Below are 57,671 nucleotides of genomic sequence, written 5' to 3' on the forward strand. Positions count from 1 at the left end.
CGACGATGAACAATCTGGCACAGTATGATAATGTGATTGATGATGTGAGTACAGAACTGACCACACGTATTGAAGAGGTAACGCGCCTTGGGGTTAAGCAGGAAAATATTATTATTGATCCAGGCTTTGGTTTTGCCAAAAACTATGAGCATCATTGTGCTTTATTAAGTCAGCTAGATAGCTTACGGGCATTGGGTTTGCCAATGATGTTTGGTATTTCACGTAAACGCTTTTTGGCAGAAGTATTGACCAATAGCGGTGTTAAAGCAGTACAGACCACTCAAGCGATAGAACGAGACGCAGTAGGGACTGCTGCTGGGATATTTGCGCTACAACAAGGTGCAAGTATCATTCGTACGCATAATGTAGGAATGATGCAGCAAGCAGTGGCACTATGGAGTCAATTATCAGCGTACCATCACGAGCATTGTATTATTAGTAAAAATACTTGATAAAGCTACACCGTAATAAGCATATGAATGCAATATTTACAATCCAGTTTTCTACTATGGTTGAATACCACATCAAAAACTATTGAAATGAAAGAGAGTATCTCTATGACCAGTACCACTCAGCCAGAACCGACCAATGAGCAGCGCCGTATCATCTATCAGGCTCGTCGCGGCTTAAAAGAGTTAGATTTTTATATCGATCCTTATGTCAAAGAGCTATATCTGACAGCAGATTCTGCTGAGCAAGAGACCTTTGCCCAAATGCTCACCCATGAAGACCCTGATCTATTGGATTACTTTACCAATCAGAATCGTCCAGAGGAAGATGACATATGGGCGCTAGTCAATAAGATAAAAACATGGCGTCATACCAAAGACTTGGTGTAGATGCTGTGCAATTGATTGGCGTATATAAATGACATTAGTAACGTCTCTACGCATTGATACAGCTATCCAGCCTGCCAGTTACTTACGTTGGCTGCTGTATGTTAGCTTGGCCGCCATCATGATTGTGTTGGCATGGCTGGCCTCTTTAGCATTTTGGCAGTACCTACTTATCTTTATAGTGTCAGCAGCGGTTGCAAGTTATCTAGCCATATCTCGACCAACCATACTGTATCTTAGCCAGCCACCCCTTAGCCAGCGTATGGATAAGCAATGGCAGTTGTTGATGCGAACAGGCCGCGGCGATGAGCTATGGCAAGCGCATTTAATCTCTGTCAACCGCTATCAGTGGGCAATGGTTTTTGAGTTCAGTATCGTTGAGCCTTATCAGCGATCTTTATCAATGACTATATTTCGCGATCAAGTAAGCCTTGAGCAGTGGCGAGAGCTCAGTATTTTAGCCAATATAAATAAAAGTTAAATTTGCTAATTAGCCTTCATATCTTTATTTAGTTTTACTCTCTTTTTATGAGCTTACGATTACCTACATGCCATAACAAAACAACTATCTCGATGCTCAGAGAGTTTTGTTATATTAAAAGTCAATAATAAAGCACATAAACTGACTGTCTTATTTTTCAAATTTATACGAGCAAAAAGCAAGTATTTGTAAGATTAGGCAGTAGGTTTTTATGATAAATAATATGACAAAAAGAGGAATAGAGTATGAGCTTATTAGGGAATTTGGTCAGCCAAGTTGCACGTAGCGCGATGAATCCAGACGATGCTCAGCGCAATCCAGTCAATCAACGCACTGACCCACGTCGTACTGGTGGTTTGGGCGATATACTAGGCAGCGTATTGGGCGGCGGTAGTCAAGGAGGTGGCTATAATCCGCAGCAATACGATCGTAAGCCAGATAATGGTTTTGGGCTAGACGATATCATTGGTGGTTTGGCTGGTGGCAATCAGCGTGGTAGCGTCAGCTCAGGCGCTGGTGGACTGGGCGATATCTTAGGTAGTGTATTAGGCGGTCAGCGTAACAGTAGTGGCTTTGGCGGCAAAGGGATGCTTATCGCTGTCCTCATGCCAATGGTGCTGAGCTGGATCAAGCGTAATGGTGGTATAGGCGGTGCATTATCAAAAATCACTGGCATGGGTCATGCCGAACAAGCACGCTCTTGGATGAGCACGAATGAGGCCAATGACAACTTGGACCCGAATGAAATAAACCAGCTGTTTGACGAAAACGAAATTCAGCAAGTAGCAGTGCGTACGGGTGCAAACGAAGCAGAAGTACGTCAAGGTTTGGCTGAATTACTGCCTGAGGTAATGAACCAGCTCACGCCTAATGGCAATCTAGATAATGAAGCTGAAGCCAACGAAGAGATTGATCAAATTATCAGCCAGCTATCTAATCGTCTCGGTACTTTAAAGTAAGGGACTGAGTTAAAAAAGCTTAGGGTCATAAATTTAGAGTGCGTTTGACGACGTGCTCTTTTTTATGTCTATTATAGTAGTATTAAAGTTTTAAAATCGCTCATCTAACGTCTCCACTGTGTAGTTGAGCGCTGCAAAGCAGATATCTGTATTGAACCCTCGGTACTGCAAAAATCGCAGTTGTTTGGCTTTGTCTTTTTGCTCAGTAGGTATGTCATCACCGTATTTTTTGGTACGCGCTACCACAGCGAGTTTTAGCCAATCTACGCCATCGACCAAATTATCTGCACTGTCATCGACAAATTCGCTAAATTCTTCAGAGTCGCTATTTGCCATATCAATCAATTCATCGATGTTGCCTGGCATAGCGATTTTTTTACGATAAAACTCTTGCTTGATTCGTCCGCGCCCACGACCTTTACGAATATTCTCACGTATGAGCATTAGGGTAGTACGGTAATCGCTCTGATAGCCTTTTTCCTCGAACTCATCGAGTAGGGCATCGATTTTTTCTGGGTCTTGTTCTTTGTCGATCAGTTTTTGTTTGAGCTCAGCCTTGCCATATTCGCGGCGTGACAAATAATAGAATGCGAGCCAACGTAGTCGGCTTTCAGCTTTAATGGCATCGATTTCTGCTTGTTTTTGTTCAGGGGTACGCAGGTAAGCTTTGAGAGCAGCTGGTATATTATCGTCTTGGCTGTCTATGTCGCTATTATTAGCGGTAGACAATTCAGATTCATGACCCAAGCTTCCTGAAGAGGGTCCAATACTGTTGTCTATAGCTGGACTATCCTCTGTCTCATCACGATGAACGTTGAGTTTGACTTCTGCCAGCATCTCTTTGATAGTTTGTGCTTCAGGTGGCTGATAAGCAGGTGTATCGCTTGGCTCAGCGGTGAAGTTAGCAGCTGGATGAAAGCGCTTTTTACGTTTTTTGGATTTGGAGGTCTTTTTTATCTTAGAAGAAGATTCTTCAAAATATGATGTATCAACGGTAGGCTCACCAGTGCTTGAATGATCTTGAACTGGGTATTTGGAAGGTCTGCTAGATTTACCTGATTTTTTAGATGTGTTTTGATAGGAGTGTTTAGTAGGTTTTTTTCGTTTGCTATCAACAGAACTAGCTGAGTCGGTTTCCGACTCAGCTAGGATTTCAGCCAATGTTTTAATTTTCATAATAAGTCATGATTATTTATAGCGGTCACTGATAATGGTTACTAGCGAGCCATTATTGTACAGATTCAGGTGCCAGTTCTACATCGTCAGTTTCAGGCGCTTTGCTATCTTTTTTCGTACCAAGTTTTTCGTCACGAATTTTATCTTCGATCTCTTTAGCAATAGCAGGATTTTCTTTTAAGAACAGGACAGAATTGGCTTTACCTTGACCGATTTTTTCATCGCCATAGCTGTACCATGAACCTGCCTTACCAACCGCGCCAATCTCGACGCCTAAGTCAATCACTTCAGCCAAATGGTTGGTACCTTCGCCATAAGTAATCTCAAACTCAGCTTGGCGGAAAGGTGGTGCCATTTTGTTTTTGATGACTTTGACACGGGTTTGGTTACCGATGATTTCATCACCGTTTTTGACCGCACCAATACGGCGAATATCCATACGTACAGAGGCGTAAAATTTAAGGGCATTACCACCAGTTGTAGTCTCTGGGCTACCAAACATAACACCAATTTTCATACGGATTTGGTTAATAAACACAACCATACAGTTAGAGCGTTTGGCATTACCCGTGATTTTACGTAGCGCTTGGCTCATCAGACGCGCTTGCAGACCCATGTGTGAGTCACCCATTTCGCCTTCAATTTCTGCACGCGGAGTCAGGGCAGCAACCGAGTCAATAACGATCATATCAATCGCGCCTGAACGCACGAGCATGTCAGTAATCTCAAGTGCTTGCTCACCGTTATCAGGCTGTGACAGTAGTAAGTCATCGGTATTGACGCCTAGCTTGCGTGCATAGACAGGGTCAAGCGCATGTTCAGCATCGATAAACGCACAGGTACCGCCTTGTTTTTGACACTCCGCGATAGCTTGTAAGGTCATCGTGGTTTTACCTGAACTTTCAGGACCGTAAATCTCAACGATACGACCTTTTGGCAATCCACCAATACCAAGCGCGATATCTAGACCAAGAGAGCCTGTTGAGACCACGTCAGCGTCAAGAATGGCTGAGTCATCACCCAGATGCATAATGGTGTTTTTACCAAATTGCTTTTCAATTTGACCTAATGCCGCTTTGAGGGCTTTGGCTTTATTGTCGTCCATATTGGATTCCTTATTTTTGATAATTGATTTGGTGCTATAGATAAAATATTTATGCGACTAAGAGTGATAACTGGTGCGTACTGAGCGTTGCTAATAAGGTAAGTAACGTAGCTATTAGCGCTCTGACAACGGGCTTAAATAAACAGGTTGTCATATGACTGCTATCAGTAGTAATATCGAGATATCGCTCTACTATACAGTAAAATTAAATAACGAGAGAAGTAAAAATAAGTTCATAATCAATCACAGTTACAATAGCTTTTGAGTCGGATATTAACGACTAATAGCTATCTGAGTCTCTGTAGTGCTATTGATTCGATAGAGTAATTATAACAAAATCCAAGCGCTATATTGAGTCTTGGACGATGCTAAACGACACTGAATGTCGTACGATATAAGAGTGAGGATTCACGAAGATAGCCATTTGTTCAAATGTGTTTTTGAACCTGATAACAGCTATGTTTGTCAATAGACTGATGAGTTGTCCACAACAAATAATTTTTTTATTTTTATTAGTTGTGAAACATTATAAACGGCTAAATTCTTTTTAAAAATATTTAAAATAATTTTTTATGGCTTTATATTTAATATAAGTTATTGATTTTAAATGATTTTTAAATTGTACAAAAAATGAACGATTTTACCTTATCCTTTAAGTTTCCTAGGTATATAGTTGTCAAGTGGCGACTTATACACAGGGTTATCCACAGCTTATGGGGAGAACTCTCGAAGCCCTTATGGTATCTATGCTTGCGTCTATAGGTCATATATTGCAAGCTTCCAATATTGTACGTCAAAGATGATTTTTCATCGATAAATGAGGCTCTGGGCGCTATGTTTCACATAATTACAATCTATGATTCTTCCACGTATTACCATACTATAGGGCTTTGAAGTCAAGAGTATGACGAGATAAAAGCAACAAACGACCCGCCAAGCACATTTATTGCTGTGATAGCAAGCTTATAAACAGGTATAAAAAAGCGGCTAAATAGAATAGCCGCTTTGTCAAAATTATCGATAGCAAAATTGTGTTTGTTAGTCTTTGATATATATCAAATCCCAGACTCCGTGACCACGCTCAAGACCGCGACGCTCAAACTTGGTCATTGGACGAAAGTCAGGACGGTCGGTGAAGTTGCCCGCGCCTGCTTTATTGGTCAATCCAGCAAAACCATCCAATACCTCAACCATCCAAAATGCATAATGCTCCCAGTCAGTGGCTGTATGAAACCAGCCGCCTTGTTTTAGACTGCGCGTAACGATAGCCATACGCTCAGGACTGACGAAACGGCGTTTGTAATGACGCTTCTTTTGCCATGGATCAGGGAAGTATAGCTGAATACGATCAATGTGATTTTCTGGTAGTTGCTTCAGCAATTGAATAGCATCGCCATTGATGATTTTGACATTGCTCAAGTCTTGCGTTCCTGCCATATAAGCGCATTTACCAATACCTGGCTCGTGCACTTCGACACCGACAAAATTACGCGCGGGGTCTGCGGCTGCCATCTCGATAAATGAATCACCCAAACCAAAACCAATCTCTAAGGTCAGCGGTGCGTCAGAACCATTCGAGCTATCAGCGAACAGCGCTCGCAGGTTATCAATACCTGAAAGGTCACCATCGCCGAAACTGTTATTGACCAGATACTCAGAAAACTCTGGAGCAGTGAGTGCTAGCTCGGCGTTTTTGTTCATATGCGTGCGCCGCTTCATGAACGTATTAACGATGCGAATGTGTTTGTCAGAGCTAGGTTCAATCTCTTGGATAGCGTTTGTATCCGTATCGATAGGCGCACTAGTGTTATTAGAGGTTTGCTCATCAGTAGTATCATTACTATTGATGGTGTTATTGATATCAGAATGTTGACTCATAGGATTTATAAGGCTTAATTAAGTGGGTGATGTTGGCTCATTATAAGTTAAATCCATACAACTGTGAACGTACAATCCTATTTTAGCGCGTTTGCTGCTCAGTTCTGTCGTTTCTCTATCCTAGATATGGGTTTTAGCGTTATCATAGAGTCATCGTTAAGAGATATTTTTTCTAAGAGTCAGTAGAGCGTATTGCCATGCTATTTATTGAGACGGATTCACCGCCACCGTTTTATCAAGAGTCATTAACACCTGCTAAGCGCAAGCAACTGGATCAATGGTTTATCGGTGATCGTACTCAGCGCTATTATCTCAAGCGCTTTGAGCAGTTTGATCAGCAAGGCTATCTGTCGCCAAAATGGCATTGGGCCGCATTTTTTATTACTTTTCCTTGGCTGTTATACCGCAAGCGCTATATGGATGCCATTGTGTATAGCGTGGCAGGGTGGTCATTTATTCAGCTTAATGTCGCCATTGTCTTGGTTGCCTTTGAGTTTGTGGCGATGTCTTATGTACCAGACGTTTATCAAATGGCGACGCGGATTGGTATTGCTGCGATTATTTGGTTGTTTTGGTCTGCTTTGGTGGCACGCTGGACAGATGCATATTATTACCGGATGGCGCGACGTGAAATCGCGGATGCGATTAATGATCATCCGCGAGATGAGGCGGCACAACAAGCACATTTGAAAAAAGAAGGCGGTGTCAGTTTATTTGGATTGGCACTGGGGTTTGGTCTTTTTGCCTTTGCATTATTGGTCATTAAGGTCCAATTTTTACCCATCATTGCAAAACCAAAAGAAAATGAGGTCTTATTTGATGCTTATGATATTGCCAAAAATGCCCAAAACCGAGTGGCGTTGATTTATCAGCAGACAGGGCAGTGTCCTGTAGATTTGCCACTCAGTACCGAGGATCAACAGGTGCGCATGTATATCGATACTCAAGCTGCTGGAGTGCCAATGACTGACTGTGCAGTGATTGCAACGATTCAAAATGTGACGTTCCCAATCCGCTATCTGAACGAGCAGACATTGGTTTTTTATCATATACCAGACAGTGATAACTGGGATTGCACAAGCTCACTAAATAAAAAACAAGCCCCTAAAAACTGCCTGTCTGACTAGGGGCTATACCTATTTAGTTTTTGCTAGTGTTTAGAGTCTGTTGCGGTATCGTCTGGTTCATCAACTGGTGTCGCTTGGCTCTTCAAGGCTTCGTAGAAATCGGTCAAATCCATCTTACGCGCTTTGCCGATATCTTCATCAAATAGGCTTTCAAGCTCTGCCATCGCTGATTGTGCAGACTCAATCATGCTGGCTTCATCATCGTAAATAGCTTGCTGACGCTCAATCAGGTCATCATCATAATCACGGAACGTTTTCACTGTTTCTCGAGCTTTTTCTGGAGAGATACCGAGTAACTGTAGCGACTCACGTGACATGTCTAAAGATGACAAGTAAGTCTCACGCCAAATGTGACGCACACCAACTTCGCGCAAACGGTAATAATGCTGACGATCACGCGCTCTGGCTAATACAATCAACTCAGGATAGTTTTTGCGTAAGTACTGAGCAGTGGTGATAGAACGCTCTAGGTCATCGATTGCCAAAATAAAGACACGCGCCTTTTGAATACCTGCAGCTCGTAGAATCTCAGGGTTTTTTGGGTCGCCGTAATAGACCTGGTTACCAAATTTACGCACGAAATCTACTCGGTTGGCAGAACGTTCAATGGCTGTGAACTCAATATTATGCATACGAAGCACCCGACCGATGATCTGACCGACTCGGCCAAAGCCTGCGATAATTACCTGATGCTCATGATCAGGAATGGTGTCGTATTCTCGACTTGGTTTGCGTTTGGCAAATAATGGTTCGCCTATTTTTTCTAATAATAAAAATGCCAGCGGTGTCAGTGCCATTGAGATCGTAACGACAAGGTTCAGCGTATTGGCAAGCTCAGGACGTAAGACATTTTGGGCGGTGGCGACACTGAACAGAACAAAGGCAAACTCACCGCCTTGCGCCAAGGTAACACCCAATCTGATACTGGTTGGCCAGCGGTTGCCTGACACTTTGGCGATGGCTGCAATCACTGCAAACTTGATAAACATTAAGGCGAGGGCACAGCCAATGATAAATATCGGCTTGGCCAAAATGAGTTTCACGTCAGTGAGCATACCGACTGACATGAAAAATAGACCCAACAGCAATCCTTTAAACGGTTCGATACTGGCCTCTAACTCATGTCGATACTCAGAGTCAGCTAACAACACGCCCGTCAAAAATGCACCTAGTGCCATTGATAGACCAATTTGACCCATCAAAATAGACACGCCCATGACGATAAATAACGCGACCGCCGTAAGTAATTCTGTAGCACCGCTTGAGGCCACAAATTTAAAGAAGGGTCGAACCACATAACGACTGGCAAAAATAAGACCAGCAAAGACTGCGAATACTTTCCCAAAGTACAGTAAATCGTAGCTTTGCTCACGAACTCCCGATAAGAACGGAATGACTGCTAATAAAGGAATAACCGCAATGTCTTGGAATAGCAAGATAGTAAAAGCTTCGCGGCCATGTGTGCTCGACAGCTGCTGTTTTTCGGTCAATATCTGCAGTACAAAAGCGGTCGAGGAGAGTGCCAAACCAAAGCCAACGATAAAAGCGGTATCTAGCTGTAAGGCGAAAAAATGGTGCAATAGCCCCATCAATAGCGTACCAGTCAGCCCAACCTGTAGACCGCCAAGAACGAATATAGAGCGGCGCAGCGCCCAAAGCCGTGAGGGCTGTAGCTCAAGACCAATAATGAACAGCAGCATGACCACGCCAAACTCTGAGAAGTGCAGTAAGCTTTCAGCGTCACCCGCCACATCCAAACCGCTTGGACCCAATATAAGCCCTGTGATGAGGTAGCCTAGAACCGTTGCAATACCGAAGCGTTTACCAAGGGGAACAAAGAGCAGCGCTGCTCCCAAAAAGATAGTGGCTTGTAACATTAAATTTGGTGAGCCGGCGGCGGCAGCGAACATCTGGAATCCTCAGAAATTAGGACAAAATAAGCAATTTAAAACGGGTATAACTAAAATTAGTATCACGAAAAAATATAGCATCAACATACATTATTTTTTGCGATAAATCTTCCAAATACCATTATCTGCAAGCGGATTGTTATAAGCATCGTTACGGCGCTTGCGCGGTGTTTGCCTGCTATCGACAATCTTAAAATCAGGCAAAGCATGTACGATAAGACCAGTACGATAGAAACGTACCCGTTCAGGCTCTAGCATCTCACCCTTGCTATCGCGGCAAAAGACATAAGCGCGCAGATCAATAAACTCACGATGAGCGACCAAACGCGCTTCGTCATCATTATCCAGTACCGCTGTCATGCGAGCAACTTCATCATCAGTGTAGTGTCCACATTTATCAGTCAGCGCACCAACTGAGCCAAAGCTTTTAGATTCCTTGGCTCGCGTTTTGGTTAAATGTAGGCGCTGAACATGGTAGATAAACTGCGGTATCTCAAGGCTGGCTGGGAGCGGCAGATAATCAGGTGGCATATTGGCCGCTGGATAAAAATCCTTGGCGCGCTCAAGTAGATTTTGCCAGCGCTGCTGATAGGCCTGTACCTCTGCTAAGTTGCCTTCATAGATAGGCATATCGCGAATCTGGCGCAAAATATCAGGCGGAAATTGCTCATGACGAAAGTTTGCAATGTCCTCTTGCAACGTCGATAGCAAAACTTTGGCGTGTTTTTTGCCGTCTTTTGACGTAGGATCATCGATATAGTCTGGGGCGACAAAGGGTGCTGAGCGTCTAGACATAATTTTATATCATCAATAGATCGTGAAAAGGAGTAGTCAGTCTTAAGTATACAGAATTTATATCAAAAATATGGTCGAGAGATAGGGTTTTTCATCAGTTTTAACATGCTATTACAATCGTAGAAACAAGTTTTAGGCAAACTTAAGTGAAATATTCTTTTTTTATTGGCTCATAGGTTTTTATTTTTAATACTATGTAAGACAACAATGATTTATATCCAATTAGATTATTGAGAATGACTTTTATGAGCAACTATCCATCAGAACTGACGATCTGTCCTAAGTGGCGAGCCTCATTGAAAATTATTGGCAAAATAGCCTTTATCGTCATTTGTACCGAAGTCATACTCGCACTTGGGTTTTGGTTGTTGATGATGTCAAACATGGGCTCAGTCTATTTGCCAAATATCTGCAATGGCTGTTTAGATACTTCTATTAGAATGACATTACTCGTAGTTGGTATCGGTCTTTGGGTATTGGTGGCTACTTGGATTATTTGGCACATATTGCTTTATTTGTATCATTTGATGAAACATAACCCATAATTGGTCAGGTTTCGATCAACGCTGGTATTTGCTTTTAGTGATTATGCCCAATATGACTGTTACCAGCAGGTGCTTGTCCCGCAATATCGCAAACGAGAGCTTCACTATGTGAGCTGTTTTGTGGATGTGACAGGCTTTCTACTTGAATAGTCGCATGATGAATACCGAGCGCTGATAGGTTTTGTTCAAGATTGGCAATGAGGCTACTCGACTCATGAATACTCATTTCTCCATCGACCACCACATGGCAAGATAGGGCGTTCAAGCCGCTAGTAATGCTCCAAACGTGTAGGTCATGGACTTTTTGTACTTGAGGGTGTGCGAGTAATTTTTGCTCAACGTTGACTAGCGATATGTTGGCAGGGGTGCCTTCCATTAATATATGCACAGAATCACGTACGACACGGTACCCACTGACTAATATAAGAATCGCAACAATCACGGATGCCACGGCATCTGCCCATACCCAACCAAATCCCATCATTAACAGCGCAGCGATAATAGCAGCAACAGAGCCCAGTAGATCGCTCAGTACGTGCAAATAAGCACTTTGCATATTGAGATTGACAGGTTCTTTATTATCGGATTTTCCTGTTAATGCGGCATCGTTACTATCATGATTGTGCCCGTGTGACTCTCCACCTTGACTGCCTCGGTGCATGAGCCATGCAACTAAGATATTGACCAGCATACCGACAGTGGCAACGATCAGCATACCTTGGGTTGCGATTTCTGGTGGAGAGTTAAAGCGTTTGATCGCTTCATAAAAAATCATCAAGGCGATAATGACGAGCGTAGCGCCATTAAGGGTTGCGACCAGTATCTCAAAACGCTTATAGCCAAACGTTTTTTGGTGCGTGGCTGCTTTTTCGCCAATTTTGAATGCCATTAGGGTGGCGCCAAGCGCGATGGCATCGCTTAACATATGCCCTGCATCGGACAGTAACGCTAAGCTACCAGTGAGCCAGCCGCCGATAGCTTCAATAAACATATAACCGGTGATAATAATAAAGCTAAAGAGCAAGGTGCGCTGATAGCCCTTGGTGTCTCGTGATGCTGTCTGCTGTTCTAAATGATCATCATGGTCGTGACTGTCCTCATGATTATGAGTGTTGTTACGGTCATAATCGTTACTTGAGTGATCATGGCTATCATTTTGATGACGATGATTGTGCTCTTCAGGGTTTGGATTATTCTGATTCATAACAGCACTCCATTCAGCGAATAGCTAGGTTAAGTAAACAGTATCGATTGTAGATCAAGTAGACGTGAGATTTTGATCACATATCATTTGATGAGGGTTATAAATTTAACATAGCCAAGTATCAGAAGCTGTAACGACGAAGTAAAAATCATTAGGAGACAAAAATCACAAAGACTACAACACCATGCGAAACACCTACGAATGATAAGTGTCGGTTTTACCAACCAACGGGGTCAATGTCTAAGGTAAGCTTGAGATATTTAGCACTTGGTAAAGCAAGTACGGGCTGCCACCATTGATGCAATATATGGTGCAGTTGCTGCCGGTCTTTGGCTAAGAGCAGCAGCTGTGCATGATAGCGGCTATTTTTTTTACTCATCGGAGCGTCAATCGGGCCGAGGACAGCCAAATTATGGGCGCTTGGCAGATGAGCAATGGCATCTTTGAGCGCTTGAGTAGTGGCTGCCAGCGTCTTGCCCTCACAGCGTATCAATGCGGCATGACTGTGAGGCGGTAAGCCCATCATTTTACGCTCTTGCAATAGCTCGCGGGCAAATGATAAGTAGCCATCTTTGACTAGTTTTAAAAGTAGCTCGTTGTCAGGCTGTAGGGTTTGGATCAATACGCGACCAGATTTGTCGCCTCGACCAGCACGGCCTGCTACCTGAATCATGAGCTGTGCCGTATGCTCTGGTGAGCGAAAATCTGCCGATAAAAATCCGCGATCGGCATTGGGTAAGCAGACCAGCGTCACATTAGGAAAGTGATGACCTTTAGCAACCATTTGTGTGCCGACTAATATTGCAGGATTGCCCTGGTTAATTTGCTGATAAATGTTTTCCCAGCTGTCTTTACGCCTTGTGGTATCACGGTCAATTTGAATAATCGGATAGAGCTCTTTACTGGTTTGGGGATTGGCAAATATTGCATGCAGGTTTTCGCTGAGTCTGGTAGTACCCATGCCTTTGGCATCTAGGTTTTGACTGCCACAATCAGGGCATACTGTAGGAATATAAGCCTGCCAATCGCAATGGTGGCATTTTAAATAAGAGCTACCTGAATAGCCGCTGCGCTGCGCCTGACTATTATAGTGAACGGTCAAATGAGCGTCACAGCGGGGACAATCTGCCTGCCAACCGCAAGCCTCACACAATAAAACAGGGGCATAGCCACGACGATTCAAAAATATCAATACCTGATCGCCGGCTTCTAACGTTTGCTTGATTGCCCCGATCATTGAGTCTGTCAGCCCTGTGTCATAGCGAGCACCATCATCTTGCGCTTGCTGGTGTGTGCTTTGCAGGCGCGCATCAATCAGTTGCATGGTTGCAGGCTTGGCATTGCCGGGACGAGTCAATAGTTGACACTCTACTAGCTTGCCGTCTTCGACCAGTTTTAGATGCTCAAGAGAAGGCGTTGCCGTACCTAATATGACTGGAATGTTATGCTGTAGGCCGCGATAGAGTGCGACATCAGCCGCATGATAACGCAGTGTGTCTTGCTGTTTGTACGAGCCATCATGCGCTTCGTCAACGACGATCAATCCCAATGCTGCAAATGGATAGAGCACTGCTGAGCGCGTACCGATGATAATTTGTGCATGACCGGTGCGGCAGTCTTGCCAGCCTTGCAAACGATGGGTATCGGTCAATCCTGAGTGCAATAAAACAATATGAGCGGCAAATCGACTGGCAAAGCGTGCACGTGTCTGCGGTGTGAGACCAATTTCTGGCACTAAAATAAGTACCTGCTTGCCTGCTTCTAGTATCGCCTGCATTGCTTGCAAGTAGACTTCAGTTTTGCCGCTACCAGTAATACCATTTAATAAAAAGCCAGTATATATTTCAGATTCATGCGCAGCAACAATGGCATCAACGGCATGTTTTTGCTCATCATTGAGATCAAGCGGCATTTTTGCCAATTTCACGGGGGAAGGGGCTTGCTTGGTTTGGATATAGCGCTCGATTAGACCTTTGTCTTCGAGCGTTTTTAAAAATGCTCTCTGCATACCTTCTAGTAGCAAAACATCTTCACTAGCACCGCGCTCACCATGTAGCTTTAGCATATCAAACTGCTGCTTTTGCTTTTTTGCATTGGCACGAAAATCATCATCCGTGATATGCGGCAATATTCGCCAATGAGTAATTAGCAGATCTAGTGGCTTACCTTGGCGGACAAGGCTTGGCAGGATGACGGCTAAGACATCACCGAGTGGATAATGATAGTAACGCGCCAGCCAATAGGCCAGCTTGAGCATGCTGGGATCCAAAATAGGGTCAGCATCCAAACACTTATTAATCGGTTTGATTTTATTGATGGGTACACCGCTCTCATCTTTAGAAACATGAGCAATCACGATACCAATTAAGGTTTGGCGACCAAATGAAACCTCAACGCGGCTTCCAATTGGCGGCATCAGACGGTCTGGCGAAGCAAGCATATCCGCCGGTAAGCTATAGTCAAACACCCGATAAAGGGGTACGGGCAGCGCAACTTGTACCAACATAAACGGCTTCGCAGTTCTATCAGATTAATATTGATGTGAAATAAAGAAAAAGAGGCAGAGACCAATAAGCTTAGCATGATGCTAAGCTTATGATGGATTAACAGTTATAGGATTATCTAAATAATAGAACTATATAAACAAAAATTACTATCAGTTTTAGTCAATATATAAGATAGATTCGATTTCGACCACGCCACCTTTAGGTAGGGCTGCGACTTGTACGGCAGCACGAGCAGGATATGGCTCACTTAAGTTCGCCACAAATACTTCGTTTAAAACTGCAAAGTCACTTAAATCAGTCAAAGACACATTAAATTTAACCACATCGTTGATGCTACCACCAGCCGCTTCACAGATCGCTTTAATGTTTTCAAATACTTGCTCAGCCTGTGCTTTAAAACCTTCTCTTAATTCCATGGTTTCAGGGTCAAAACCAAGCTGACCTGAAATATAAACAGTGTTGCCAACTTTTACGGCTTGTGAGTAAGTGCCTACAGCTGCTGGAGCTTTATCTGTTTGGATCGTTTGACGAGTCATATTATGTCCTTTTCGTATTTTATTGGTTGGTCTGCTGCTCACTAACCAGCAACAGTACCTATTATTGTTTTAGAGGTTGTCAAAACCTCAGTGTGATGCGTTCAAATCTGACTAGACAATGAGTTTACTAGGCAGACAGGGTTATTATAATTGATATAGCCGTATGATGTTAGGGAAGCCGAGTAATGAGCGCAGCTCACGAATGCCTTGAGCCAAGTGATTACGACTGCGCACGATGATGTGGATGATAGTATCACTATTACGCACGTCAACGGTCTCAACCCCCATATGCAGCTGGCGCAGATGATAAATCACTTCACTGATTTGCTCATCGCTAAGCGCAATAGACAGCTTTAAGTAAGCAGGAAAACGAATTTTGCCGCTATTTTTTATATCATGCTCGTCTGTTTCACCTTGTTTTACAGCATTGTCACTACGCCAACGTAGTTGAATCACCTGATAGGGATTGTCCTTACGAATGTCGTCAAGCGAAAAGCATTTGTGTCGATGAACGACCAAGCCGTGCCGAGATAAATGCCCAACGATAGGGTCACCATAGATTGGATGACAGCAGTTAGCAAAATCAAGCTCAACCCCAGAGGCATTGGCGATCAGCTGCTGTGGCTGTGTCATATCTTCATTGTGCGCTTTTGCCTGCACGTCACTGACTTCATCGTTAAACAAACGAGTGACTACAAGCTGTGGCAGTAGTGTACCGGAGCTTATTTGTTCGAATAGGGCGTTTTTTTCAGTCACACCGCGCCATTCAGTTAGGTCTTTCCAATCATCCTCTGTTAGGTCATCGAGCGTTTTTTGATAGGTTTTAAGGGCACGATCTAACGCTTGACGACCATGATGCTGCTTGTCAGCGGTAGATAAATCTTTGAACCAACGTAATATCTCTTCACGCGCTTTGTTGGTCACCACAAATCCTAACCATTCTGCTTTTGGTTCTGAGTGACTGTTTATCTCAATTTCAACGGACTGTCCGTTTTTTACCACGGTACCGAGTTTTGCTGCTTTATCATCGATATTGGCACCGACAGCGACGTTACCAACCATAGGCCCGACTGCGTAAGCAAAGTCTAGTGCGGTTGCTCCTTGTGGTAGCTCATAGGCACGACCTTGCGGGCTATAACAAATAATCTTACTTGAATGCAAATAATCCATTAACTCATTAATAGTCGAGACCGCTGCCGAAAAGTTAGGACTATTTTCATTTAAGTTGTCTTCATCGACCAAGTCTTTCATGTTACGCAGTGATGCTTGAATAACTGACTGGCTAACATCAGAAGCATGCTCTGCACCGATAACACCGAGCCTTGCAGCACTTTGCATTTGCTTGGTCAAGATCGTCACTTTTACGACATCGTTGTCGCGCTCATAAATGAGCGTGAGTGATTGATTGCCACCTGGTAACGGCCTGCGAATGTTATCCGCAATATGCGTATCATCAATTTGATACTTTTTAATAAGGTAATACGCCAACTTGTCGCAAGCTTCGATATTATCGAGGACAATCTCAAATGCATAGTGTCGTAGCAGCGTGTTGATTTCTCCGCGATTGCGGAAAAACTGACGGTAAATAACCACGCGGTTGTCTAATACTTTGACCAGTCCGTTGAGTCCCAAATTATTAAGCACAATACTCAGATAACGATGAATGGCTTCTCTTTGGAAATTACGTCCAAGCCCATGCTGTAGCAGCTTGTCAGATATCTTGTTGTACATATCAGAATCAAGGTTGCGATAACACAGCACCTCAATATAATCGGCGATATCATTAAGCCCCATCAAGCGTGCAAATGGCACATAAAAATCTAATGTTTCTTGTGCTGTCGTACGTTGTTTTTCAGGGCGTACGGCATCAAGCGTAGACATATTATGCAGACGGTCAGCAAGCTTAATGATGAGTACACGTGGATCTGCGAGTGTGGCGGTCAAGATTTTATGAAAGGTCGCTGCTTTGTTTTGCTGCTTATTGTGAGATGATGACTTTAGCTTCGTCACACCATCGACCAGCCTAGCCACTATCTTGCCGTAACGCTGCTCGAGCTGCTCGTCACTCACGTCAGTATCTTCGACCGTGTCATGCAAAATCGCTGCAATAATCGTATCTCGATCTAAGCGAAAGCCCGCCAGTATCTCAGCCACTGCGATAGGGTGAGTGATATAAGGTTCCCCTGATTTACGCTTGTCTTTAATGTGCGCAATATCACCGAACTCACAGGCATCAACAATGTCACGGCGCTCAGCAGCAGTGAGATAACCGACTGAACGCAGCAAGTTATATTGAGCGTCATCGACGAGATGATGACTGAGTTTGGGTAGGGTTTGACTCATAAATGACGATCCTATTTTCCATGACTGACTGACTTGATCCTGGATCGAAGTAAGCAGTGAATGGTGACTGAATATTGACCAACCATACGAAATTTAAGTAGGGATAGGCCATTCTCTAATTAATCGCAAATCGCATTCAATGTCAACTGATAAGCGAGTAGGCGATGAAAAAATTTGACTCAGTGGGCTATTTTGATAGATAAATGGCTATCAAAACAGCAAATACAATACAGTTACAACCAAAAAACCACAGCCTATGCTGTGGTCTTTGTTATCAATAAAGGTCATGTTTATCTTATAAAGCCATTATCAGCTTCAAAGACTTGGTAAAACAAACCTTATCAAAAATAGCTTCTTAGAAGCTATGATCGCCTGACAATGCCAAATCAAGTGAGCTCGTTGCAAAGTTATGCTCTGGTTGATTTAGAATGTCGCGGGTGATTTTGCCAGCGGCAATTTCACGTAACGCCAATACTGTAGGCTTGTCATTATCGACATCAACCAACGGCTCGGCAATACCTTTGGCCAATTGGCGGGCGCGTTTGCTTGCGACCAAAATCAGCTCAAAGCGATTATCAACATTATCCAAACAATCTTCAATCGTCACTCGTGCCATAAATAGCTACCTCGGTTGTTTTTATTAGCCACGGACCTTGCCCGCCACTCAATAAAAATAATATCAAATACATAAAGGGGGATAGCTAAATATTATAGCATTTTTTGCCAAGTCGCGTAGTTGCTTTTTATATCTACTTATTAGATAAGCAACTGACGAACATTGTAGCTTAGTTTACTCTTCTACTTGCTTATTTAGCAAGTTGCTAATCGTACGATGATAACGTTGTTGCTGACGGCTAAGGGTTTGTCTATCCGCCACGATAATCGCTTTTAGTTCAGCTAAGGCTACGTCAAAATTATCATTGATTACCACATAGTCAGCATTCACATATTGTGCCATTTCGGTGACCGCGCCAGCTAGACGGCGCTCTATCACTTCTACAGAATCCTGCGCACGGGTTGAGAGACGTTGGCGCAATGTAGCAATACTAGGTGGTAGAATGAAAATCATAATGGCATCAGCAAAGATATTTCTAATTTGCGTCGCCCCTTGCCAGTCAATCTCCAAAATAACGTCAATACCCGCCGCTAGCTGGGTACGTACACTTTCCTCTGACGTGCCATAATAGTTACCAAATACTTCTGCATGCTCTAAAAATAGACCCGCATTGATACCATTGGTAAAACTATCAGTATCTGTAAAATGATAGTGCTGACCATCAATCTCGCCTGGGCGCGGAGTGCGAGTCGTATGTGAGATACTGACAGTTAAGTCGTTAGTCGTAGCAAGCAGTTGCTTAACCAGTGAGGTCTTGCCAGTACCTGAAGCGGCAGTAACAATGAATAATGAACCTGTCATACAATTTATCCTAAGAGAATATGTGCTAGTAAAATGTGTCTTAGTAACAGACTAAAAGATGATTCAGTCATGGGTAGAGACTGGAAAAAAGAAAAAAAGCCATCATGTATGGCGATAGAAATCATAATAGTTGCGTCATTATAAACTGCTTTTATGTGAGATAAAGCGGGTTTTGCAATATGTAGTTGGCATGCTGATAGTTGCACATGACATATTACAATGAGCGCACTGCTATTTTTGAGGGCAATAAAATCAAATTATGCTAAAGTAGAGCATTGATTTTGCCTCAACTTTTGAATCAAAGCTTTTACATATAAGCTTTAGATATAAATTATCCGACGATAGGCCTTTTTATGCAAATTTATCTTGCCAATCCCCGTGGATTTTGTGCTGGTGTGGACCGTGCGATTGCGATTGTTAATGAAGCACTAACACGTTTTGAGCCACCCATCTATGTCCGTCATGAAGTTGTACATAATAAATTTGTGGTGTCGGATTTGGCCAATCGAGGTGCGGTGTTTGTTGAAGAGCTTCACGAAGTACCGGACGGGTCTGTGGTGATTTTCTCTGCTCACGGCGTCTCTAAAGCAGTCGAAGATGAAGCTGGCCGCCGTGATATTACTGTATTTGATGCCACTTGCCCTTTGGTTACTAAAGTACACATTGAAGTGGCAAAATTTGCACAAGACGGTATGGATGCGGTATTGATAGGACATGCCGGACATCCGGAGGTCGAAGGCACTATGGGTCGATTTAATGCAAAAAACGGTGGGCAAATCCATTTAGTGGAAGATGAAGCTGATGTTGCTGCTCTAACTGTGGAAAATGCCGAACGCTTGGCATTTGTGACTCAAACGACCCTGTCGATGGATGATACGGCTCGCGTGATTGATGCACTGCGTGAAAAATTCCCTAGTATTCAAGGTCCCCGCAAAGATGACATCTGTTATGCCACCCAAAACCGCCAAGATGCGGTAAAAGATTTGGCCAGTCGTTGCGAAGTTGTCTTGGTGGTTGGTTCACCAAACTCTTCAAACTCTAATCGTCTGCGCGAGCTAGCAGAGCGTATGAATTGCCGTGCGTATCTAATCGATAACGCTAGTGAGATGGACAAGCGTTGGTTGGATGGCGTGCAGAGTATCGGTGTGACCGCTGGTGCCTCAGCGCCAGAAGTACTCATTCAAGAAGTGTTGCAACAGTTGCAGGACTGGGGTGGCGATCTGCCTAGTGAGCTATCCGGTATTGAAGAAAACGTAACGTTTAGTTTGCCGAAAGCCTTGCGGATTCCTGTCACCCAAGTTGGTAAGTAATTAGGACGCGCCCTCGTATTTATATGAATCATCGTTTATATGGATAAGCTCGCATGAAAGAACCAAAAGCCAGATTTGTATTGGCAGAAGCCACGCTCGCTGAAGTGAACAAGCAACTGAAACTCAATATGCTCGTCATGGTAGCAGTGGTCTTTGTACTGTTCATGAATATCATGAAGTTTATGGCAGAAAAAAGCGTTCTTTACGCCGTACTCGCAGTCATAATGATTTGCTTACTGTTCTTCATACAAAAAGCTCGCGGTATTCTCATACTAAAAAAACAAGAGCTTACCCATAAATAGCAAGTACAAGCATAAATAAAAAATACAGGTGAAAGTGCCAAATATAGGAAATATAGAATAGCTATGACTGCTTATTACAAATTTATCAAACGCGAACAGCCAGAGGACGGCGTCAGTGTGGCGCATTACCAGCCAACCAAGCATGCACAAGGCGCTTGGAATGAGCACGAGCAGCATATGGCACCAGCAACAGGTCTTCTGACAGCTGAGATTAATAACTTTGCGCCGCAAGCCAATACCCGTATTGCTCGTGTCAGTCTTGATATCTTAGGCCTGATACCGCTCGATAATTTTACCATTACTACTCGCTGCATCCGACCAGGTAAGACTATTGAATTGATTGAAGCGGTTATGAGCAGCCGAGGCCGTGATGCCATCATTGCAAGAGCATGGCGACTCATTACGCAAGATACCAGCGAGATTGCCGGACTTGAAGATCAACCAGCAAAATATAAACCTGAAGAGTTGCCCGTTTGGGAAGATATGAAAGGTTGGCCGGGCGGTTTTATTGAGAGCGTACGTCTGGTGGCGACAGAGGATCGTCGTCCCGGACGCGGCATGGTATGGATTACCAATGATGCTGATATGGTGGAAGGCGCGCCAACGGATGATTTGGTGCATCTATTAGGTATGGTCGATACTGCCAATGGTGTTGTACCCAGACTGGGTCTTGGGTTGTCTAAGTTAGAATGGATGTTCCCTAATACGGATTTGCAAATCCATATGCATCGCGCTCCGAAAGGTCGTTGGTTGGGTATTGAAGCCGTACAACAATATGGCGATGATGGTATTGGGTTGACCAGTGCAGTATTGCACGATATATACGGGCCGTTCGGTCGTAGCGAACAGATTCTCACCATTCGCCCGATGCCACGTTAAAAGAGAAAGAATCAACTATTTAGTGATTTTGGAAAACGAAACGATATGTTGTAATCAATTAATTATACAAATATTGGAGAAATGGTTTTAATAGTAACTAAGAAGATATCACCAACCAAACGATATCAATTGACATAGAGGTTACTATGAAAGCACATACTCAATTTTCAAAAAAATTGACGACTATTTGGGAGTTATTGATAGAGGTTTATTCAGAATAGTGGTTAGCTTTTGTTCTTACGCTAAAAAATGATCAATACCAGAACACCGCCTTGGTAAACAAGCGCGGTGTTTTTTATTGAATAGGGCTTTTGAGCTTGAATTTTTTCTCAATGCCCCTATTAGTATAGACAGTTTAACGGTATCACATACGGCAGGTTCTCTAACATTATGAGAGCGGCCTTAGTGAGTATATCGTTATCTGATAATAGGTCTTTCATAGAATTTAAAGGAGTTTTTATGAGTGAAGCAACTCAAGCTGAAGGTCTGAATCCAGAATTAAAAAAACATACGTTTGAAGCGGAAGTGGCGCAGTTACTGCATTTGGTCACGCATTCACTATATTCTAACGCTGATATTTTTGTCCGTGAGCTCGTATCTAACGCGTCGGATGCTTGCGATAAGCTGCGCTTTGAAGCGACCAATGATGATAGCCTTTATGAAGATGATGGCGAATTAAAAATCCGCATTGCTGTCGATGAGGAAGCTAAAACCATTACCTTTACCGACAACGGTATTGGTATGAATGAAGCCGATGCCATCGAAAATTTAGGTACAATTGCTAAGTCAGGCACCAGGGCATTTTTGGACAAATTGTCTGAGTCACAAAAGCAAGACGGTCAATTGATTGGTCAATTTGGTGTTGGTTTCTACTCTGGTTTCATCGTGGCTGATACTATCAGCGTTGAATCGCGCAAAGCGGGTGAGCCTGCTGATAAAGGCGTGCGCTGGGTGTCAGATGGTACTGGTAGCTTTACCGTTGAGCCTATTACCAAAGACACGCGCGGCACGGCGATTACTTTGCATCTAAAAGAAGAATATAGCGAGGGCGAAGATAACTACCTAGATCGCAGCAAAATTAAGCGCTTGGTTAATAAATACTCTGACCATATCAGCTTGCCAATTCAGATGCGTAAAGAGATCTGGCAAGAAAATGTAAAAGAAGACGAAAATGATGACACGCCTGCTGGTGGCGAAATGGTACTCACTGATGAGTGGGAAACTATCAATAAAGCCAGTGCACTATGGACTCGCTCTAGCTCTGAAATTGAAGATGATGAGTATGTCGATTTTTACAAAAACATCTCTTATGACATGGATGGGCCGCTTACTTGGACGCATAACCGTGTCGAAGGCCGCGTACAGTATACACAGCTACTATACATCCCTAAAAAAGCACCGATGGATCTATACACTCGCGAGCAGCAGCACGGTCTAAAGCTGTATGTGAAGCGCGTCTTTATTATGGACGAAGCTGAGCAATTGCTACCGATGTATTTGCGTTTTGTGAAAGGGGTCATCGATTCAGCAGACTTGCCATTGAACGTGAGTCGTGAGCTACTACAAGAGTCGCGCGATGTAAAATCTATCCGTGATGGTAACGCTCGCCGTATCTTGACTTTGCTGGCCAGCCTTGCCAATAGCGAAGACAGTGACAAGCAAGAAAAATTTGCCCAGTTCTATGCAGAGTTCGGCGATGTCATTAAAGAAGGTCTAGGCGAGGACGCTGGTAATAAAGAACGTATTGCTAAGCTATTGCGTTATGCCACCAGCACGCAAGATGGCCTTGAGACTAGCTTTGAAGACTATAAAGGCCGTATGAAAGAAGGCCAAAAAGCCATCTATTACCTCACCGCTGATAATCTAGCTGCAGCAAAAAACAGCCCGCAACTTGAGCTGTTTAAGAAAAAAGGCATCGAGGTTATTTTGATGACCAGCCGTGTTGATGAATGGGCAATGAATTTCTTAACCTCATTCGATGAGACGCCGCTACAAAACATCGCCAAAGGTGCCGTAGATCTAGGCGATTTGCAGGATGAAGCAGAAAAAGCCGAAGCAGAGAAGGCCGAAGAAACTTTAAAGCCTATCGTTGATAAGCTTAAAACTGCGTTAGGTGAGCGTGCTAAAGATGTCAAAGTTTCAACACGTTTGGTTGATAGCCCTGCTTGCTTGGTCGTTGGTGAAGGCGAACTATCACCGCAAATGATTCAGATGCTACAGCAAATGGGTCAGGATGTACCAGCAAGTAAGCCAACGCTAGAGGTCAATCCTGATCATCCACTCATCAAGAAGCTTGAGAGCAGCGAGCAGTTTGATGATTTGGCGCAAGTCATTTTTGATCAAGCGTTGTTAGCAGATGGCGGTCAGTTAGAAGATCCAGCCGCTTATCTAAAGCGCGTTAATGAGCTATTGATGAGATAATGTCTGATAATTGATGTAAAAGGAGGTCTTGTCTCAAGGCCTCCTTTTTTATTGAGGTTTATGGTCATATTTGAATGAATTTTACAAATCATCCTTATCCTCTTAACCGACAATCCGTTACAATCGCGATAGATTAGCGAGCTAAACTATTAGGCAGTGCTAGTCATCTTCGATAAACATTCCATCGTGAATTCAATATAAATAGATGTCTACAGCCGTGAAAAAATCGTAAGTCGATTACATCAAGCGGCGACGACATCATGATAGTTATCATTGGGTCATTTTATTTTTCTCGACTGGCTAGAGGTCTAAGTCTTTGTCACTTACGTCGTTAAAAACCGTATCGCTCCAGCGTTTTTCGCTTAATTTCGCTGCCAATATTATCGCAACTTTGTGGATGTTGGTGGGTTCAACTCGGGCGTTTTCTTGGGTAAAGCCCACCTTTATACAGTTTGCTGTATTTGCCTTATTGGCACTTGGTAGCAACGTCCTATTTTCGTGGTTAGCGGCTGAAAGTAGCAGTACGTTCAATGAGCAAGGCTTGGTCAGTTATTTGATCTGGCCGATGATTATTTTATTAAGTGGTATTATTTTGGCACGGCGAGCGAGCAATCAGACACTGGTTTTTGTGCCTGTTGTTCTTTGGTTGGTTGCTGATACCTTATCTGCATTATTGCAGAGCTTGGTACAGTTTTTTGGTAGCTATGGCTGGTTACCTGAGTGGAGTTATTCGTTTTTACCCATACTATTTTTGGTATTGTTTTTATGGCAGACGCTCGCTTTGCTATGGATTTTTTCTCGTCGCCTGCGCATACCATGGTGGGAGCGAATTATTATTCTAGTTGGTGCCGTGGCATTGTTGACGATCTGGCAACGCAATGTCGCTGATCAGCCTATTTTTAAGCAAATTCCGGTAGAGCCTGTGTTAGAAGAGGCGGCACTATATGAGCAGCCCCGTTTATTACAGCAAGCATTGAATAGTATAGACCCAAGTATCGATGGCAAAACCGACTGGTACTTTATGGGTGTGGCAGGGTTCTCTGGTCAAAACGTCTTTCGTTCTGAGATCAATAAAGTACGTGAGCTGTTTGATGTGCGTTTTGGGACCAGCGGGCACTCGCTGTCTTTGATTAACAATACGTATAGTTGGATGGACGAGCCGATTGCGACCAAAACCAGCATTTTACGCGGCTTAAAGAAGATCGGTCAGCAGATGAATGCGGATGAAGATGTGTTGTTTTTGACGTTGTCTTCACATGGTAATCAGGATATCGTTCAGTTAGCGAATCCGCCAATCGCGATGGACAATCTAGATGCTGCATGGCTTCGTGAAGCGCTGGATGCCTCGGGTATTCGCTGGCGTGTGATTGTGGTGTCTGCCTGTTATTCGGGTTCATTCATCGATGAACTGGCATCTCCGACCACAGTGGTGATAACGGCATCAGCCGCTGATAAGGCATCGTTTGGCTGTACCAATACCGCTGAGATGACGTATTTTGGTCAAGCATTTTTTGCTGAAAGCTTGCGAGGAAATACCAGTTTTGAGTCAGCTTTCAAGGATGCTCGTATACGTGTCAATGAGCGTGAGAGCGCAATGGGGTTTGAGCCATCAGAACCGCAGATGGTAATCGGTAGTTTGATGGAAACCGCCTTACCTGCGTTTGAGCAAGTGCTGTTTGATAAAGCGCGTCCTTCAGTTGCGAGTATTACGAATAATACTGCTTCTACAACCGTCAATGTTTTACCTGAAACTACTACTAATCTATCAGTAGGCGAAGTAGATACAGCTGCCGAATAAATATGAGAAATGATCTAGTAACTGACAAATGCTAGTATCAAATAACGAGCACTTATTAAACGCTATCGTTGGTTTTTTGAATAAAAAGGATATCACTCATGCAGAATTCTTATAGTCATAGTTTGTCTAACAATAAGCAGCTTACGCAAAAAAGTGTGAATCGCTGTTTTAATGGTGAGCAGCATTATTATAGCCATGAATCAAAAGCCACCCAGTCTCCAATGACGTTCAGTATTTATTTGCCTGACGAAGCGTTAGCTGGGAGACGTTGTCCTGCGATATTATATCTATCGGGTCTGACGTGTAACGCGGACAATGTGACGCATAAAGGGCACTTTCAACAAAAATGTAGTGAGCTTGGTATTATTTTTATTGCGCCTGATACCTCTCCACGTAGCCATGCTGATATCGATGTGGCTGATGATGAGCGCTATTTTGTTGGTCAAGGTGCAGGTTATTATGTAGATGCCACTCAAGCACCATGGACGCAGCATTTCAATATGGAAACCTATATCGTTGATGAGTTGTATGATTTGCTACGTGCAGAGTTCCCAATTATCAATATGGGTATCATGGGACACTCAATGGGCGGGCACGGGTCATTGTTATTAGGCTTCAAACACCCCAGTAAGTTTATTAGTGTCTCAGCCATGTCGCCTGTGTGTGCAGCCAGTGAGTCATCATGGGGGCAACAAGCATACACCGAGTATTTCGGCGATGACAAAGCCCTGTGGGAACACTTTGATGCCTCAAAAGTCGTTGCACGCGCAGGCCAGCAGTATGTCAGTATTTTGGTGGATCAAGGCGGTGCTGATGAATTTTTCTTAGAGGGCCACCTGCAGACGTCAAAACTCCAAGAGGCCTGCGAAAAAGCCAAGCAGCCATTGACACTACGTTATCACGCTGGACATGATCACAGCTATTATTTTATACAAAGCATGATGAGCGATCATATCGAGCATCATTGGCATATGGCTCAACTGAGTTAAGATACCGTGCGGACGACCGTGATACATTTTTAACGATCTTATTCATGCTCAACAGGTGATTTTTATGGCAAGTTATCAAGATTTGACAGCTTCTAATTCAAAGAATAAGTCAGCAGATACTAGCGCTACAAAGGCTACTATGCAGGCTGATATGGATGCCGCTTTGGCAAAAAAACAACGTACTACGACTGATAATGACCAATTATCTCAGATGAAGTCAGACGAGCTGATTGCAAAAACTGTCAACGATGCGGGCGATAGAGTACTTGATGAGATACAAATATCTCGCGTGATAGAAATGGCATGGGAAGATAGAACGCCATTCGGTGCGATAGAGCACAGCTATGGTCTCGATGAGACTGCGGTTATCAAACTCATGCGCCAAGAGCTAAAGCCGTCATCGTTTCGCTTATGGCGTCAGCGCGTGAGTAATCGCGCTACCAAGCATGAGGCAAAGCGCTCTTTTGAAGTTGGTCGTGCTTATTGTAAGACCCAATACAAGCAGCGCTAAACAACTAAGTATTTAGCATCAATATGTCAAAGGCTCTCAGCATATGTGAGCCGCTTGGAATTTTCTTTTTAATTTATCAATATCTTATATAAACATGAATTAGGTAGCCCAATTATGAATAGTCCTGCTAAACCTTATCTTATTGCCCCATCGATACTCTCAGCTGATTTCGCGCGGTTGGGCGAAGAAGTGGAAAAGGTACTAGAGTCGGGTGCCGATGTGATTCATTTTGATGTGATGGACAACCATTACGTACCCAATTTGACGTTTGGTAGCATGATTTGTAAGGCATTGCGTGACTATGGGGTTGAAGCGCCAATCGATGTCCATTTGATGGTTTCCCCTGTTGATAGTATGATTGAGCAGTTTTTGGAAGCAGGGGCGAGTATCATTACCTTTCATCCAGAGGCCAGCTCGCATATCGATCGCTCACTTCAACTTATCAAAGATGGCGGTGCAGAGTGCGGTTTGGTATTGAACCCAGCGACCCCTTTACATTATCTTGATTATGTCATGGATAAAGTAGATCAGATTTTATTGATGAGTGTGAACCCAGGCTATGGTGGACAGTCGTTTATCGATAGTACTTTAGATAAAGTCCGCCAGGTACGTCAGCGTATCATTACTAGTGGTCGAGATATTCGATTGGAAGTTGATGGTGGTGTTAAAGCCAGCAATATCCGTGCGATTGCTGAAGCGGGTGCAGATATGTTTGTAGCCGGTTCTGCGATATTTAACCAAAAAGACTATAAAGCCGCTATTGATGAGATGCGCGCAGAGTTGTTATTAGCAAACAACAGCTAGCAAGTGTTGGATGGTTAATAAACGTTATTAGCCATCCAACAATACTATTAAAATGTGCTGTATAACTTATGACTATATAGTTAATCCTCTATAAAAGAGCTACAGCGTTAACATCGCTTGAAGTATCATATATACATCTGCACTCAGTTGCCTTGTATCTCTTTTGAATTGAATCAACTATAGATAACGGTCAGTCACGTAAAGGTGAAATATGGACACAAAAAATTCTAGCAGTTCGGCAGAGCCTTCTGAGCAAGCAAACTCTCATGAAGTGTTGAATCAGCAGGCTAAGCAGTCAAGAAGTGAAACACCGCAACGTAGTTTGGTGCCCAAAGGCATTACCATTGGTATGGCTATGTTTGCACTGGTACTGAGCTTGGCAGGTTATGGCTTTCGCCTAATGGTGGGTGATGATGTCGGAACAGTGCTGCGCCATGCTGCGGTCATTGTGCCTGCGTTCATGTTAGGTATTCCGCTATTTTTTTGGGTGGGTTCTCGCATACTCAATAAAGTCAAAGGCCTGCATATCGAAAGTTGGAATGCCATTAGTTTGGGCTATTTGACCTCTTGTATATCGATGCTATGGCTGATGGGTACTTATAGTTAAATGCTTTAGCACAAAGATAGTATCTATTCATAAATATAGTGTCGTAATATTTTTATAAGCTATTTTTTATACCTTTTTAATCGTTAAGCCTTGCTTTGTAAGCATGGCTGGAATTTTATATGCGAATTGTACCGGCCAGTATTGCCAAAATTATCTATCCAAAAGATTTACCAAATGGCCTGTTTACTAGCTTAATCATAGCTTGTCTTTTGATGGGGCTCGCTTCACTGCGTAACGGGACAGATTTACAGGGTTGGCTCAATGTTATTGAGAACTGGCTGCTGATGTTATTGATACTTCCGACTGCAACGGCGACTGTTGCTCTGCCTTTTAAATACCGTGATCCCACCCTTGAGCTAAAGCTGGTCTATTACCTTGGGATGTTCGTTGCTTTCTTATTTACGTTAGCGAAACTGCGCTATTGGCGCTAATATGTCCTTATTGCAAGGTATTCAAATTTGTTTTTATAGTGAAGACTTATGTGATAGCCCTTGAATTCTAGTGTTAAAGCGTCCATTGTATGAGTAAGACAGATTTACCCGCGTTACTGTAAGATGATAGATTTGCCGAATGAGTTTGTTTTCAATAAATAACTGCTTTGCAATGACTAGTTTCTCTACCAGTACTAAACGGGATAATAAGGAACACATTAATGCCATACGATATCGATAATGATATAGAAGTAGATAACGAGAATAGCGATCAATTTGCAGGATTTGCCAAAGAAACCACGTTAGAGTTGGTGGAAGCAGATGATGGCAGATTGTTGTTACGCGATGCTGAACAAGATGAAGCACCGCTGATGACTATTGATTTTTCTGACAAGCTAAAAGAACTACTTGGTAGTGATACTCAAGCCATTGGTCAACACATGATTCATGCTGCGATTCAGGTCATTATGCAAAAGCAAATGAGCAAGTGGCATGCGCATGTATATGATAAAGAACCAACACACTACAGCTAATTTTTGAGCACTAGTTAAGGCGAATAACTGAAGATATAGCTTAGCAACATGAAACTAAAGCCATAAAAAAAGGGTTTATCAATTGATAAACCCTTTTTTTTTGTTCAAATAATACCATTTATAAAATGGAGATTATTTGATTTTAGCTTCTTTAAAGATCACGTGCTGGCGTACTTTTGGATCAAACTTTTTGATTTCCATTTTGCCAGGCATGGTGCGCTTGTTTTTAGTAGTGGTGTAGTAATACCCAGTACCAGCTGTTGATACTAATTTAATTTTATCTCTCATGATAGCTTTCCTGTAAATGAGGGGTCTTCAAACGATAGGTACGTGTCTCAAAGAGTGAGTTGCCACAATTAATGTAGCAAAACAGCAGCCTAAATGATGAGAGTCATCACCTAGCTGCTATCTTTAACTTAAACTTTTTGACCTTGTGCGCGTAGATCCGCTAACACTTTATCGATACCAAGTTTGTCAATGATGCGCATACCTTTGGTAGACACACGTAGACGTACAAAGCGGTTTTCAGACTCTACCCAAAAACGATGGTTGTGAAGGTTTGGTAGAAAGCGACGACGGGTTTTGTTGTTTGCATGCGAAACATTATTACCCACCATAGGGCGCTTTCCAGTCACTTGGCAAACTCGAGACATGGCGAACTCCTAATCTATGAGGTATGAGTTTTTCTCATACCAGTCTGGGCAAGTTGCACGTTTTTGCGGCATGGACACAGCAAGCGGCAGCTTTGCACCAAACAAAACTATATGAAGGTTGAGCTGGTTTTGCTGTTATCTAAAGGCAAATAACAGGCTGACCAATTCAGAAAATTTTAAAGCCGACATTTATACCATAAAACAGATGAATACTCAAATATTTTTACAATAACTGTCGGATTAAAGGAGGGCTATTATACCCTGAAATGAGCGCGCTATGTTGTTGATTGTTTAATAGTAAAGATTAATTTTTAGTTGTAAGTTATAACAAAAGTCAGTAAAGTTGCTGTTATATATTTAATACAATCTGTTAATACATCGGTATCACTGTAAATCTAACTATCATTACCAATCTTCTGTAATTCTGTGTAATGGTTTTCTGCCTTTTTGCTCGAATAAATTACTGCTCATGCGGAGTCAAAAAATGTCATATCCCTCGCTACCTACTTCTAAATGGTTTCAACTGACAGCGCTAACCTTATCATTGGCCTTGGCGGGTTGTGGTGGTGGGGGCACAGATACGGTTGCGCCAGAACCTGATACAGGCGTGCAGCAACCTGGTACAGGTGATAATGGGGGTGACGATGGTACTGAAGAGCCAGTAGGTGCTTTAAACATCAGTAGCAGTCAATTAATTGATGTAGATGATAATCCGATAACCTCTATCGGGCTAGAAGGTGCCTACTACGAAGTGGTAGTCACTGATGATAATGGTCAACCTCTTGCCAATACAAAAGTAATTTTTTCAATTGATGCACCGGGCGTTGAATTATCACAAACAACATCAGGTGCTACTTTGACCAACAATGATGGCAAAGCTCGTATCTTTTTAAAGCCTAATGCACCTGATGTATCTGGTGCTTACGTCATTACTGCAAATGCTAGTAATGATGACAATACCGCTATTAGCAATTTAACTTTTTTGGTACAAGCTACCAATGTGAATTTAAGTGCGTTACAGGTTACTGACTCACAACTAAATGCAGGAGGACAGACAGCGGTATCTTTAAAAACCACTGATACAAGTGGTAACGCCATTAGTGGTGTACTGGTCAATCTGAATGCTGCTTGCGGTCAGTTACCTAATCAAGTCACTTCCGATGAAAATGGTATGATTGATTTTGTGTACAAAGCTATTAACGTCGACAATACTTTATGTAGCGGTGCTGTGCGAATATCAGCCAGTACTGGTGACGTTACTCAATCAGCTAGCGTTTCTATACTGGCTCCTGAAGCAACATCCATTGTCTATACTGCCAATGATCTAACGCTAGGCATTCAAGGTAGTGGTTCTTCTGCAACAGGCGCAGTTGAGTTCACAGTATTTTCAAATAGAACCCCACTTGCTAATTCAGAAGTTATCTTGTCATTAGAAAAATCACCTTTAGGCTTAACTTTTGGTGTTTTAGGTAATAACCGACAGTTTAGTGCTAGAACTGATGAGAACGGTCAAGTATCTGTCAATATCTACCCAGGCACAACACCAGGGCCAGTAGAAATAAAAGCCACCTTAGCCAGTGATACTCGCATCAATGCATTATCGAAAGGTATCTCTATTGCCAGCTCTAGAGTGACTCAAGATGGTATTAGCTTATCGTTTGGAAAGAACGTATTGGATTGGAGCTTAGATGGTGATAGTACGCCAGTAGTAGCAAGACTGGTAGACCGTAATGGTAATGCCGTGCCAGATGGTACGGTAGTTAACTTCACCGCTGAGGGTGGCAAAGTATCACCTGCTAGCTGTAATACTGCCGATGGAGAGTGTGAGGTCACATTTTCGACACAGAACCCTCGTCCTGGTGATGGTCGCGTGAGCCTATTAGCAGTAGCTGAAGGTGAGAAAGCATACATCGACCAAAATGAAAATAATGCATGGGATCAAGGAGTCGATACGTTAGTTCATAATATTGGCGATACTTTCCGTGATGACAATGAAAATGGTACATTTGAGGTTGGTGAGTTCACCTATCCGCTAACGACACAAGCCAATCAAGCTTGTGAAAACAATGTTCGTCAGTTCATACAGTTAAAATTCCCGTCTTCTAGCGAACAAGTAAAAGAAGCATTCGAAAACAACTTTATCAATAACTTTGTGTCTCCAAATAAACCGATGACTTGTAACACAGAGCTTGATGCTATCGTTCGCTATGAGCGTATTCAGTTATTATCAAATGGTAATAATCCTACTTTTACTTTATTAAATAATATAGGTATTCCTTTGCAATCTCAGGTTATCACTGAAGGAAGTACTCGTGTTAATATTCGTATAAACAGTGGTGGTTTTTATGAATTGAATCCAATGCCATCTGGTACAACGATTTCTGGCTCTGTTGTTGACAAAACTGATGGTGAAGATAGCGGGAGTTGTGCTGTAGAAATGATTGGAGGACTTGAGACGGTACCTGATATTGTTTCACCTGGAGTACCTGGAAGTAATACAGGGACAATCAACACTTATGCATTGGATCAGTGTGAAGCTGGAGATTTCTTCAGAGTATCTGTCACTAGCCCTAATAATGTTACTACTGCTGTGACCTATACTATTGTTAAATAGAGTTAGTAAGCTGACAAACTAACAAGCCCCCAACTCTACGTTGGGGGTTTTTGCATTGGATTTTCAAACAACTAAATTATTCTAAATAACCAAAAACAACCAACTCACTCAGCAAAGCATTGCAAAAAAGATTAAAATAACCGGTTTACTACGCTGTCAGTCACTTCAGCGATCAGTCATCACTTCTTATATTGGGCGTATTATGTCAGACAATACCAAAACGGCTTTACCATCAAATACAACAAACAAAGCCTCACAGAGCAAGCAGATCCCTAGCTTTATTGATACAGCAACATTGCTCATCAAATGCAAAGATCAGGCTGGCATCGTGCAAGCAGTCTCTGAATTTATTCATCGTTACGGCGCGAATATCATTACGCTCGATCAGTATTCGACGGCTCATGAAGGCGGTCAGTACTTTATGCGTTTGGAGTTTGCTTTGGCAGGCTTGAGCGATATCATCGATAACTTTGAGGCCAGCTTTGCGCATACTGTGGCTAAGCGCCATAACATGGACTGGCGTCTACATAACAATGCGACCAAGACCAAAGTGGGTATTTTGGTCTCAAAGTTTGATCATGCGTTACTAGACTTATTATGGCGCCATCAGCGTGGCTTGCTAGATTGCGAGATTACTTGCGTGGTTAGTAACCATCCTGACTTACAGCAAGCGGTCGAAAATTTCGGCATTACCTTCCATCATGTACCAGTGACCAAAGACAATAAGGCTGAGGCAGAAGAGCAAATTCATCAGCTGATGGCAGGGAATGACTTACTGGTATTGGCGCGTTATATGCAGATATTGTCGTCTGATTTTGTGAAGCGTTGGCCGATGCAAGTGATTAATATCCATCACTCGTTTTTGCCTGCGTTTGTTGGTGCAGATCCTTATCGTCAGGCTTATGATAAAGGCGTCAAGCTAATTGGCGCAACAGCGCACTATGTCACAGCGGAGCTTGATCAAGGGCCTATCATTGAGCAGGATGTGCACCGCGTGACCCACCGTCAAGGAGTGACAGAATTACGTGCGATTGGACGTGATATCGAACGCAATGTATTGGCTCGTGCCGTGAATTGGCATGTGCAAAACCGTGTGATTGTAGCAGGTAACAAGACCGTGGTTTTTAACTAAAAAATCAGTAGAAAATGAGATAAAAAAGGCGGTCAGTAGCAACAGTTACTGACCGCCTTTTTTATAATGTGATATTTTATATCAGCATTTCCAAAACAAACTTACTACCCACAAAGCCAATCGCCAACAGAATAAAGGCATAAATAGTGATATTCGCCGCACGTTTGCCTCGCCACCCTGCACGCCAATTACCAACTAGTAGGATGCCAAACAACAACCACGACAATAGACTAAATACCGTCTTGTGTACGATGTGCTGCGCCATCAAATCTTCGACATAGATAAACCCGATGCCCAGTGCGATACTGAGTAATACAAAGCCTACCAAGAGCATATCGAATAATAGACTCTCCATACTTTGTAATGAGGGTAATTTATTGACCCAAAATCGGTGAATGGTATGATGCTTGAGCTCGCGAATTTGTAGACGCAAAAATAGCGCTTGTACTGCCGCCATCAACAGCACACAATAGGCCGCTAACGATAATAGGATGTGAGCTTCAAGACCGACACTGACGTCAGTAAGCGGTTGATAGGGTGCGCGGCCAACATAGCCGACGGTCATACCTATTAGTGCAGTAGGCGCAGCCAAAATACCAAGGCTCAGAATAGGGCGGTACAGACAGAACAACAGATAAAAGAATAAGAAGAACAAACTGGTCAGGCTGATGATATTAAACAAGTTAAAATTCAGACCATACAGCGTTACGACATACGGATAGAGCAGTGTCGCATGTGCAGCCATACCGATCAGCAGCAAGCCTAAACTGACACTCTTATGAATAGGTTTGTTCTGAATCAGCGCCCAACCAATGTGGAGGCTGACTAAGATATAAGCCATGCTAGCAAGTAAGAATGCAAGGTGCACAGATAAAAAGCCTCATCTTATACTGAGCGCAAACGGGCCGCTCAATGTGTCGCTAAAGTGGTATTATCAGAATGATTAGAATAATCGTCCAATTTATCATAAAATAGTCACCAGTTGAGCACCATCTTACTTATTCCTTATAAATGTTTGCCAAGGCTACAATGAGCAAAATATAAAATCAGTCGCTTATAAATAGTCGCCGATAAAGAACCACCTATAAATAGTAGAGCCACGTCTTTTGCAAAACGACTATCATTTTTGCGCTGTGTTGATGCTATAGTATTGATAATATGATTTTTTATACGTTTCTTATTAGAGACACCCCAGTATTTTATAGTCTATCCGAATATTATTGATGAACCATTTGAATGGTTTGATTCGCCACCATTTTATTGAAAGTTATTTTAATTGCGTATTATTTAATTGAAAACCATTTTAATTGAGAGTTATTTATGTTTGATACCTTAACAGAACGCTTATCGTCCAGCCTACGTAATATCGTCGGTACCGGACAGTTGACCGAAGACAATATCAAAGACACCCTGCGTGAAGTACGTATGGCACTGTTAGAAGCCGACGTAGCACTACCTGTCACTCGTGATTTCGTCAAACGTGTCAAAGAGCAAGCGCTTGGTGCTGAGGTGCTAAAAGAGTTAGCACCAGGTCAAGCCTTTGTCAAAATCGTGCACGATGAGCTGACCGAAATGATGGGCAGTGCCAATCAGCAGTTAGAGATGACAGGCAAGCCGCCCGTTGTCTATTTACTAGCAGGTTTGCAAGGTGCAGGTAAAACGACCACAGCTGGTAAATTGGCCAAATATCTACAAGAACGCCAAAAGAAAAAAGTCATGCTGGTATCGGCCGACGTCTACCGTCCAGCGGCGATCAAACAGCTTGAGCAAGTCGCAGGTCAGGTGAATGCCAAATTTGTGAACTCAAGCACGGATGAAAATCCAATCGATATCGCAAAACGTGCGATTGAAGAAGCCAAAATCCAATATCAAGATATCCTTATCATTGATACCGCGGGTCGTCTACATATCGACGACACCATGATGGATGAGATTAAGGCGCTAACGGCGGCGGTCAATCCCTCTGAGACGCTATTCGTCGTCGATGCAATGACAGGTCAAGATGCAGCCAATACCGCAAAAGCCTTTAATGATGCGTTGCCGTTGACGGGTGTTATCTTAACCAAGACTGACGGTGACGCTCGCGGCGGTGCGGCGCTTTCTGTACGCGCTATCACAGGTAAGCCTATTAAGTTTTTGGGTCGCGGTGAAAAACTTGACGAGTTAGAGCTGTTCCACCCTGAGCGTATTGCACAGCGCATCCTTGGTATGGGTGACGTACTGAGTCTAGTGGAAGAAGTTGAGCAAAAAATCGACCGTGACAAAGCCGAAAAAATGGCAAAAAAGATGCAAAAGGGCGGTGATTTCGACCTTGAGGATCTATTGACTCAGTTCCAGCAGATGAAAAGTATGGGCGGCATGGCAGGCTTCTTAGATAAGATGCCAGGTATGGGCGGCTCAGACATGCAAAAAGCCGTTGAAGATGCCAAACCAGAAGAAAAAGTGCGCGAGATGGAAGCATTGATTAATTCAATGACACCGTTTGAGCGTAAAAACCCTGACAAGATTAATCCAAGCCGTAAGCGCCGCATCGCTGCAGGTTCAGGTCGTGAGATTCAAGACGTCAACCGTTTGCTCAAGCAGCATAAGCAAATGGCAAAAATGATGAAAATGATCTCTAAACCTGAAGGGATTAGTAAAATGATGAAGTCCATGCAAGGGCTGATGGGTGGTGGCGGCGCAGGTGGTGGTGGCGGCCCATTGTTTGGCGGCGGTCAGCAAGGCACTAAAGATGTGAATCCAGAACAAATGGCCAAGCAAATGGGACTGGATCCAAACAATATGCCAAGCACCGAAGAGATGCAAAAGCAGATGCAAGAAATGCAAAACCAAGCGCCCAAGAAGTTTAAAACACGCTTTTAGATAACAATTAGTTATTTTTAAGAAGTTTGAGCAAAGCTCCGAAGCCAATGAAGCTTCGGGGCTTTTTATCGTTATCAGTTGTAGATAAACACTGATGGATAAAGTGTGAAAAATATAGAAATTCATAAAATTCATTTAGCCTAAATGCTATGATAGGCGCTATTTCATTCTGTCTGAATTTTGATAGTGCACAAATGATAAATAGCTATTAAAAATTATTAAAATCTGACAAACCCATTTAGAATGCCAAAAGTAAAAGCCGAGGTTGTGATGTTTTTAGCAATGGATACCGTGTTCGATCAGTGTTCGATCGCGATTTTAGATTCGAACGGGCAGGTATTGTCGAGCCATACCGAAACAGGCAAGCGTCAGCAGACTCAGCAGATTTTACCGATGATTGATGCTGCGTTATCTGAGGCGCAGTTACGTCTTGCTGATATACAGGCTTTAATATTTAATCGCGGGCCGGGTGCGTTCAGTGGTATCCGCATTAATACGGCAGTGGTGCAAGCGTTGTCTGTCGCGCATGACTTGCCTTGTGTTGGTGTTTCTAGCCTACAAGCGATTGCACAATCTGCGTATCAGCAGTACGGTCTGACACACCTATATAGCGCCCTTGATGCTCGTATGCAGCAAGTCTATTTCGGACAGTATGAGTTGGTAACTGATAACAAATTAGGTCATGGCATTATGCAGCCAGTATTGGCTGATGGTGGCGATAGTACAGAGCAGCTATTAGATTATGATCGCCAAACAGCACTGAATCTCCCTATCGCGGGGAATGGATCGGTACTACTAGCATTGCATGAACAACAAGCCTTTCATGAAGATGTCTGGCCAGATGCTGTTGTGATTGGGCAGCTTGGTATTGCTCAGTTTGCAAACGATGGTGGTACGGAGGCAGCGCAAGCACTACCAAAATATCTACGTAACCAAGCTTGGAAAACACTCAAAGAGCAAGGTAAAGCATAGCTTTTGAGTATTTTTTAAGCATTAATCAATATAAAATCAACGTCAACATAGGACAGCCAATCGGCCTGTTTTTAGGAAAGTCATTGTGGATATACTGTTATTAATTCAAGCTGTCATCATGGGTATCGTGGAAGGTATCACTGAGTTTTTACCCATCTCTAGCACGGGATATTTGATCTTATCAGCCGATGTGATGGGATTTTGGACCAAAGAAAAAGTCGATTTGTTTGTAGTAGTAGTACAGCTTGGCGCTATTTTGGCAGTGATATATGACTATTGGGGCAGACTGTGGCAAGCATTGATGGGCCTCATAACAGGCAAAGCAGAGGGTATGGCCAATCCTAGGCAGCTGGGACTCAGTCTCATTGTCGCGACCATTCCTGTGATGATCGTCGGTTTTACCTTTGCCGATGAAATCAAAGCTTATTTGTTTAATCCTATCGTCGTTGCCATTATGCTCATCATCGGCGGTTTGCTCATATTCTATGTAGAAAAGCGCCCTAAAACAATCATTGCAAAAGAAGCAGAAGATGTCACTATGAAAACGGCCCTAATGATTGGTTTGTTTCAATGTTTGGCTCTGATACCAGGGACGTCGCGTTCGGGAGCCACTATTATTGGGGCGCTATGGCTTGGGGTCTCACGTAAGGCATCTGCTGAGTTCTCATTCTTTTTGGGTATTCCTGTCATTGTAGGCGCGGCATTATTAGATCTGCTCAAGCATGGTGATGTGCTAACTAACAGTGAAGACTGGTTGGTGCTAGGAGTCGGCACCATCGTATCGTTTGTCGTGGCGCTGCTCTGTATTCGCTTGCTTGTAGCATGGGTGAGTCGCCGTGACTTTACCATTTTTGCTTGGTTGCGCATTATTACGGGTGTTATCGTGTTGGTTGCGGCTTGGGGCTTTGGTTACCAAATGGCAGGCTAGCTTTGTATGATAGCTTGTGATGCTATAGTTGAAAAGTAAGTAGTAAAAAGGATGATGGTTATGACAGCGCTGCATCACACAGATAATAAGTCAGGTGACCTTGTACAGTGCCAGTTGTTCTATGTGAATGACAATCAGAAAGCACAGATTGAGCGCTTACAGTCATTAATAGCTGAGCATACATTACCAATTATCTTGGATATCGAAGTCGCTACAGAGAAATTAACACAAAAACGTCGCCAGCAACTGAGCCAAACATCCTCTCAACCTATTTTTCTGCTTGATGAAAAAGATAAGCTATCATGGCTTAGTGATGGACTGAGCGTGTCACCAGAGTGGGATAAGCTGCAACGCCGCGTGGTGAGTGCTGGTCGTAAGTCGGAGCTATTACTGCAAGCAGCAAAGATTACCGCAGATGGCCATGTTATCGATGCCACTGCCGGCTTTGGACATGATAGTTTAATATTGGGCAGTACGGGGGCACAAGTCATCATGCTTGAGCAGCAGCCTTTGATGGCGCTGTTATTACTTGCAGAGCAAGAGCGTATGAGTAAGCTGCCTAATTGGCAAAAGCTGATGAGCCGACTACAGATTATCAATACTGATGCGCTGAGTTATTTTGCGAGCCTAAAAGCTGACGACATAGTGAATGATGCTACTGCAGTCGATGTAGTGTATTTGGACCCCATGTTTCCAGAGGATAGCTACCAAGACAGTAAGACAGGCAAAGGCGCAAAAGTCGGTAAGCACATGCAAGCACTGCACCAATTGGCTCGCCCACCAACGTTAGATGAAGAGCGACAATTGCTCAATAGCGCCAAGGCAGTTGTGAGTCGAAGCGCGCAAGGGCAAGGTCGGGTGGTCGTGAAACGTCCGCAATTTGCGCCATTACTTGCCGATGAGCCTGCTAGCGAAAGCTGGCATAATGAAGCGGTGCGTTTTGATGGGTATTTTGTCTGATCGCAGTTGTTTGATGATTATGTCATAGCCACTGTTTGTGATAAATGAGTGGATAAGTATCAATGTACCTAATCCATAGGCTTGAGTATTTAGAATACATGTATTCAGGAGCAGGAAATGTCAACGCTAATCATTTGGGTCATGGGTGCAGGCTTATTGTTGGTTAATATCATGCTGCGTGCTCGGATTCTTCGGCTTGAAGCACGTCTAAAGGAGTTGAGCAGTCCACAAGAGCAATTGGCATTTTTGCGTCAACAAGCAGCACACAAAGATAAAATCCCTGCGATTAAAGCGTTACGTAAACAGTATCCTGAGTTATCTTTGGTCGAAGCTAATAATTTATGGCAACAAATATAACGGTTGGCAAGCATATAAAATCCTCTATTGATGATAATAAAAAGCTATGACATTTAAAGACAAACTACAAGCCTACATCCAGCTCACGCGTTTTGATAAACCCGTGGGTATTGAGCTCCTACTATGGCCGACATTATGGGGCGTACTGTTAGCTGCCATGGGTCAAGCACAGCAGCAAGGAATGACAGCAGGCCTTCCAACGCTAAAGATATTTGTGATATTTGCTCTCGGTGCGATATTTATGCGCGCCGCTGGTTGTGCGATTAATGACTTTGCGGATCGTAAAGTAGATGGTCATGTGACGCGCACTAAAGGTCGACCACTCGCGGATGGGCGCTTATCTGGTAAAGAGGCCGTTGCCGCATTTCTGGTGCTGGTATTGCTGAGCGCCAGTTTATTATTTTTCTTACCCATTGCTGTATTTTATTGGTCGCTTGGTGCTGTCATATTGGCGTTTATTTATCCCTTTATGAAACGCTACACGCATCTGCCGCAAGTATTTTTGGCAGCAGCGTTTGGCTGGGCCATACCGATGTCTTATGTGGCGGTGCAGGGCGCTCCGGATATTTGGTGCTGGCTATTATTCTTTGCTTACATGTGCTGGACGGTGGCCTATGACACGCAGTACGCAATGGCTGACCGCGAGGATGATCTCAAGATTGGTGTCAAATCAACGGCGATATTATTTGGGCGCTATGATGTGATTATCATCTCAATCCTGCAAATGCTGTTTTTGCTGATGATGGGCGCGGTTATGTGGCATTACTTTGCACCGACGACGCTAGGCGTGACACCCGTATTCGGATTAGCATTGGTAGCGATGATGTTTGCCAAACAAAACAGCGCGTGTGCCAGTCGCCATGCACAGGCTTGCTTTCAGGCATTTTTGGCCAATATTTGGGTAGGCCGCTATGTCTTTGCGCTCATTGCAATTGCTTGTATATGGACAACCATCAATGGATAAATTTAAGAAGTTACCGAGATTCAAAGCAAAGCGACCATCAAACGCTAGTGAGTCAGGCATCGACTATCAGGCAAAACTTGCTGAGCATGGACTGACACGCGCGCAAGTTATCGCCACTGAGCGTAAGCTGGCAAAGTTTGCTAATACGATGGACTCACTCGTGCGTGTGCCTTTTACCAAGCAAGGCATGGGTGCCGATGCGGCGCTCTCCACCATTCCTCTCGCAGGGGATGTCGCAGGACTAATATTGACCAGCTATGCTTTTATACTGGGTCGTCAGCTGGGTGTTCCTGCCGATAAAATGACACCCGCTGTTAGACTGGCGCTGATTGATATGGTGGTCGGTATTGTACCGGGTATTGGAACATTGCTAGATATTTTTATTCGCCCTAGCTGCAAGACATTGGGCATCGTACACGAGCATTTACAAGTTGAGTATGGCATCACTGAAACCATGCATATGGATCGACCCTTTTTGCATCAGTCACTAGAAGACAAGCAGCAGCAAAGCCGCTTTGGCACTTTTTGGCGCAATCCTATAGTGGCTTGGCTGTATTTGCATATCCCTGACATGTTGGGACTTATCGTGATTTTATTTGTCGGTTGGGGGATATGGACGGCCATAAGTTGGTTGGTTGGACTTTTTGGTCAATCAACTGGGTTTGGTTAAATAAAATCATCTACCAGAAAGGTAAGTAAATAAGAGTGAGTAGAGACCAGTAAATAGAGATAAAAAAAGCGGCAACGATAGTAGCGTTTGCCGCTTTTTTTGGTTTTAAATACCACGTTAGATACAGTAGGTTTTCAGGTTTTCAGGTTTTCAGGTTTTCAGGTTTTATTCAGTGATGACTTCTGCTTCAGCACTGATAGCATCAAAGCTAGTGACAGTACCATTTTGGATAAGATCAATCGTACTGCCACCCGCATGACTCACAAGTTGGATGTTGCCATCGGCTGAGCGATAAGTGGGATTGTTACCTTGACCTTCTGGTGCGCTGAGTGTCATTTTTGGCTGGTTAGGACGAGTGACGATAGCATTGAGCAACCCTGCTGCTGACGTTTCAAAAACGACCGATAAGGTGTCGCCTCCTTCACTTTTGTAACGGACATCAGTGATTTGTGCGCCTTTGATCGCTTGTTCTGGATTGGGCGCTTTACCAGTATTATTTAGTGCAGTGACAGTGCCTCCAAGATTTTGCTCTAATTCAGTCAAGCTCACATCACGCTCTGAATTAGCGTCAGTCTGTGATGGGTTCTGAGCATTCTCTATACTGTCATCCACCGCTTCATTGACATTGATATTTGTGGTGACTGGCGTGGTCTGTGTTGACGTTTCAGATGGTGTTTCGGTAGGTGCTTCAGGTTCTGGCGTTTCTTGACAGGCAGTTAGCAAAAATAAACTCAAAAAAAGAGCAGAAGCCTTGAGATCGTGAGACTTAGCGTTTGTTGAGCTTGGTAATTTTGAGACAAAAGTGGTCATAATCAGGTTTATCCGTTAATAGCGCGCTATATAAATGTGGTAATTTGCGAGGGTCAACCTGCCAGTGAATAACTCTATATTATTACGTATTGACCGTAATAACCAGCTTGCGCTGTCCGCCATATCCAGTCACGTCTCTATGCTCGCACAAGTAAACCCCTTGCCACATGCCCAAACCCAATGCACCGTCGACTAGTGGAATAGTTAAACTGACGCCCAGCATCATGCTTTTAAAATGAGCGGGCAAGTCATCTGACCCTTCTATTGTATGGCGATACTCTGGTTGATCGGCGGGGGCGATTTTATTGAGCCAGTCTTCAGTATCTAGTCTGACATCTGGGTCAGCATTCTCATTAATCGTGAGACTGGCTGAGGTGTGCAGCAAGAACAAATGAACCAACCCTGCTTTGTTAGAGTGAGGTATTAGCTGAGCAATGGCTGCCTCGATAATTGGGGTAATGATATGAATACCACGGGCATAAGTAGGTAGGGTAATGGTGGTTTGATGATAGCTCATGATGCTTATCTCATTGTCGGAATGAACATTAAATAAAGATATCACAAGATAATATGAATCGTCGAAAGCGTTGTTTTGATTTACATAAATATCATTCTAAATGATATTAAGTCAGCGGCGTCTGTAGACGTGTACGATTGGGTGATAGACGTGCGAGCATTGCGTCAGATAGCGGCGCAAACGAGCCTAGCATCATACCTGCTAATGCTTCAGCACAAATAGGTGCCAACGCATAGCCTTTTGCACCCATTGCACTCATCGTCCAAATTCGCTGACTGTTGGTTAGTTGCCCAACGATTGGATGATAATCAGGTGTCTGAGTGCGAATGCCAGCGCGCCCTTGCCATAAGCTCGTATCGGCTGGCACGATAGATTCCATCTCAGGAATGGCAGCAACGAGCTTGTCCCGGCTAATTTGGTGTTCTTCAGGGCGTATGTCAGTACCCGTATCATTGCGGATAAAACTTGCCCCTAGTAATAGATAAGGCTCGCCAGCGGTGACAGTGTTTAGCTCATCATCGCCAGCCTGTGCGTTGAACAGCGCACAGTAACCACTATATTTAAGCGGTATTTTAGGCAAATTTGTCAGTTGCTCTAGGCTAGGACGAAACCAAGACAGCTGACCACGAATTTTACGGCAATCAAAAATACGCTTATCTAATTGATGACTCTCGAAGGCGGCGCAAATGACGACGTTATCAGCAAAAATAGAGACAGTCTCCTGATTTTGATTGCTGCCTTCAATACACACTTGCTGTTCAGTTTCGTCAATTTTACTCACGTTTAATTGCTGAAAACAAATGAGTGGATGTGTCAATATAATAGTTTTCAATGCTTGCGGGTTGACCAAACCAGACTGGGGTAGGTACAGGTTCTCTGATAAGTATTGTTCTTTTAGTCCACTAATAGTCTGTGCTTGCTCATAGGATAGGTTGGTTGCCATCTCATCAGGATAATCTGCGATTTGCTCTGTACCGATATTGGCTTTTATCAGCAAATCAAGCGCGCCAGTCAGTTCAAGTACTGGCGCTGTATTGAGCTTTATGGTTTTTTGATTGAGGTCTCGGTACAGTCTGCTGCTATAGAGATAGCCTATGGTATGCAAGTGCTCGTCAACGTGGTGAACAGGCGTCATTTTGGGCGCAAGCAGCGCGCGAGGATTACCCGAAGCCCCTGCCAAAGGCGCTGATTTATCCAATAAGGTCACGGTAATACCACGATTGGCAAGCGACCAAGCCGTTAGCAACCCTGAAACGCCTGCACCAATGATGACAATGTGATTAAAGGTGCTATCTATTGTTATATGCTTCGCATTGTGGCTTTTGTTATCACAATTTTTATTATCATTAGTAACATCAATATGGTCTGTATCGGTCATGATGGCAGTGAGCATTTCGCGCTTTCGACCAAAACCTTTTACCTTTTTGATGTCAAAGCCATGTTCCTTGAGTCCGCGCTTGACGATGCCTGCACAGCTATAAGTAGCGGCCGTGGTATACGTACGCGATAGGCGCTGCATCTGTGCAAAGATACTGTCAGCCCACAATGTACTGTTGCAAGAAGGCGCAAAGCCATCCAAAAACCACGCATCGATATGAGGCTGAGGCGTAGACTGCTGAGAGTGATCTATTGCCAGTTTGCTAAGACTCTGGGCTGCATCACCAAGCCATATATCGACCGTCAGATTATCATAAGAGAAATCCAAACGATGACAGCCTGCGATTAGAGGCGGATACGCTGCCAAAAGTAGCTCAATCAACGTTACAAGCTCAGGCGCACGTTGACCCCATAGGGCAAGTATGTGCGTCAAATCTGCAAGCGGTATCGGGAATTTTTCAGTGGTAATGAAATGTAGGCGAGCATCTGCCAGTTGTGGATGGGTATCGCGCAGCTGTCGCCATAACTGCCACGTCGCTAAAAGGTTAAGCCCAGTACCAAAACCCAATTCCGCAATCGTAAAACATTGCTTTGGTGCAAGGCGCGCTAAGCGATCAGGCAGCTGATTGTGCTCTAAAAACACATGACGTGTCTCTGCCAGACCGTCCGCATGCGAGAAGTACACATCCCCAAACTCACCAGACACTGGCACCATATTGCCAGTATCATCCATTTGCCACTCAACCTTAGCAGGTGTGATAATGTTCAATGGTTCAGCGTTTGTGTGATGAGCGATAGACATGGGAACTTCTTAGCAGGATGATTTACTATAATAAAAATTTTATTGATGACAGAATCAAGTTCATAAAAATACAATGAGACGTCGCAGAATAGAGCCGGTCAAAAGCTAAATTTATAAAGAGCGTATCGCTTACCAACGATCACGGCGGACAAAAACCAGCCATGAGATAAAAATACCCACCAACAAACTGATCAAAACGGTAAATGCACCATACAAAAACAACTGACCTTTGCTCTCATAGACTAAAACGTTTGCTTGGGTCTGCAAGTCGTTCACTTGACGTTGCAATTGTGCATTACGACTGAGTAATTCTTGATTGGCCGCTGACAGCGCTTTAGTAGACGGTTGCAACTGTGCTGCCAGAGTGTCATTGATATCTAGTGCTGAACTTGTTGACGCATCGCCTACAGCAGGTTGACTTATAGGGGCTACTGTAGGATTCGCTGCATCTGCGTTAGATGCCGTTGGCGCAGCATACACTGACATCGCTGCCATCAGTAGCAGGCTAGCCAAGCTACTTTTATAGAATCGAGTATTCAAATAAAGGACTTTCTGACTCACGATGCAGCTACTGTATCAGTTGGTGCTGGTAATGCTTGAATAAATGGCTTGATATCCACGTGACTATAGACACCATCACGTAAATAAGGCTCATCGTTTGCCCACGCTTGTGCCGCCTCAATAGAGTCAAACTTAGCAATAATTAAGCTGCCTGACATATCGCTCTTGCCATGTTCGATAGGCGTTGGGCCTGCAATCACCAGACGATCTTCACGACTTAGCGCCTGTAATCGCTCAATATGTTCAGCGCGAGTAATCAGACGCTGTGCGCTGCTATTAGCCACATCATGACCAATAATGACAAATAAAGACATGGAACTTCCTTAGTTGATAATAAAACGTGATGATTGATTTGAAATACATCGTATAACGCTAACGGGTGATTACTTTGAGCTCTAAAAGCAGTTTTATCAATTATAAGATAGTAGCTGCAATCAGCGCATAACTGTTATTTGGTGGTTTTGTCCGTCAGTGCAGGGTTGAGATGCTTTTTGAGTACAGCAAACTGAGCCACGACAAATACCAACATAATCGGAATCCAGCCATAAGTCTTGAAGTTAATCCACGCTTCATCTGACATGGTGAATGCTGTGATATAATGAAGTACAGCCATGAGGGCGAAGAAAAGTGCCCAAGCAACGGTCAGTTTTTTCCAACCACTAAGTGTCAAAGTAAATACTTCTTTCATTGCTAGCTGCATTAATGGCTTATTGATAGCGGCACTGACAAACAAGGTCAACGCAAAAATACCATTGATAATGGGCGATTTCCAACGCAGATAGATGTCATCGCGCAACAGCAATGTGCCACCGCAAAATAAAATGGTTAATAGTAAGACGACCCATTGTTGCTTATCAAACTTGCCTTTTTGGCGAATAAAGTGAATGGCATAAACAATGATAGTAGCGACGAGCAAAGCCCCTGCCGCTGCCAAAATACCGTTATAACGCGCCGCGATAAAAAAGGCAATCAAAGGGATAAAGTCTAATAATGCTTTCATAGCAAAGGTTGTGTCCAACAAAAACGTATGGGGTAGTTTACACGTCTACTGCCCCAAAAAAAAGCAATCAACACGATAATCCTGCGATATACGTCACCTACAGAGTAATACTTTCTTATTGTGGCTAGTGACCATAGCGCTGACCAAATATAACCATCAAATACAGCAGCAATAGTTGCTAAATCCAGAGAATTGGCTCAGACATTATCATTAGTAATAGCAACCAATATGAATAGTGACTATCTACTACTAAATTCTACTACTAAATTGTTTATACGCTTATTTTTTAAAACATTAAGGTTTATCTTATGAAATACGACTTACATTGCCACAGTACCTGTTCGGATGGTACTTATGCACCAACTGAAGTAGTAAAGCGCGCTCACGCAGCGGGCATCAATGTACTGGCACTGACTGACCACGACACGCTGGCGGGCATTGATGAAGCAAGAGCAGTTGCCAATGCTCATGATATACAGCTGATCAATGGAGTGGAAATCAGCTGTGAGCATACGTTGAGCGGTGGCTATGGTAAAAACAAATCTACCAATAAAATCATCCATGTGCTTGGGCTAGATTTTGCTGATCGCGAAAAGATGCATGCCACTCTGCAGCAACTACAAGACAGTCGGGCCACACGTGGTCAGCGCATCACCGAAAAGCTCAGTGAGCTGCTGGATATAGATTTTGATGAGTTGTGGCAAGCTATTCTCGACAAGGCAGGTGGCAACCCACAAGCAGTCGGACGCGCACATATTGGGCAAGTGTTATTTGAGCGGGGCGAGGTCAAAACCGTTCAGAAAGCCTTTGATAAATATTTGGCAGACAATAAGCCTGCTTATGTGGCGATCGAGGCGCTGACAATGCAGCATGGTATCGAGTTGATTCATGCTTGTGGTGGCAAGGCGGTGCTGGCGCATCCGACACGTTATCAGCTATCAGCCACGCGAGTGCGTAAGCTGATTGAAGAGTTTGCTCAGCTTGGCGGCGATGCTTGTGAGCTACCAGCCACTAGTGAGCCGATTAGTACGCGTAGAATGGTTGATCGTAGTATTGCTGAGCACAATCTCGTCACCTCGATTGGCAGTGACTTTCATGGTAGCAATATGCCGTGGCGTCGCTTGGGTGATGTGCCTGTCTTGAACGCTGACCAACAAGGGGTTTGGGAGTCTTTTACAACTCTTGCTTAGTGAGTAGGATTTAAATTTTTATAGTTACTTCTAGTAAGGTTACTTCCGATAGTGATAGGGCCTTATTGATTATGATGAGTAAGGCTAGGAATGGATATGTAAACGTAATTACATTTATAGAGAAATTATCGGGAAATAAATGCGTAAAACTGATTGATAATTAAGGTATAAATTGCCACACTGAATAGACCTTAGTCGTGGCTCACGGCTCACTATTCTTAACTCTATAAATTTGACTATCCGCGGTAGTGCATTATGGCTGTATATAAGTTCTATCTAGGCCACAGAGAGCTTTCTAAGGCGGTTTTTGAGTGGGAGGCTGCTGATAGGACGGCCCTACTAGCAGCATTTATGTTAATGGAGGTTTTTTCACATTGGCTATGGTGCTTATTTGTATGGTATCGCCGCGATACTTATGGTGCTTACGTTGATATCAACCTGCTCTATCTAGTATGGATTAGCGTGTCTATAGTTGGTGTTTTCTTACTATGTATGTCCAGTCGTTTTTCACCAGTTAGAAGTGCTAATAGCAATCTGCACATATGGCAAGCTTTGCTTATCACTATTTATAGTGTCTACATTACTTTTATTGTCGCCATACTAGGGCATAGTAGTCTAGTAACGGGTGTGTCATTAGTAGGTGGTGCTATGCTAGGAATGATGCTCATTAACCGGAACTATGTTTGGCGAGCATTTATAGGGCAAATTATTGTGACCTTAGCAGTATCGCTACTTCCTTATTTTGGTATTACGATACCCAATCTACGCCAACTTACGGCCACCACGCTTCCTTCTAATATTCATAGTTATATGACTTATAGTGATATGACTATCGTTAAAAATGAGGCGTTGACTTGGGAAGGGCTTAATCACCTTCGTCAATCTTCCAACCTTTTATGGCGATCTACCCATATTTATATGTCACTACCAAAAGCGATTTTTATCATTTATATGTTTCGTATTTTGTTAGTGTCATTAGACGATAGTAGGCAAGAAACCTTGCAGTATGCCAATCAAGATGAGCTTACTCAGCTAAAGAACCGTCGCTACGGTCTGAAGAAAATGAAGTATGCGTTGTCAACGGTACAAGACGATCAAGATTTTAGCGTGATGCTCTTTGATTTGGATTGGTTTAAACGCATCAATGATAACTATGGTCACGATGTGGGGGATCAAGTGTTGATCGAAATATCGCAGACGCTATTGCAGTCGTTATCAGATGAAACCATCATTAGCCGTTACGGTGGTGAGGAGTTTTTGGTTGTGCTACCAAATACGTCGCACGATAGTGCAATGGTGATTGCTGAGCAATTACGGCTTAGTATTGCTAAGCATGTCATCAATGTCGGTGATGTGTTTGATTTTAGCGTGACAGCAAGTTTTGGGCTGTATACCTTGACCCATCAAGAAAGGGCTCGCATTGTCAAAAATTATAAATCTATTTTGGCAAAAAAAGCCCAGTCTCAATCAAGTGCCTCACCTCTTATCAAGCCGATTGCCACGCAGAGAGCTGAGAGCCAAATGGCCTTTATGCAAAAACTGCCTAGCGATATCTGTCAACGTTTGATTAGCACAGCAGATAAGGCTCTTTATGAAGCCAAGCACCGTGGGCGCAATCAAGTCGTGAGTGCCAACCATATGTTTGCTGAAAAAAACGGTGGTATGCATTCACTCTACAAAAAACGCTAGCCGCTACGCTATCAATAAATCAATCATGAATCCATCTGCTGAACCAAACTTGCTAGCACACTGGTGGCAAAGCTACCCGTGGTTAATGTAAAGCTTAATACCAATGTCTGCTCATCCGACCACTCCCAGCTTAATTGCTCAATAGGCAGTCTTAATGGGCGTCTTTGTGCTTTGATATCACGCTGCTCCAATCCCGTTGCTAGCTGCATGAGTAAAGGGCTGTGTTGTACGATTTCGTTTTCTAAAGCTGCTGCACTGCCACTGACTTTATCATTACCTGTACCCCACAATACGGCAGTTGGATGAATATCGCCGCTACTCATACGAGCGCGTAACGTATCGTCTAGCACCTCACTGATAAATATCGACCCCGAACCATCTAGGTTAAATACTTCCCCTGCTAGGCCAGCGTCCCAGCTGCCATTCCGAACTCGCGCTGCCAATATCTCATTGAATATCAAGCTACGGGCTGCCGATAGCTCCATCGTATTTTGTTCGCGCGGCGCACGTTTGCGTTTGCTCTTTTTGGGCTGCGGCTTTGGCTCGCGCAGTGGACGGGCAAACAGTGACAACGCTTCTCTAACATTATTACCCTGACGGCCAAAACGCTGTGGGCCAAAGTAATTGGGCACACCCGTTTTATCAATGCGTGCTAAATGCTGCTCGACGCGTTGCTTAGCCGTCTGCTCAGTAGATAACGATTGCTCAGTTGACTCAGTATTTTCATCATCATTCGCAAACTCAATATCATGCAAGGTAATGATAAATTGATTGGCGCGGTGGGTACCGCGATTGAGCTTTTTATTATGCCAGTGCTGCGCCAGAATAACGACGGCCTCATTTTCGCCAATATCTATCGGTGCAAACTCCGTAGGCGGCAACTGTTTTTTGGGTATGCGTAAACTAAACCACTGGGTTGTCACCGCATGACGATCCTTCAACCCTGAGTAGCCGACATCACGCAGTGGTATGTCTGCCCACTCTGACAAGAGTTTTGCCAGATACGCGGTATTCATGCCTAATTTTTTAATATGCAGCCATAAATGCTCACCTTCATCAGTGAACTCTAGCGGTAATATTTCATTGACCACAAAATCGGTAGCATCTGCTTTATAAGTGGCTTGCTGTATCGGTGGACGGCTCGGCTGCGGCAAGTTTGCGGTGTCAGTGACAGCGGCAATATCAATATCACTGAGATCAAAACTATCGGTAGCATAATTATTTCTATCGCTATCTGAGTCGCTATCTAAGACGGGCTGAATAGCAGAGGTGTTTTCAATATCCATAGAGGTGTCTTGAGGAGTCATAAAATAGTCTTTTATTGTGTTTATTAATGATAAATGGAGACAGCAAATGCACTGATAAAAAGTCGCGCAATTACGTTTTGCAACGCAGCAAGCATACAAAAAAACATCGTGTGCCAAGTGGTCTTGCTACTATCAATCTATAGAACGCTAAAAATAATAAGGTAAGTTGAATTTGTCTGGTTTGTTGTGGTCATTTTCAACTCGCTGTCATCAGGAAATCATTATAACTGTTAAGGAAGCATTATGACCAAGGCGATGATCAACACAGTCACTATAAGCAAAGCCGACATTCCAAGCGGCGGCATGAAATCGTATAAGCAAGAAGACGATAGTATCATTTTAATCACTCGTGATGACGATGAGTTCCGTGCATTTGATGGCAAATGCCCACATGCTGGTGCAGATTTGGGCGATGGATTGCGCTGCGGCAATCGAGTGGTCTGCCCTTGGCATCACGCGAGTTTTGATAGCCGCGATGGGTCGCTACTAGAGCCGATAGCGACAGAAGGTTTGACTCAGTATGAGCTTACCAATGATGGTGACAATGTGACGGTCAACATCTCAGCCAAGCTAAACAAGCCGATAGAAAACGACAAACTGACTGATACGCATACCATTATCGTGGGCGGCGGCGGTGCAGGGTTTATGACCGCCAACCAACTACGTCATGGTGGTTATGGCGGCAAAATCACGATGATTAGTAAAGATGACAAAGCCCCTTATAACCGTCCACTATTATCCAAAGCATTTTTGGCAGGAAAGATGGATGAAGACAAGCTGCTACTAGGCGGCGCAGATTGGGCGAGTAGCAACGATATTGATCTACGTCTTAATCAAACGGTCAGCGAAGTGTTACCCAGTGAGGCGACCATTGTCATAGAAAATGAAAACGGTACTAGCGAGCGAGAGACTGCGGATTTCTTAGTCGTGGCTACTGGTGCGTCGCCGACCACTCCGCCCATCAAAGGAGCAGATATAGACGGCGTCTACACCCTGCGCAGTATGGCAGATGCCAAATTGATCAAAGCGGCCAGTCATGACCAGCGCGTGGTGATTATTGGTACAGGTTTTATCGGTATGGAGACCGCTTCGGCATTGGCGCAGGCAGGTACGACCGCTTCTATTACCGTGATTGGGCAAGGTAGCCGTGTGATGAGCAATATTGTATCGGAAACGGTGAGTAATGCCTTAATTAAGTTGCATGAAGAGAAGGGCATCGACTTTGTGTTTGACGCAACTGTCAATGAAATTACTAAGATTGACCGTCAAGCGGATAAGGATGGGGATAGCCAAGCTTTTTCACACGTAGGCGGTGTGACGTTGGCGAATGGCGAGCATATTGATGCTGATATCGTGATACTGGGTACAGGTGTGTCGCCTCGTACAGAAATATTGAATGAAGTTAACGACCCAGACGGTGTACAAGTGGATGCTCATCTACAGCTGCGAGATGGGGTCTATGCACTCGGTGATATCGCCAAAGCCAGCAATCAAATGGGTCGTATGCGTATTGAGCATTGGCGCGTAGCATTGCAGCACGGCATGGTCACAGCTGCTGCCATATTAAACGATGACAATGTTGACTCGCTAGAGGCGCGTATTCCATTCTTTTGGACCATGCAATATGGCAAAAGCCTACGCTATAGCGGTCATGCGGCAACGCCCGATCACAATATCCTATTTGGTACGCCAGATACGCTCGACTATATCGAATATTATTTTGATGACGAAGGCGAGGACACGCGTGCGAGTGCGGCAAGTACGCTCGGACGCGACAAGGAATTGGTTGCCTTTTCTGAGCTACTCCGCCGTGGTCATGCACCGACGCGCGCACAGCTCAATGCAGGGTTTGATATGATTGACCAAGCGCACGCATTATCGCGCTAGTACTATAGACGGATAAGTATTAGTATTTAAGCTGGCTTAGTGATCTAAGCCAGTTTTTTTATAAAAAAAAAGGGAGACTATAATATGAATCAAAGTAATTTGAGTAAAGATTCCGTATTTCTACGTCAAGCTAAAGCGGATGATATCGGCGCACTTGAGCAGTTACTAAACTGCTGCTACCGAGAGACGGCAGGCTGGACCAATGAAGCAGATTTGGTCGGCGGTATTCGTATCACGCCAGATGAGCTGGCAAGTACGATTGCCAATCCCACACACTATCTGTTTGTCTATCCAAAGAACACGACAGGTGAGCGTGAGGCAGAGGAAACAGGTGAGATACTCGGCTGTATCGCTGTCGATATTAAAACCGATGCCGACTCGAATAAAAAAGCCTATATCGGTATGTTTGCGGTGCATCCTACGCTGCAAGGGCAGGGCGTTGGCAATGTCATACTACAAGCAGCTGAGACCTTTGCGGATCGCCACTTACAGTCACAAAATCAGCCGAGCCGCCTGACCATGTCTATCTTGAGTCATCGGCCTGAGCTTTTGGCTTATTATCAGCGCCGTGGCTATCAGTTGAATGGTAACAAAATACCGTTTCCCAACGATGGTAATAATGGCGAGCCAAAACGTGAAGATTTAGAGTTATTAGAACTAGAGAAGAGGGTTAGCGAGTAAAGCCTATCTCGATTGACCCCAAAAATGTCCAAAGGTCATAAATAGCCCGATACTGAGTAAGATAAATGCCACAATGATCAAGCGCTTAAACCAATTAAAGGCGGGCAAGCGCGTGGCATTGTCGTCGGACATCAGATAAGCAAATAAAAACAACAAGCTTGCTGCCAATGTCATGATCCCAAGACCAATCGGTAATATAAACAAATACACCTGCCACACAGTCATCTCTCAACAGTCGTTATTACCTGCATCATAGCAGCAAGGGGATTGTGCTGTCAGTATGAACCAATCAAAATAACTTGCAGAACAACAGCCTATGATCTAAACAATAGCGCGGCGACGATAAAACAATAGCCCCGGAATGGACAAACCTAGCACCAAAGCGGAGGTCACAAAAAGCGCTTCAAACAAATACACCATCATTTGGCTAAACAGCTCATCTGAGTAGCCAAAATAGCCAATCTGAACCATGCTCACCATCGCTTTATAAGCGGCGATACCCGGCATCATACAGATGACGCTGGGTGAGATTAAGGCTTTGGGCGGTAGGGTATATTTCTTAGAAAAATACACGCCCAAAAAGCTGGCGAGCATTGCCCCAAAAAAGCTCGCGATCACCAGATGAACATGCTGATAAACAAGCGCCGTCTTTAACCCAAATCCCCAAGCCGTCATCAGCAGACACGGCAAGATATAGCGTTTGGGTACGCTAAACATTAACGTCCAGCCAAGGGTAATGATACAAGACAGTACGACGGTCTCAATAAACCACATCTAAAACCCCCAGTGCTGTATGCGCAGTAGCACCAGCGCCATCACGATGCCCACACAGGCGGACAGAGTGAGCATATAGGTAAAAACAGCACGCCCAACGCCAATATTGACATAGCCTTTTAAGATATCTGACAAAGAATTAATCAAAGGAAAGCTTGGAATCAGTAGCAACACGCTAGAGGCCACGGCAATATCGGCATTATTGCCAATATCAAAATAATAGGTCGTCGCGCCAATCAGAGAAGCGATAAAAGCCGTCACAATGACGGTGATAAAAGGGTTAAAGTGGTGCTTGGACAAATAGATACGAGTAAACATCGCTACCATACCCGCGATGAAAGTCACCGCCGTAATCGACCAGCTGCCGCCATTCAAATAAGCAAACGCCGCACATGACGCACCGACAAAGATGCTCACTAGCCATGTTGGGTAAACGGTTTTATCCAACTCATCAAACGCAAGTGTTGTGCGGTCAATCAACTCATTGCGATCGACAGTTGCTTCGGTTTTATTGACGATTTGCTGGATTTGCACTAATAAATTGACATTAATACTCTGATTGATCGTATCTCGGGTGGTGGTGATACAGCGTTCATCACAGATGGTGGTTAGGGTAATGGCGTTAAAATTTAGCGAGCATTCAACGCTGTTCATTCCCAAGGCAAGCCCCAAGCGTTTGGATAAGTCCACCACCACGGCAGACTCAGCGCCATACTGCATAAGGAGTAAGCCGCAGCGTACGCATAGTCGAGTGATACGCTGCTGCTTGACGTAGCTGATAGAAGTCATGGGTGAGATACGCAAGTTGGTTGGCGGTTGATACGCTATTATAAAGGGTCTGCATGCTGACGCGCAGACAATATCAGCCATTATTGAATATTATATTGGCTGCTATTATAAGCTTTTTCGGCAAGGAGGATAAAATGCACATCGCTATTTTGACATTGACGTTTTCATTGCCCGGCTGCGGCTCGCTAAAAGAAAAGCGCCAACGAATGGGCGGCTTACATGCACGCTTTGGCAATACGCCAAGCGTCGCGGTCTGTGAAAGCGGCGGCCGCGCGCGCCATGATGCCAGCGAATGGACGTTTGTGATCGTCGGATTGTCCAAACGTGAGGTCGAGTCGCAGTGTAGTCAAATTGAAGAGAAGCTAGAACGTACAGTAGATGCACGGGTGATGAATGTTGAGAGGGAGTTTATTTAGTTAGAAGCTTTTATAAAAAACTCATCTCACAATCATAAGGGTCCTCAATAATCATCTCTATAACATTTGCTAAATCGCATCTTAAGGCAACCATTGTATGATAGTTAAAATTTCAAATTAGATGATAATTGCGATATTAACACTCTAAAACTAAGTCTCTTAGTGTTTCAGTAAAGTTAAGAGTGTTAAGCTCATCCAGCATACGACTATTTTTAACAATTTCTGGTTTTATTACGTCCCATGTCTTAATAATTGTTTGTAAGTACAGTTTCCCACCCGGTCTGTTAATAGTACCTACAAATATAAAATTCCTCATTTTTTCAGTAGTTATTTGTTTTTTTCTAAACCAAAAAAAACAAGCGGACGTGGCACTTCTATCACAAATGTGTACTAAATCCTTACGGTTGAGTTTAGTATCAATTATATTTGCTTTTTCATATAAGTCTAAAGACTCCCATATCTGAGGAAGTATTTGTTCCAATCTTACTATAGAAGGTGGATGAGAACCTTCTATATCGGAACTCAAGCTTAATTCAGTTGGATTATGAAGCTTGTATATCGCGCAAGATATAGAGCTGACAAATAACCCTATAGACTTAGTCAGTTCATCACCTTCAAAATGTCTAATAAGCTCTCTTAAACAACTTTGAATAGCTTCAAAATCTGCAGCAAGTTCGAGGACATGATGTATAGCTGCCTCTTTATCTTTTAAAGGTTCTGATTTATTGACATTAAATTCTTCATACATACTATGATGTTTCGTATCAATGAATTTATTGAGAATATACACATGTTCTTGGTTTAGATGAGCTAACTCATGAAAATATACCCAAGTTAAAGCTCCGATATACATATTTTTTCTGTAATCCTCAGGCTCTAAATGACAAGGTAGTATTGATGTGTCTCCTGAATGATCTTTGAAAAGAATGTCGAATGTTTTTTGGTCAGATTTATTTTCAATGTAACTGCAATACTCATCAATATCATTATACAACTGAATTACTAATCCATAAGTTAGTTCTATAATGTGTACTGGTGGTTCCGTAATTCTAGATTTTGGTATTGCTCGAGCATTAAAGCTATCATCCCTTTTCCATATTACATTTAAATTCGCAGTTGGTTGTGAATATAGGCTTTCGTTTAAGTCGTTCGTGATCGAACTTATAAAGCTTACTGCAAACTCAATTATTTCTGGATTATCCATATGAACCTTACCTAGTATTTGGTATATACATCATGATATCGTAAAAAAATAGTCGTAGTTTTTATTGATTATATATATTATGGGAATAATAAAGATCGTTATTGTAAAATTCACATAAAATACGATAAGTATCACCTAATTTTATCTCAAAGGGTCATTGGCTAGCTTAGAGTGATATACCGGAACATTGACATTATATTTTTCAACAATATTACTTACTATGTCAAAAAACCAACTCGGTGCTGATGGAGAAACGTAAATTTCATTTATTAGTTTATTTAGGTCACACTTTGCATTAAAGCTCACTTTTGGTTCGACATTTTTAATATCTTCCTCGGAACGCCCTATACTTGCTCGACCAAGAGAAATACTCCTCTCGCCATTAGAGTTAAATTCAATTATTTGTGTTGGTATGTATGTATGGGTTACTTCTGTGTCCCAAAAGACCAATCTGTATTCTCGTTCATATTCATAACTTGCTCGTTTATGCAGTATGGAATTAAAACCATTGTTAACATCGATGGTAAAAGAAGGGCAGTCATAATTGGCATACTTGACAATCCCACCGTAAATATCACTATTAATAGCTGAAAAAGCATTAATAAAATTAGATTCAGATGAAATAATAGCGATACCCTCATCTTTTCTAGAATATATATCCCACATTGCCAAAGACTCGTATTCATTTAAATGCCAGCAATTAATGAAATACGATTTTCTATGAGCATAAGCCTGTCTAATTCTTAACTCTTGAATTTCTTTGTGGTTTTCTAGACAAGCCTGTAAGTTGCCAGTTTCATGATAAATAACGTTCATTTTTAATTTATTAAGAATAGGTAATGGAACATCATCAACTGATTTCCATTTTCTATGCACAAAATTAGCAGATGGTAAAACTCCTTCAAATTTATCTTCTTGAGCCATTCGTTCTAGGTTGCCCATAAAGAGAGAGTTTTGTTGAATAAGCGAGAGAAACTTTGGCAAACTCATATATCGCCAAAGCTTTGATTCCTCACTAGGAGGAGGAGTAAAAGATGAGTGATGTTTAAAAGCCACTTTGAATCCTTGTAAATAAATACTATAAAGGAACGCAGACTATATCTAATGAACCATGCTAAATAGTCTAACTTTAATTGTTAATACTATAAGTA

General features: G+C 43.3%; 57 protein-coding genes (1 of these 57 only partly in view). 31 read left to right on the top strand and 26 right to left on the bottom strand.

The features are described from left to right. The 4 genes from folP to QO189_RS05290 all read left to right on the top strand — a co-directional run. Positions 1-452, top strand: partial view of a dihydropteroate synthase gene (folP, locus tag QO189_RS05275; protein WP_371531838.1) — the 3' end only. The gene continues 469 nt to the left of window position 1, outside the view; the window shows 452 of its 921 coding nt (coding positions 470-921); its start codon lies off the left edge, out of view; it ends in the stop codon at positions 450-452. 105 nt (positions 453-557) lie between these two features. Then, positions 558-839 carry a succinate dehydrogenase assembly factor 2 gene (locus tag QO189_RS05280; protein WP_371531839.1) on the top strand — a complete coding sequence of 94 codons (282 nt, stop codon included), beginning with the start codon at positions 558-560 and terminating at the stop codon, positions 837-839. Between the two features lie 28 nt (positions 840-867). Then, positions 868-1,317: a hypothetical protein gene (locus tag QO189_RS05285; protein ID WP_371531840.1), complete on the top strand. Its 450-nt coding sequence runs from the start codon at positions 868-870 to the stop codon at positions 1,315-1,317. Positions 1,318-1,562: 245 nt separating this feature from the next. After that, positions 1,563-2,276, top strand: coding sequence for a YidB family protein (locus QO189_RS05290; RefSeq protein ID WP_371531841.1), 714 nt, complete (start codon positions 1,563-1,565; stop codon positions 2,274-2,276). A 90-nt stretch (positions 2,277-2,366) separates the two neighbouring features. Here the strand turns inward: QO189_RS05290 and QO189_RS05295 are convergent, their stop codons facing one another. The 3 genes from QO189_RS05295 to trmB form a co-directional block, all read right to left on the bottom strand. Continuing rightward, complete coding sequence (locus QO189_RS05295; RefSeq protein WP_371531842.1) at positions 2,367-3,452, bottom strand: regulatory protein RecX; 1,086 nt, start codon at positions 3,450-3,452, stop codon at positions 2,367-2,369. Between the two features lie 52 nt (positions 3,453-3,504). Next, positions 3,505-4,557, bottom strand: coding sequence for a recombinase RecA (gene recA, locus QO189_RS05300; RefSeq protein WP_201598074.1), 1,053 nt, complete (start codon positions 4,555-4,557; stop codon positions 3,505-3,507). 1,038 nt (positions 4,558-5,595) lie between these two features. Then, positions 5,596-6,435: a tRNA (guanosine(46)-N7)-methyltransferase TrmB gene (trmB, locus tag QO189_RS05305; RefSeq protein ID WP_371531843.1), complete on the bottom strand. Its 840-nt coding sequence runs from the start codon at positions 6,433-6,435 to the stop codon at positions 5,596-5,598. 197 nt (positions 6,436-6,632) lie between these two features. On the opposite strand from trmB, the gene QO189_RS05310 reads away from it, so the two are divergent. Beyond that, positions 6,633-7,562, top strand: a complete 930-nt coding sequence (locus QO189_RS05310) for a DUF2628 domain-containing protein (protein ID WP_371531844.1) — start codon at positions 6,633-6,635, stop codon at positions 7,560-7,562. A 23-nt stretch (positions 7,563-7,585) separates the two neighbouring features. On the opposite strand, the gene QO189_RS05315 is transcribed toward QO189_RS05310, so the two are convergent. Beyond that, positions 7,586-9,472: a monovalent cation:proton antiporter-2 (CPA2) family protein gene (locus QO189_RS05315; protein ID WP_371531845.1), complete on the bottom strand. Its 1,887-nt coding sequence runs from the start codon at positions 9,470-9,472 to the stop codon at positions 7,586-7,588. Between the two features lie 90 nt (positions 9,473-9,562). After that, a complete protein-coding gene (locus QO189_RS05320) occupies positions 9,563-10,267 on the bottom strand; it encodes a hypothetical protein (RefSeq protein WP_201598086.1) in 705 nt (234 codons plus the stop codon). A gap of 245 nt (positions 10,268-10,512) precedes the next feature. Here QO189_RS05320 and QO189_RS05325 point away from each other — a divergent pair, with 245 nt between their 5' ends. After that, complete coding sequence (locus QO189_RS05325) at positions 10,513-10,812, top strand: hypothetical protein (protein ID WP_371531846.1); 300 nt, start codon at positions 10,513-10,515, stop codon at positions 10,810-10,812. 34 nt (positions 10,813-10,846) lie between these two features. Here the strand turns inward: QO189_RS05325 and QO189_RS05330 are convergent, their stop codons facing one another. From QO189_RS05330 to gmk, 6 genes are all read right to left on the bottom strand, one after another. Further along, positions 10,847-12,016, bottom strand: a complete 1,170-nt coding sequence (locus QO189_RS05330; protein ID WP_371531847.1) for a cation diffusion facilitator family transporter — start codon at positions 12,014-12,016, stop codon at positions 10,847-10,849. A gap of 217 nt (positions 12,017-12,233) precedes the next feature. Continuing rightward, the gene (locus QO189_RS05335) at positions 12,234-14,522 is read right to left on the bottom strand and encodes a primosomal protein N' (protein ID WP_371531848.1); all 2,289 of its coding nucleotides are present in this window, start codon (positions 14,520-14,522) and stop codon (positions 12,234-12,236) included. 156 nt (positions 14,523-14,678) lie between these two features. Further along, on the bottom strand, positions 14,679-15,059 hold the full coding sequence (locus tag QO189_RS05340) for a RidA family protein (RefSeq protein WP_058024599.1): 381 nt from the start codon (positions 15,057-15,059) through the stop codon (positions 14,679-14,681). A gap of 144 nt (positions 15,060-15,203) precedes the next feature. Continuing rightward, the gene (locus tag QO189_RS05345) at positions 15,204-17,402 is read right to left on the bottom strand and encodes a bifunctional (p)ppGpp synthetase/guanosine-3',5'-bis(diphosphate) 3'-pyrophosphohydrolase (RefSeq protein ID WP_075107190.1); all 2,199 of its coding nucleotides are present in this window, start codon (positions 17,400-17,402) and stop codon (positions 15,204-15,206) included. A gap of 355 nt (positions 17,403-17,757) precedes the next feature. Beyond that, the gene (rpoZ, locus tag QO189_RS05350) at positions 17,758-18,018 is read right to left on the bottom strand and encodes a DNA-directed RNA polymerase subunit omega (RefSeq protein WP_057761396.1); all 261 of its coding nucleotides are present in this window, start codon (positions 18,016-18,018) and stop codon (positions 17,758-17,760) included. A 174-nt stretch (positions 18,019-18,192) separates the two neighbouring features. Continuing rightward, positions 18,193-18,819: a guanylate kinase gene (gene gmk, locus QO189_RS05355; RefSeq protein ID WP_371531849.1), complete on the bottom strand. Its 627-nt coding sequence runs from the start codon at positions 18,817-18,819 to the stop codon at positions 18,193-18,195. Positions 18,820-19,172: 353 nt separating this feature from the next. Between gmk and ispH the strand changes: the two genes are divergently transcribed. The 11 genes from ispH to QO189_RS05410 all read left to right on the top strand — a co-directional run bounded on the left by ispH (position 19,173) and on the right by QO189_RS05410 (position 29,404). Continuing rightward, on the top strand, positions 19,173-20,129 hold the full coding sequence (ispH, locus tag QO189_RS05360) for a 4-hydroxy-3-methylbut-2-enyl diphosphate reductase (RefSeq protein ID WP_371531850.1): 957 nt from the start codon (positions 19,173-19,175) through the stop codon (positions 20,127-20,129). A gap of 53 nt (positions 20,130-20,182) precedes the next feature. Further along, complete coding sequence (locus QO189_RS05365; protein ID WP_371531851.1) at positions 20,183-20,431, top strand: hypothetical protein; 249 nt, start codon at positions 20,183-20,185, stop codon at positions 20,429-20,431. A gap of 63 nt (positions 20,432-20,494) precedes the next feature. Further along, positions 20,495-21,310, top strand: a complete 816-nt coding sequence (locus QO189_RS05370) for a thioesterase family protein (protein WP_371531852.1) — start codon at positions 20,495-20,497, stop codon at positions 21,308-21,310. 459 nt (positions 21,311-21,769) lie between these two features. After that, complete coding sequence (gene htpG, locus QO189_RS05375) at positions 21,770-23,731, top strand: molecular chaperone HtpG (protein WP_371531853.1); 1,962 nt, start codon at positions 21,770-21,772, stop codon at positions 23,729-23,731. Positions 23,732-24,047: 316 nt separating this feature from the next. Next, a complete protein-coding gene (locus tag QO189_RS05380; protein WP_371531854.1) occupies positions 24,048-25,529 on the top strand; it encodes a C13 family peptidase in 1,482 nt (493 codons plus the stop codon). Positions 25,530-25,627: 98 nt separating this feature from the next. Further along, complete coding sequence (fghA, locus tag QO189_RS05385; RefSeq protein WP_371531856.1) at positions 25,628-26,518, top strand: S-formylglutathione hydrolase; 891 nt, start codon at positions 25,628-25,630, stop codon at positions 26,516-26,518. A gap of 211 nt (positions 26,519-26,729) precedes the next feature. Beyond that, complete coding sequence (locus QO189_RS05390) at positions 26,730-27,029, top strand: TIGR03643 family protein (protein ID WP_371532047.1); 300 nt, start codon at positions 26,730-26,732, stop codon at positions 27,027-27,029. A 114-nt stretch (positions 27,030-27,143) separates the two neighbouring features. Continuing rightward, positions 27,144-27,833 (top strand): ribulose-phosphate 3-epimerase, encoded by a 690-nt coding sequence (gene rpe / locus QO189_RS05395; protein ID WP_371531857.1) that lies wholly within the window; start codon positions 27,144-27,146, stop codon positions 27,831-27,833. A 211-nt stretch (positions 27,834-28,044) separates the two neighbouring features. Then, positions 28,045-28,440 carry a hypothetical protein gene (locus QO189_RS05400; RefSeq protein ID WP_371531858.1) on the top strand — a complete coding sequence of 132 codons (396 nt, stop codon included), beginning with the start codon at positions 28,045-28,047 and terminating at the stop codon, positions 28,438-28,440. Between the two features lie 119 nt (positions 28,441-28,559). After that, positions 28,560-28,871: a hypothetical protein gene (locus tag QO189_RS05405; RefSeq protein WP_058024609.1), complete on the top strand. Its 312-nt coding sequence runs from the start codon at positions 28,560-28,562 to the stop codon at positions 28,869-28,871. 221 nt (positions 28,872-29,092) lie between these two features. Then, entirely contained in the window at positions 29,093-29,404 is a 312-nt protein-coding gene (locus QO189_RS05410; RefSeq protein ID WP_201548793.1) for a hypothetical protein, read from the top strand. 132 nt (positions 29,405-29,536) lie between these two features. On the opposite strand, the gene rpmG is transcribed toward QO189_RS05410, so the two are convergent. Both rpmG and rpmB read right to left on the bottom strand, forming a co-directional pair. After that, positions 29,537-29,692, bottom strand: coding sequence for a 50S ribosomal protein L33 (rpmG, locus tag QO189_RS05415; RefSeq protein WP_010201403.1), 156 nt, complete (start codon positions 29,690-29,692; stop codon positions 29,537-29,539). Between the two features lie 128 nt (positions 29,693-29,820). Then, positions 29,821-30,057, bottom strand: a complete 237-nt coding sequence (rpmB, locus tag QO189_RS05420) for a 50S ribosomal protein L28 (RefSeq protein WP_057761372.1) — start codon at positions 30,055-30,057, stop codon at positions 29,821-29,823. Positions 30,058-30,541: 484 nt separating this feature from the next. On the opposite strand from rpmB, the gene QO189_RS05425 reads away from it, so the two are divergent. Beyond that, the gene (locus tag QO189_RS05425) at positions 30,542-32,671 is read left to right on the top strand and encodes an Ig-like domain-containing protein (RefSeq protein WP_371531859.1); all 2,130 of its coding nucleotides are present in this window, start codon (positions 30,542-30,544) and stop codon (positions 32,669-32,671) included. Between the two features lie 202 nt (positions 32,672-32,873). Continuing rightward, positions 32,874-33,803: a formyltetrahydrofolate deformylase gene (gene purU, locus QO189_RS05430; RefSeq protein WP_371531860.1), complete on the top strand. Its 930-nt coding sequence runs from the start codon at positions 32,874-32,876 to the stop codon at positions 33,801-33,803. 76 nt (positions 33,804-33,879) lie between these two features. On the opposite strand, the gene QO189_RS05435 is transcribed toward purU, so the two are convergent. Further along, entirely contained in the window at positions 33,880-34,671 is a 792-nt protein-coding gene (locus QO189_RS05435; RefSeq protein WP_371531861.1) for an inner membrane protein YpjD, read from the bottom strand. 452 nt (positions 34,672-35,123) lie between these two features. Here QO189_RS05435 and ffh point away from each other — a divergent pair, with 452 nt between their 5' ends. The 7 genes from ffh to QO189_RS05470 all read left to right on the top strand — a co-directional run bounded on the left by ffh (position 35,124) and on the right by QO189_RS05470 (position 41,516). Beyond that, the gene (gene ffh / locus QO189_RS05440; protein WP_371531862.1) at positions 35,124-36,665 is read left to right on the top strand and encodes a signal recognition particle protein; all 1,542 of its coding nucleotides are present in this window, start codon (positions 35,124-35,126) and stop codon (positions 36,663-36,665) included. Between the two features lie 270 nt (positions 36,666-36,935). Further along, positions 36,936-37,637, top strand: a complete 702-nt coding sequence (gene tsaB / locus QO189_RS05445; protein WP_371532048.1) for a tRNA (adenosine(37)-N6)-threonylcarbamoyltransferase complex dimerization subunit type 1 TsaB — start codon at positions 36,936-36,938, stop codon at positions 37,635-37,637. A gap of 85 nt (positions 37,638-37,722) precedes the next feature. Then, positions 37,723-38,565 carry an undecaprenyl-diphosphate phosphatase gene (locus QO189_RS05450; RefSeq protein ID WP_371531863.1) on the top strand — a complete coding sequence of 281 codons (843 nt, stop codon included), beginning with the start codon at positions 37,723-37,725 and terminating at the stop codon, positions 38,563-38,565. Between the two features lie 60 nt (positions 38,566-38,625). Next, positions 38,626-39,525: a class I SAM-dependent methyltransferase gene (locus QO189_RS05455; protein ID WP_371531864.1), complete on the top strand. Its 900-nt coding sequence runs from the start codon at positions 38,626-38,628 to the stop codon at positions 39,523-39,525. Between the two features lie 117 nt (positions 39,526-39,642). Next, positions 39,643-39,882, top strand: a complete 240-nt coding sequence (locus tag QO189_RS05460) for a hypothetical protein (protein WP_371531865.1) — start codon at positions 39,643-39,645, stop codon at positions 39,880-39,882. Between the two features lie 46 nt (positions 39,883-39,928). Continuing rightward, positions 39,929-40,846 (top strand): 4-hydroxybenzoate octaprenyltransferase, encoded by a 918-nt coding sequence (gene ubiA / locus QO189_RS05465; protein WP_371531866.1) that lies wholly within the window; start codon positions 39,929-39,931, stop codon positions 40,844-40,846. Continuing rightward, on the top strand, positions 40,839-41,516 hold the full coding sequence (locus QO189_RS05470; RefSeq protein WP_371531867.1) for a DUF4112 domain-containing protein: 678 nt from the start codon (positions 40,839-40,841) through the stop codon (positions 41,514-41,516). Before ubiA ends, QO189_RS05470 begins: the two co-directional genes overlap by 8 nt. Positions 41,517-41,681: 165 nt before the next feature. Here QO189_RS05470 and QO189_RS05475 read toward each other — a convergent pair whose 3' ends face one another. From QO189_RS05475 to ispZ, 6 genes are all read right to left on the bottom strand, one after another. Further along, complete coding sequence (locus QO189_RS05475) at positions 41,682-42,326, bottom strand: hypothetical protein (protein ID WP_371531868.1); 645 nt, start codon at positions 42,324-42,326, stop codon at positions 41,682-41,684. Between the two features lie 82 nt (positions 42,327-42,408). After that, a complete protein-coding gene (locus QO189_RS05480; protein ID WP_371531869.1) occupies positions 42,409-42,843 on the bottom strand; it encodes a secondary thiamine-phosphate synthase enzyme YjbQ in 435 nt (144 codons plus the stop codon). A gap of 106 nt (positions 42,844-42,949) precedes the next feature. Further along, the gene (gene mnmC, locus QO189_RS05485; protein ID WP_371531870.1) at positions 42,950-45,022 is read right to left on the bottom strand and encodes an FAD-dependent 5-carboxymethylaminomethyl-2-thiouridine(34) oxidoreductase MnmC; all 2,073 of its coding nucleotides are present in this window, start codon (positions 45,020-45,022) and stop codon (positions 42,950-42,952) included. A 129-nt stretch (positions 45,023-45,151) separates the two neighbouring features. After that, complete coding sequence (locus tag QO189_RS05490) at positions 45,152-45,583, bottom strand: hypothetical protein (protein WP_371531871.1); 432 nt, start codon at positions 45,581-45,583, stop codon at positions 45,152-45,154. Next, positions 45,580-45,897 carry a YciI family protein gene (locus tag QO189_RS05495; RefSeq protein WP_371531872.1) on the bottom strand — a complete coding sequence of 106 codons (318 nt, stop codon included), beginning with the start codon at positions 45,895-45,897 and terminating at the stop codon, positions 45,580-45,582. The genes QO189_RS05490 and QO189_RS05495 overlap by 4 nt, the downstream gene beginning before the upstream one ends. Positions 45,898-46,031: 134 nt before the next feature. Beyond that, positions 46,032-46,583 (bottom strand): septation protein IspZ, encoded by a 552-nt coding sequence (gene ispZ, locus QO189_RS05500; RefSeq protein WP_071003109.1) that lies wholly within the window; start codon positions 46,581-46,583, stop codon positions 46,032-46,034. 308 nt (positions 46,584-46,891) lie between these two features. Between ispZ and QO189_RS05505 the strand changes: the two genes are divergently transcribed. Continuing rightward, complete coding sequence (locus QO189_RS05505; RefSeq protein WP_371531873.1) at positions 46,892-47,773, top strand: PHP domain-containing protein; 882 nt, start codon at positions 46,892-46,894, stop codon at positions 47,771-47,773. A 255-nt stretch (positions 47,774-48,028) separates the two neighbouring features. Beyond that, positions 48,029-49,462 (top strand): diguanylate cyclase, encoded by a 1,434-nt coding sequence (locus QO189_RS05510; RefSeq protein WP_371531874.1) that lies wholly within the window; start codon positions 48,029-48,031, stop codon positions 49,460-49,462. A gap of 23 nt (positions 49,463-49,485) precedes the next feature. Here the strand turns inward: QO189_RS05510 and truD are convergent, their stop codons facing one another. Next, entirely contained in the window at positions 49,486-50,769 is a 1,284-nt protein-coding gene (truD, locus tag QO189_RS05515; RefSeq protein ID WP_371531875.1) for a tRNA pseudouridine(13) synthase TruD, read from the bottom strand. A 243-nt stretch (positions 50,770-51,012) separates the two neighbouring features. On the opposite strand from truD, the gene QO189_RS05520 reads away from it, so the two are divergent. Together QO189_RS05520 and QO189_RS05525 are read left to right on the top strand one after the other, a co-directional pair. Next, on the top strand, positions 51,013-52,656 hold the full coding sequence (locus tag QO189_RS05520) for an FAD-dependent oxidoreductase (RefSeq protein WP_371531876.1): 1,644 nt from the start codon (positions 51,013-51,015) through the stop codon (positions 52,654-52,656). Between the two features lie 84 nt (positions 52,657-52,740). After that, positions 52,741-53,337, top strand: coding sequence for a GNAT family N-acetyltransferase (locus QO189_RS05525; protein ID WP_371531877.1), 597 nt, complete (start codon positions 52,741-52,743; stop codon positions 53,335-53,337). 3 nt (positions 53,338-53,340) lie between these two features. On the opposite strand, the gene QO189_RS05530 is transcribed toward QO189_RS05525, so the two are convergent. From QO189_RS05530 to QO189_RS05540, 3 genes are all read right to left on the bottom strand, one after another. After that, positions 53,341-53,562, bottom strand: coding sequence for a hypothetical protein (locus tag QO189_RS05530; RefSeq protein WP_371531878.1), 222 nt, complete (start codon positions 53,560-53,562; stop codon positions 53,341-53,343). A 96-nt stretch (positions 53,563-53,658) separates the two neighbouring features. After that, entirely contained in the window at positions 53,659-54,111 is a 453-nt protein-coding gene (locus tag QO189_RS05535; protein WP_371531879.1) for a threonine/serine exporter family protein, read from the bottom strand. Continuing rightward, positions 54,112-54,900 carry a threonine/serine exporter ThrE family protein gene (locus tag QO189_RS05540; protein WP_198331872.1) on the bottom strand — a complete coding sequence of 263 codons (789 nt, stop codon included), beginning with the start codon at positions 54,898-54,900 and terminating at the stop codon, positions 54,112-54,114. It abuts the gene before it with no gap. Positions 54,901-55,034: 134 nt separating this feature from the next. Between QO189_RS05540 and QO189_RS05545 the strand changes: the two genes are divergently transcribed. Then, complete coding sequence (locus QO189_RS05545) at positions 55,035-55,316, top strand: DUF503 domain-containing protein (protein ID WP_371531880.1); 282 nt, start codon at positions 55,035-55,037, stop codon at positions 55,314-55,316. A gap of 136 nt (positions 55,317-55,452) precedes the next feature. On the opposite strand, the gene QO189_RS05550 is transcribed toward QO189_RS05545, so the two are convergent. Further along, positions 55,453-56,520, bottom strand: a complete 1,068-nt coding sequence (locus tag QO189_RS05550) for a hypothetical protein (protein WP_371531881.1) — start codon at positions 56,518-56,520, stop codon at positions 55,453-55,455. Positions 56,521-56,661: 141 nt separating this feature from the next. Beyond that, positions 56,662-57,576, bottom strand: coding sequence for a DUF2971 domain-containing protein (locus QO189_RS05555; protein ID WP_371531882.1), 915 nt, complete (start codon positions 57,574-57,576; stop codon positions 56,662-56,664). Positions 57,577-57,671: the final 95 nt, after the last annotated feature.

Origin of the sequence: Psychrobacter sp. Arc29, from assembly GCF_041431175.1 — a bacterium.
Taxonomy (GTDB): domain Bacteria; phylum Pseudomonadota; class Gammaproteobacteria; order Pseudomonadales; family Moraxellaceae; genus Psychrobacter.

Excerpts from the sequence above, each read along its gene's own strand:
- QO189_RS05455 (WP_371531864.1), top strand. The coding sequence starts at position 38,626 with ATGACAGCGCTGCATCACACAGATAATAAGTCAGGTGACCTTGTACAG.
- QO189_RS05530 (WP_371531878.1), bottom strand. The coding sequence starts at position 53,562 with ATGACTGTGTGGCAGGTGTATTTGTTTATATTACCGATTGGTCTTGGG.
- tsaB (WP_371532048.1), top strand. The coding sequence starts at position 36,936 with ATGTTTTTAGCAATGGATACCGTGTTCGATCAGTGTTCGATCGCGATT.
- QO189_RS05410 (WP_201548793.1), top strand. The coding sequence starts at position 29,093 with ATGCCATACGATATCGATAATGATATAGAAGTAGATAACGAGAATAGC.
- gmk (WP_371531849.1), bottom strand. The coding sequence starts at position 18,819 with ATGACAGGTTCATTATTCATTGTTACTGCCGCTTCAGGTACTGGCAAG.
- QO189_RS05310 (WP_371531844.1), top strand. The coding sequence starts at position 6,633 with ATGCTATTTATTGAGACGGATTCACCGCCACCGTTTTATCAAGAGTCA.
- QO189_RS05330 (WP_371531847.1), bottom strand. The coding sequence starts at position 12,016 with ATGAATCAGAATAATCCAAACCCTGAAGAGCACAATCATCGTCATCAA.
- QO189_RS05390 (WP_371532047.1), top strand. The coding sequence starts at position 26,730 with ATGAAGTCAGACGAGCTGATTGCAAAAACTGTCAACGATGCGGGCGAT.
- QO189_RS05315 (WP_371531845.1), bottom strand. The coding sequence starts at position 9,472 with ATGTTCGCTGCCGCCGCCGGCTCACCAAATTTAATGTTACAAGCCACT.
- QO189_RS05365 (WP_371531851.1), top strand. The coding sequence starts at position 20,183 with ATGAAAGAACCAAAAGCCAGATTTGTATTGGCAGAAGCCACGCTCGCT.
- QO189_RS05470 (WP_371531867.1), top strand. The coding sequence starts at position 40,839 with ATGGATAAATTTAAGAAGTTACCGAGATTCAAAGCAAAGCGACCATCA.
- QO189_RS05550 (WP_371531881.1), bottom strand. The coding sequence starts at position 56,520 with ATGGATAATCCAGAAATAATTGAGTTTGCAGTAAGCTTTATAAGTTCG.
- mnmC (WP_371531870.1), bottom strand. The coding sequence starts at position 45,022 with ATGTCTATCGCTCATCACACAAACGCTGAACCATTGAACATTATCACA.
- rpmB (WP_057761372.1), bottom strand. The coding sequence starts at position 30,057 with ATGTCTCGAGTTTGCCAAGTGACTGGAAAGCGCCCTATGGTGGGTAAT.
- ubiA (WP_371531866.1), top strand. The coding sequence starts at position 39,929 with ATGACATTTAAAGACAAACTACAAGCCTACATCCAGCTCACGCGTTTT.
- QO189_RS05425 (WP_371531859.1), top strand. The coding sequence starts at position 30,542 with ATGTCATATCCCTCGCTACCTACTTCTAAATGGTTTCAACTGACAGCG.
- QO189_RS05495 (WP_371531872.1), bottom strand. The coding sequence starts at position 45,897 with ATGTCTTTATTTGTCATTATTGGTCATGATGTGGCTAATAGCAGCGCA.
- htpG (WP_371531853.1), top strand. The coding sequence starts at position 21,770 with ATGAGTGAAGCAACTCAAGCTGAAGGTCTGAATCCAGAATTAAAAAAA.
- ispZ (WP_071003109.1), bottom strand. The coding sequence starts at position 46,583 with ATGAAAGCATTATTAGACTTTATCCCTTTGATTGCCTTTTTTATCGCG.
- QO189_RS05340 (WP_058024599.1), bottom strand. The coding sequence starts at position 15,059 with ATGACTCGTCAAACGATCCAAACAGATAAAGCTCCAGCAGCTGTAGGC.
- QO189_RS05525 (WP_371531877.1), top strand. The coding sequence starts at position 52,741 with ATGAATCAAAGTAATTTGAGTAAAGATTCCGTATTTCTACGTCAAGCT.
- ffh (WP_371531862.1), top strand. The coding sequence starts at position 35,124 with ATGTTTGATACCTTAACAGAACGCTTATCGTCCAGCCTACGTAATATC.
- rpe (WP_371531857.1), top strand. The coding sequence starts at position 27,144 with ATGAATAGTCCTGCTAAACCTTATCTTATTGCCCCATCGATACTCTCA.
- QO189_RS05325 (WP_371531846.1), top strand. The coding sequence starts at position 10,513 with ATGAGCAACTATCCATCAGAACTGACGATCTGTCCTAAGTGGCGAGCC.
- QO189_RS05405 (WP_058024609.1), top strand. The coding sequence starts at position 28,560 with ATGCGAATTGTACCGGCCAGTATTGCCAAAATTATCTATCCAAAAGAT.
- QO189_RS05295 (WP_371531842.1), bottom strand. The coding sequence starts at position 3,452 with ATGAAAATTAAAACATTGGCTGAAATCCTAGCTGAGTCGGAAACCGAC.
- QO189_RS05520 (WP_371531876.1), top strand. The coding sequence starts at position 51,013 with ATGACCAAGGCGATGATCAACACAGTCACTATAAGCAAAGCCGACATT.
- QO189_RS05475 (WP_371531868.1), bottom strand. The coding sequence starts at position 42,326 with ATGACCACTTTTGTCTCAAAATTACCAAGCTCAACAAACGCTAAGTCT.
- QO189_RS05545 (WP_371531880.1), top strand. The coding sequence starts at position 55,035 with ATGCACATCGCTATTTTGACATTGACGTTTTCATTGCCCGGCTGCGGC.
- QO189_RS05370 (WP_371531852.1), top strand. The coding sequence starts at position 20,495 with ATGACTGCTTATTACAAATTTATCAAACGCGAACAGCCAGAGGACGGC.
- QO189_RS05505 (WP_371531873.1), top strand. The coding sequence starts at position 46,892 with ATGAAATACGACTTACATTGCCACAGTACCTGTTCGGATGGTACTTAT.
- QO189_RS05320 (WP_201598086.1), bottom strand. The coding sequence starts at position 10,267 with ATGTCTAGACGCTCAGCACCCTTTGTCGCCCCAGACTATATCGATGAT.
- QO189_RS05345 (WP_075107190.1), bottom strand. The coding sequence starts at position 17,402 with ATGAGTCAAACCCTACCCAAACTCAGTCATCATCTCGTCGATGACGCT.
- rpoZ (WP_057761396.1), bottom strand. The coding sequence starts at position 18,018 with ATGGCACGAGTGACGATTGAAGATTGTTTGGATAATGTTGATAATCGC.
- QO189_RS05460 (WP_371531865.1), top strand. The coding sequence starts at position 39,643 with ATGTCAACGCTAATCATTTGGGTCATGGGTGCAGGCTTATTGTTGGTT.
- fghA (WP_371531856.1), top strand. The coding sequence starts at position 25,628 with ATGCAGAATTCTTATAGTCATAGTTTGTCTAACAATAAGCAGCTTACG.
- QO189_RS05290 (WP_371531841.1), top strand. The coding sequence starts at position 1,563 with ATGAGCTTATTAGGGAATTTGGTCAGCCAAGTTGCACGTAGCGCGATG.
- QO189_RS05400 (WP_371531858.1), top strand. The coding sequence starts at position 28,045 with ATGGACACAAAAAATTCTAGCAGTTCGGCAGAGCCTTCTGAGCAAGCA.
- QO189_RS05335 (WP_371531848.1), bottom strand. The coding sequence starts at position 14,522 with ATGTTGGTACAAGTTGCGCTGCCCGTACCCCTTTATCGGGTGTTTGAC.
- rpmG (WP_010201403.1), bottom strand. The coding sequence starts at position 29,692 with ATGAGAGATAAAATTAAATTAGTATCAACAGCTGGTACTGGGTATTAC.
- QO189_RS05510 (WP_371531874.1), top strand. The coding sequence starts at position 48,029 with ATGGCTGTATATAAGTTCTATCTAGGCCACAGAGAGCTTTCTAAGGCG.
- QO189_RS05535 (WP_371531879.1), bottom strand. The coding sequence starts at position 54,111 with ATGTGGTTTATTGAGACCGTCGTACTGTCTTGTATCATTACCCTTGGC.
- purU (WP_371531860.1), top strand. The coding sequence starts at position 32,874 with ATGTCAGACAATACCAAAACGGCTTTACCATCAAATACAACAAACAAA.
- truD (WP_371531875.1), bottom strand. The coding sequence starts at position 50,769 with ATGACTCCTCAAGACACCTCTATGGATATTGAAAACACCTCTGCTATT.
- QO189_RS05480 (WP_371531869.1), bottom strand. The coding sequence starts at position 42,843 with ATGAGCTATCATCAAACCACCATTACCCTACCTACTTATGCCCGTGGT.
- QO189_RS05285 (WP_371531840.1), top strand. The coding sequence starts at position 868 with ATGACATTAGTAACGTCTCTACGCATTGATACAGCTATCCAGCCTGCC.
- trmB (WP_371531843.1), bottom strand. The coding sequence starts at position 6,435 with ATGAGTCAACATTCTGATATCAATAACACCATCAATAGTAATGATACT.
- QO189_RS05280 (WP_371531839.1), top strand. The coding sequence starts at position 558 with ATGACCAGTACCACTCAGCCAGAACCGACCAATGAGCAGCGCCGTATC.
- QO189_RS05540 (WP_198331872.1), bottom strand. The coding sequence starts at position 54,900 with ATGACTTCTATCAGCTACGTCAAGCAGCAGCGTATCACTCGACTATGC.
- ispH (WP_371531850.1), top strand. The coding sequence starts at position 19,173 with ATGCAAATTTATCTTGCCAATCCCCGTGGATTTTGTGCTGGTGTGGAC.
- recA (WP_201598074.1), bottom strand. The coding sequence starts at position 4,557 with ATGGACGACAATAAAGCCAAAGCCCTCAAAGCGGCATTAGGTCAAATT.